General features: G+C 70.1%; 51 protein-coding genes and 1 tRNA gene (2 of these 52 only partly in view). 24 read left to right on the forward strand and 28 right to left on the reverse strand.

The genetic code is table 11. The features are described 5' to 3' along the window. Window positions 1–33: the 3' portion of an ABC-F family ATP-binding cassette domain-containing protein gene (locus tag KZJ41_RS07800; protein WP_043800361.1), read on the forward strand. The gene continues 1,767 nt to the left of window position 1, outside the view; 33 of the gene's 1,800 nt are visible here — the last part of the coding sequence; its start codon lies beyond the left edge, outside the window; its stop codon occupies window positions 31–33. 7 nt (window positions 34–40) lie between these two features. On the opposite strand, the gene KZJ41_RS07805 is transcribed toward KZJ41_RS07800, so the two are convergent. Further along, complete coding sequence (locus KZJ41_RS07805; protein WP_251550412.1) at window positions 41–1,222, reverse strand: NAD(P)/FAD-dependent oxidoreductase; 1,182 nt, start codon at window positions 1,220–1,222, stop codon at window positions 41–43. Between the two features lie 52 nt (window positions 1,223–1,274). On the opposite strand from KZJ41_RS07805, the gene KZJ41_RS07810 reads away from it, so the two are divergent. Beyond that, a complete protein-coding gene (locus KZJ41_RS07810) occupies window positions 1,275–1,835 on the forward strand; it encodes a PadR family transcriptional regulator (protein ID WP_043800364.1) in 561 nt (186 codons plus the stop codon). 27 nt (window positions 1,836–1,862) lie between these two features. Here the strand turns inward: KZJ41_RS07810 and KZJ41_RS07815 are convergent, their stop codons facing one another. The 3 genes from KZJ41_RS07815 to KZJ41_RS07825 are packed head-to-tail and all read right to left on the reverse strand — an operon-like array spanning window position 1,863 to window position 5,322. Then, window positions 1,863–3,020, reverse strand: coding sequence for an acyl-CoA dehydrogenase family protein (locus KZJ41_RS07815; RefSeq protein WP_006938938.1), 1,158 nt, complete (start codon window positions 3,018–3,020; stop codon window positions 1,863–1,865). Next, the gene (locus tag KZJ41_RS07820; RefSeq protein ID WP_006938937.1) at window positions 3,017–3,811 is read right to left on the reverse strand and encodes an enoyl-CoA hydratase-related protein; all 795 of its coding nucleotides are present in this window, start codon (window positions 3,809–3,811) and stop codon (window positions 3,017–3,019) included. Before KZJ41_RS07820 ends, KZJ41_RS07815 begins: the two co-directional genes overlap by 4 nt. Next, on the reverse strand, window positions 3,808–5,322 hold the full coding sequence (locus KZJ41_RS07825; protein ID WP_251550414.1) for an acetyl-CoA acetyltransferase: 1,515 nt from the start codon (window positions 5,320–5,322) through the stop codon (window positions 3,808–3,810). Before KZJ41_RS07825 ends, KZJ41_RS07820 begins: the two co-directional genes overlap by 4 nt. Window positions 5,323–5,422: 100 nt before the next feature. On the opposite strand from KZJ41_RS07825, the gene KZJ41_RS07830 reads away from it, so the two are divergent. The 4 genes from KZJ41_RS07830 (at window position 5,423) to KZJ41_RS07845 (ending at window position 8,229) form a co-directional block, all read left to right on the forward strand. Then, window positions 5,423–6,052: a TetR/AcrR family transcriptional regulator gene (locus tag KZJ41_RS07830; protein WP_029542101.1), complete on the forward strand. Its 630-nt coding sequence runs from the start codon at window positions 5,423–5,425 to the stop codon at window positions 6,050–6,052. A 101-nt stretch (window positions 6,053–6,153) separates the two neighbouring features. After that, on the forward strand, window positions 6,154–6,633 hold the full coding sequence (locus tag KZJ41_RS07835) for a nuclear transport factor 2 family protein (protein WP_050034781.1): 480 nt from the start codon (window positions 6,154–6,156) through the stop codon (window positions 6,631–6,633). A gap of 28 nt (window positions 6,634–6,661) precedes the next feature. Then, window positions 6,662–7,108, forward strand: a complete 447-nt coding sequence (locus KZJ41_RS07840) for a glyoxalase/bleomycin resistance/extradiol dioxygenase family protein (protein ID WP_006938929.1) — start codon at window positions 6,662–6,664, stop codon at window positions 7,106–7,108. Between the two features lie 83 nt (window positions 7,109–7,191). Beyond that, window positions 7,192–8,229 carry an enoyl-CoA hydratase/isomerase family protein gene (locus KZJ41_RS07845; protein ID WP_029542103.1) on the forward strand — a complete coding sequence of 346 codons (1,038 nt, stop codon included), beginning with the start codon at window positions 7,192–7,194 and terminating at the stop codon, window positions 8,227–8,229. 126 nt (window positions 8,230–8,355) lie between these two features. Here the strand turns inward: KZJ41_RS07845 and KZJ41_RS07850 are convergent, their stop codons facing one another. Together KZJ41_RS07850 and KZJ41_RS07855 are read right to left on the reverse strand one after the other, a co-directional pair. Continuing rightward, the gene (locus tag KZJ41_RS07850; RefSeq protein ID WP_065922878.1) at window positions 8,356–8,889 is read right to left on the reverse strand and encodes a hypothetical protein; all 534 of its coding nucleotides are present in this window, start codon (window positions 8,887–8,889) and stop codon (window positions 8,356–8,358) included. An 85-nt stretch (window positions 8,890–8,974) separates the two neighbouring features. Continuing rightward, window positions 8,975–10,642, reverse strand: a complete 1,668-nt coding sequence (locus KZJ41_RS07855; protein ID WP_006938923.1) for a peptide chain release factor 3 — start codon at window positions 10,640–10,642, stop codon at window positions 8,975–8,977. A 199-nt stretch (window positions 10,643–10,841) separates the two neighbouring features. On the opposite strand from KZJ41_RS07855, the gene KZJ41_RS07860 reads away from it, so the two are divergent. Further along, on the forward strand, window positions 10,842–12,476 hold the full coding sequence (locus tag KZJ41_RS07860; protein WP_065922877.1) for a fatty acyl-AMP ligase: 1,635 nt from the start codon (window positions 10,842–10,844) through the stop codon (window positions 12,474–12,476). Window positions 12,477–12,516: 40 nt separating this feature from the next. Here the strand turns inward: KZJ41_RS07860 and pth are convergent, their stop codons facing one another. The 4 genes from pth to KZJ41_RS07880 form a co-directional block, all read right to left on the reverse strand. Next, entirely contained in the window at window positions 12,517–13,089 is a 573-nt protein-coding gene (pth, locus tag KZJ41_RS07865) for an aminoacyl-tRNA hydrolase (protein ID WP_006938920.1), read from the reverse strand. A gap of 101 nt (window positions 13,090–13,190) precedes the next feature. Further along, entirely contained in the window at window positions 13,191–13,796 is a 606-nt protein-coding gene (locus tag KZJ41_RS07870) for a 50S ribosomal protein L25/general stress protein Ctc (protein WP_006938918.1), read from the reverse strand. A gap of 205 nt (window positions 13,797–14,001) precedes the next feature. Further along, window positions 14,002–15,471 (reverse strand): FAD-dependent oxidoreductase, encoded by a 1,470-nt coding sequence (locus KZJ41_RS07875; protein WP_065923519.1) that lies wholly within the window; start codon window positions 15,469–15,471, stop codon window positions 14,002–14,004. A gap of 89 nt (window positions 15,472–15,560) precedes the next feature. Then, window positions 15,561–16,739, reverse strand: coding sequence for an aminotransferase class V-fold PLP-dependent enzyme (locus KZJ41_RS07880; RefSeq protein WP_006938916.1), 1,179 nt, complete (start codon window positions 16,737–16,739; stop codon window positions 15,561–15,563). A gap of 45 nt (window positions 16,740–16,784) precedes the next feature. On the opposite strand from KZJ41_RS07880, the gene KZJ41_RS07885 reads away from it, so the two are divergent. The 6 genes from KZJ41_RS07885 to KZJ41_RS07910 all read left to right on the forward strand — a co-directional run bounded on the left by KZJ41_RS07885 (window position 16,785) and on the right by KZJ41_RS07910 (window position 23,603). Next, window positions 16,785–18,029 carry an APC family permease gene (locus tag KZJ41_RS07885; RefSeq protein WP_006938915.1) on the forward strand — a complete coding sequence of 415 codons (1,245 nt, stop codon included), beginning with the start codon at window positions 16,785–16,787 and terminating at the stop codon, window positions 18,027–18,029. Window positions 18,030–18,108: 79 nt separating this feature from the next. Beyond that, window positions 18,109–19,341: an ergothioneine biosynthesis glutamate--cysteine ligase EgtA gene (gene egtA / locus KZJ41_RS07890; protein WP_029542112.1), complete on the forward strand. Its 1,233-nt coding sequence runs from the start codon at window positions 18,109–18,111 to the stop codon at window positions 19,339–19,341. Beyond that, window positions 19,338–20,633 (forward strand): ergothioneine biosynthesis protein EgtB, encoded by a 1,296-nt coding sequence (gene egtB / locus KZJ41_RS07895; RefSeq protein WP_065922876.1) that lies wholly within the window; start codon window positions 19,338–19,340, stop codon window positions 20,631–20,633. Before egtA ends, egtB begins: the two co-directional genes overlap by 4 nt. Next, entirely contained in the window at window positions 20,626–21,372 is a 747-nt protein-coding gene (gene egtC, locus KZJ41_RS07900; protein ID WP_006938912.1) for an ergothioneine biosynthesis protein EgtC, read from the forward strand. The genes egtB and egtC overlap by 8 nt, the downstream gene beginning before the upstream one ends. Beyond that, on the forward strand, window positions 21,369–22,325 hold the full coding sequence (gene egtD / locus KZJ41_RS07905) for an L-histidine N(alpha)-methyltransferase (RefSeq protein ID WP_006938910.1): 957 nt from the start codon (window positions 21,369–21,371) through the stop codon (window positions 22,323–22,325). The genes egtC and egtD overlap by 4 nt, the downstream gene beginning before the upstream one ends. An 81-nt stretch (window positions 22,326–22,406) precedes the next feature. Continuing rightward, the gene (locus KZJ41_RS07910) at window positions 22,407–23,603 is read left to right on the forward strand and encodes an MFS transporter (RefSeq protein ID WP_251550416.1); all 1,197 of its coding nucleotides are present in this window, start codon (window positions 22,407–22,409) and stop codon (window positions 23,601–23,603) included. A 4-nt stretch (window positions 23,604–23,607) separates the two neighbouring features. Here KZJ41_RS07910 and KZJ41_RS07915 read toward each other — a convergent pair whose 3' ends face one another. Then, complete coding sequence (locus KZJ41_RS07915) at window positions 23,608–24,867, reverse strand: MFS transporter (RefSeq protein WP_006938907.1); 1,260 nt, start codon at window positions 24,865–24,867, stop codon at window positions 23,608–23,610. A 54-nt stretch (window positions 24,868–24,921) separates the two neighbouring features. Here KZJ41_RS07915 and KZJ41_RS07920 point away from each other — a divergent pair, with 54 nt between their 5' ends. Next, a complete protein-coding gene (locus KZJ41_RS07920; RefSeq protein WP_029542122.1) occupies window positions 24,922–25,563 on the forward strand; it encodes a class I SAM-dependent methyltransferase in 642 nt (213 codons plus the stop codon). A gap of 111 nt (window positions 25,564–25,674) precedes the next feature. On the opposite strand, the gene KZJ41_RS07925 is transcribed toward KZJ41_RS07920, so the two are convergent. The 6 genes from KZJ41_RS07925 to KZJ41_RS07950 form a co-directional block, all read right to left on the reverse strand. Next, window positions 25,675–28,233: a LuxR C-terminal-related transcriptional regulator gene (locus KZJ41_RS07925; protein ID WP_251550418.1), complete on the reverse strand. Its 2,559-nt coding sequence runs from the start codon at window positions 28,231–28,233 to the stop codon at window positions 25,675–25,677. Window positions 28,234–28,470: 237 nt separating this feature from the next. Then, window positions 28,471–29,139 carry a hypothetical protein gene (locus KZJ41_RS07930; RefSeq protein WP_006938898.1) on the reverse strand — a complete coding sequence of 223 codons (669 nt, stop codon included), beginning with the start codon at window positions 29,137–29,139 and terminating at the stop codon, window positions 28,471–28,473. Between the two features lie 192 nt (window positions 29,140–29,331). Continuing rightward, window positions 29,332–29,961 (reverse strand): DUF2461 domain-containing protein, encoded by a 630-nt coding sequence (locus KZJ41_RS07935; RefSeq protein WP_006938897.1) that lies wholly within the window; start codon window positions 29,959–29,961, stop codon window positions 29,332–29,334. Between the two features lie 53 nt (window positions 29,962–30,014). Next, on the reverse strand, window positions 30,015–30,995 hold the full coding sequence (locus KZJ41_RS07940) for a ribose-phosphate diphosphokinase (protein WP_006938895.1): 981 nt from the start codon (window positions 30,993–30,995) through the stop codon (window positions 30,015–30,017). Further along, window positions 30,992–32,470: a bifunctional UDP-N-acetylglucosamine diphosphorylase/glucosamine-1-phosphate N-acetyltransferase GlmU gene (gene glmU / locus KZJ41_RS07945; protein WP_065922874.1), complete on the reverse strand. Its 1,479-nt coding sequence runs from the start codon at window positions 32,468–32,470 to the stop codon at window positions 30,992–30,994. Before glmU ends, KZJ41_RS07940 begins: the two co-directional genes overlap by 4 nt. Before the next feature lie 71 nt (window positions 32,471–32,541). Further along, window positions 32,542–32,613: transfer RNA gene (locus tag KZJ41_RS07950), tRNA-Gln, on the reverse strand. Window positions 32,614–32,847: 234 nt separating this feature from the next. On the opposite strand from KZJ41_RS07950, the gene KZJ41_RS07955 reads away from it, so the two are divergent. The 6 genes from KZJ41_RS07955 (at window position 32,848) to KZJ41_RS07980 (ending at window position 39,973) form a co-directional block, all read left to right on the forward strand. Beyond that, window positions 32,848–33,441 carry a TetR/AcrR family transcriptional regulator gene (locus KZJ41_RS07955; protein WP_037201479.1) on the forward strand — a complete coding sequence of 198 codons (594 nt, stop codon included), beginning with the start codon at window positions 32,848–32,850 and terminating at the stop codon, window positions 33,439–33,441. 160 nt (window positions 33,442–33,601) lie between these two features. Then, the gene (locus KZJ41_RS07960; protein WP_029542131.1) at window positions 33,602–34,237 is read left to right on the forward strand and encodes a ScbR family autoregulator-binding transcription factor; all 636 of its coding nucleotides are present in this window, start codon (window positions 33,602–33,604) and stop codon (window positions 34,235–34,237) included. A 44-nt stretch (window positions 34,238–34,281) separates the two neighbouring features. Continuing rightward, entirely contained in the window at window positions 34,282–34,614 is a 333-nt protein-coding gene (locus tag KZJ41_RS07965; protein ID WP_006938886.1) for a helix-turn-helix domain-containing protein, read from the forward strand. 11 nt (window positions 34,615–34,625) lie between these two features. Continuing rightward, complete coding sequence (locus tag KZJ41_RS07970; RefSeq protein WP_006938885.1) at window positions 34,626–35,201, forward strand: PIN domain-containing protein; 576 nt, start codon at window positions 34,626–34,628, stop codon at window positions 35,199–35,201. A gap of 88 nt (window positions 35,202–35,289) precedes the next feature. Next, the gene (gene mfd / locus KZJ41_RS07975) at window positions 35,290–38,922 is read left to right on the forward strand and encodes a transcription-repair coupling factor (protein ID WP_050034785.1); all 3,633 of its coding nucleotides are present in this window, start codon (window positions 35,290–35,292) and stop codon (window positions 38,920–38,922) included. 160 nt (window positions 38,923–39,082) lie between these two features. After that, window positions 39,083–39,973 carry a MazG family protein gene (locus KZJ41_RS07980; RefSeq protein WP_050034786.1) on the forward strand — a complete coding sequence of 297 codons (891 nt, stop codon included), beginning with the start codon at window positions 39,083–39,085 and terminating at the stop codon, window positions 39,971–39,973. Window positions 39,974–40,033: 60 nt separating this feature from the next. Here KZJ41_RS07980 and KZJ41_RS07985 read toward each other — a convergent pair whose 3' ends face one another. The 3 genes from KZJ41_RS07985 to KZJ41_RS07995 form a co-directional block, all read right to left on the reverse strand. Beyond that, window positions 40,034–40,933 carry a glycosyltransferase family 2 protein gene (locus KZJ41_RS07985; protein ID WP_231771892.1) on the reverse strand — a complete coding sequence of 300 codons (900 nt, stop codon included), beginning with the start codon at window positions 40,931–40,933 and terminating at the stop codon, window positions 40,034–40,036. A gap of 141 nt (window positions 40,934–41,074) precedes the next feature. Continuing rightward, on the reverse strand, window positions 41,075–42,052 hold the full coding sequence (locus tag KZJ41_RS07990) for a hypothetical protein (protein WP_050034788.1): 978 nt from the start codon (window positions 42,050–42,052) through the stop codon (window positions 41,075–41,077). 264 nt (window positions 42,053–42,316) lie between these two features. Continuing rightward, window positions 42,317–42,979: a hypothetical protein gene (locus tag KZJ41_RS07995; RefSeq protein ID WP_050034789.1), complete on the reverse strand. Its 663-nt coding sequence runs from the start codon at window positions 42,977–42,979 to the stop codon at window positions 42,317–42,319. A gap of 134 nt (window positions 42,980–43,113) precedes the next feature. Here KZJ41_RS07995 and KZJ41_RS08000 point away from each other — a divergent pair, with 134 nt between their 5' ends. After that, a complete protein-coding gene (locus tag KZJ41_RS08000; RefSeq protein WP_231771891.1) occupies window positions 43,114–44,370 on the forward strand; it encodes a glycosyltransferase family 4 protein in 1,257 nt (418 codons plus the stop codon). Continuing rightward, window positions 44,370–45,407: a GDP-mannose 4,6-dehydratase gene (gmd, locus tag KZJ41_RS08005; protein ID WP_231771890.1), complete on the forward strand. Its 1,038-nt coding sequence runs from the start codon at window positions 44,370–44,372 to the stop codon at window positions 45,405–45,407. Before KZJ41_RS08000 ends, gmd begins: the two co-directional genes overlap by 1 nt. 10 nt (window positions 45,408–45,417) lie before the next feature. On the opposite strand, the gene KZJ41_RS08010 is transcribed toward gmd, so the two are convergent. Beyond that, window positions 45,418–46,341, reverse strand: coding sequence for a GDP-L-fucose synthase (locus KZJ41_RS08010; RefSeq protein WP_072634652.1), 924 nt, complete (start codon window positions 46,339–46,341; stop codon window positions 45,418–45,420). Window positions 46,342–46,885: 544 nt separating this feature from the next. Between KZJ41_RS08010 and KZJ41_RS08015 the strand changes: the two genes are divergently transcribed. Then, window positions 46,886–48,625 carry a WecB/TagA/CpsF family glycosyltransferase gene (locus KZJ41_RS08015; RefSeq protein ID WP_251550421.1) on the forward strand — a complete coding sequence of 580 codons (1,740 nt, stop codon included), beginning with the start codon at window positions 46,886–46,888 and terminating at the stop codon, window positions 48,623–48,625. Window positions 48,626–48,656: 31 nt separating this feature from the next. After that, a complete protein-coding gene (locus KZJ41_RS08020; RefSeq protein ID WP_251550423.1) occupies window positions 48,657–49,475 on the forward strand; it encodes a glycosyltransferase in 819 nt (272 codons plus the stop codon). 17 nt (window positions 49,476–49,492) lie between these two features. On the opposite strand, the gene KZJ41_RS08025 is transcribed toward KZJ41_RS08020, so the two are convergent. The 7 genes from KZJ41_RS08025 to KZJ41_RS08055 form a co-directional block, all read right to left on the reverse strand. Continuing rightward, window positions 49,493–51,268 (reverse strand): DUF4082 domain-containing protein, encoded by a 1,776-nt coding sequence (locus KZJ41_RS08025; protein ID WP_251550425.1) that lies wholly within the window; start codon window positions 51,266–51,268, stop codon window positions 49,493–49,495. Continuing rightward, window positions 51,258–52,667, reverse strand: coding sequence for an O-antigen ligase (locus KZJ41_RS08030; protein ID WP_065922869.1), 1,410 nt, complete (start codon window positions 52,665–52,667; stop codon window positions 51,258–51,260). The genes KZJ41_RS08025 and KZJ41_RS08030 overlap by 11 nt, the downstream gene beginning before the upstream one ends. Further along, entirely contained in the window at window positions 52,664–53,413 is a 750-nt protein-coding gene (locus tag KZJ41_RS08035; protein ID WP_050034794.1) for a hypothetical protein, read from the reverse strand. The genes KZJ41_RS08030 and KZJ41_RS08035 overlap by 4 nt, the downstream gene beginning before the upstream one ends. Before the next feature lie 100 nt (window positions 53,414–53,513). Beyond that, window positions 53,514–54,674, reverse strand: a complete 1,161-nt coding sequence (locus tag KZJ41_RS08040; RefSeq protein ID WP_251550427.1) for a hypothetical protein — start codon at window positions 54,672–54,674, stop codon at window positions 53,514–53,516. A gap of 113 nt (window positions 54,675–54,787) precedes the next feature. Further along, window positions 54,788–56,101 carry a Wzz/FepE/Etk N-terminal domain-containing protein gene (locus KZJ41_RS08045; protein ID WP_065922867.1) on the reverse strand — a complete coding sequence of 438 codons (1,314 nt, stop codon included), beginning with the start codon at window positions 56,099–56,101 and terminating at the stop codon, window positions 54,788–54,790. Further along, window positions 56,098–57,039: an SGNH/GDSL hydrolase family protein gene (locus KZJ41_RS08050; protein WP_232334096.1), complete on the reverse strand. Its 942-nt coding sequence runs from the start codon at window positions 57,037–57,039 to the stop codon at window positions 56,098–56,100. Before KZJ41_RS08050 ends, KZJ41_RS08045 begins: the two co-directional genes overlap by 4 nt. A 41-nt stretch (window positions 57,040–57,080) precedes the next feature. Continuing rightward, window positions 57,081–57,671 carry the 3' portion of an SGNH/GDSL hydrolase family protein gene (locus KZJ41_RS08055; RefSeq protein ID WP_050034797.1) on the reverse strand. Its footprint extends 75 nt past the window's final position, so the window shows 591 of its 666 coding nt (coding positions 76–666); its start codon lies beyond the right edge, outside the window; it ends in the stop codon at window positions 57,081–57,083.

Consider the following 57,671-nt stretch of genomic DNA (forward strand, 5'->3'; position numbering starts at 1 on the left):
CAGTGGATGGAGCTGGCGGGAGAACTGGAATAGGGATCGGTTACCGGACTGTCTCCGGGACGCGATAGTCGTAGATCCAGCGCTGGTTGTCCCGACGGGACGCAGCGCGCAGGATCACCGGCAGGGCCGCGTCGCGCAGCATCCGGCGGACCGGGCCCACGGACTTGTAGCTGCCGTTGCGCCTGCCCTGCTCCACGATTCGCTCGACCCGGCCGCGGCGCAGGCGCTCGTAGGCCGCGAGCGCGTCGGCGGTGCCGGGGATGTCGCGCAGGCACCGGGCGAGCACGAGGGCGTCCTCGACGGCCATGGATGCACCCTGTCCCGACGACGGCGAGGCGGCGTGCGCCGCGTCGCCGACGAGTACCATACGGTCGGTGCGCCAGGTGGGGACGGTGGGCAGGTCGTAGGTGCTCCATCCGCGGACGATCTCCTCGGTGGCATCGACGATCCGCAGCGCGGGACCGGCGTCGGCGGCGAAGAGGGTGCGCAGTTCGTCGCGCCACCGATCCGGGGTGAGCGCGGCGAGGTCCCCGGGGGCCGGTTCGGTGCGCCGGCCCGGGTTGGCGAACCACCACACGTCACCGTCGGGGTGGGCGAGGTACCCGAAGAAGCACCGCGCGCCGAAGACGAAGTGCGCCGTGCCCGGCTCCACGTCGAGCCGCAGGCCCTTCGCGAACCCGCCGGTGTTGAGGAGGCCGAGGTAGCAGGGCTCGGGGGCGTGGGGGTCGAGGACCGCGCGCGTGCGGGAGTGCAGCCCGTCCGCCCCGATCAGCAGGTGCGCTTCGGCCGACGTGCCGTCGGTGAAGTCGGCCCGCACACCGTCGCCGCAGGGGCGGGCGTCGGCCAGGCGTTTGCCGTATTCGATTCGCACGCCACGACGCAGAGCCTCGTCGCGGAGCACTCGATAGAGGTCGGCGCGCCGGAGGGTGCGGCTTGCCGCGCCGAACGAGGTCACGCCGCCGTTGTCGAACTCGGCCAGCAGTTTCCCGGTGCCACTGCAGATGCGCATCCGGCGGGTCTCCATGCCGACGCCGGCAAGGTCGAGGTCGAGCAGGTGTAGCGCCTCGAGGCCGTTGGTGGCGACGGTGAGGAACGCGCCCACGCCGTCCGCCATCCGGTCGTGCCCTTCGTAGACGACGGGGTGGAGTCCCGCCTGTTGTAGCGCCATTGCCGTGACCGGTCCGGCGATGCCCGCTCCGATGATCGCTACGGTGTTAGTCATACTTACACTATACATAAAATGACCATGACGGACGGGTGGATATGCTCCACCGATGGCCACACCGCGCAGATCGGTCCTCGCCATGGCGTTGTTGTCGATGCTCTCCGAGGAACCCATGCACGCCTACCGGATCCAGCAGCTGATCAAGGAGCGGCACAAGGACGACGTCGTCAACGTCGCGCAGCGCAACAGCGTCTATCAGACACTGGACAGGCTGCTGCGCGACGGCCTGATCGAAGTGCAGGCCACCGAGCGGGCCGAGAACCGCCCCGAGCGCACCACCTACCGGCTCACCGAGCCCGGGCGCATGATCCTGCGGCAATGGCTGACGACGATGCTCGCCGAACCGGCACGCGAATTCCCGGAATTCCCGGCCGCTCTGGCATTTCTGCCCAGTCTCACCCCCGACGAGGCGGCCGCAGCATTGCGGGCGCGCGTCGCGGCGCTCGAGCGGAACCTGGAGGCGCTGGCCGCCGGCCTGGCGGGCGCGGCCGCGTTCCTGCCGCGGTTGTTCGTCGTCGAGGACGAGTACCGGCGGGCCGTGCTGGCAGCCGAGCTCGGCTACGTGCGCGCGCTCACCGACGACATCGCCGCGGGCCGCCTGCGCTGGTGAGCGCGCGGGCGACCCGCCCCGAGCCGCCTACAATCCCAGCAGCTTGCTGATGATCTCGTTCATGATCTCGGTGGTGCCGCCGCCGATGCCGAGAACGCGGGCATCGCGGAAGTGGCGTTCGACCTCGCTCTCGCGCATGCAGCCGAGGCCGCCGAAGAGCTGCACCGACTCCATCACCGCGTGGTCGCACACCCGGACGGCGAAGTTCTTCGCCATCGACGTCTCGAGCAGCATCGCCTCGCCGTTCACCCAGCGTTCGGCGACGGAGCGGCAAAAGGTGTGGGCCGCAGCGATCTCGGTTGCCGTCTCCGCGAGCCGGTGGCGCACCACCTGACGGCTCGACAGGGGCCGGCCGAACGTCTCGCGCGAACGGACCCACTCCACCGCCAGGTCGTAGCAACGCCGCGCGGTGGCGACGGCCTGGAACGCGAGCGAGAGCCGCTCGCCCTGGAACTGCTGCGCGATCTGTGCGAACCCGCTGTTCTCCTCGCCGATCAGGTTCGCGACGGGCACCCGCACGTCGTCGTAGAACAGTTCGGCGGTGTCCGAGCACAGCCAGCCCATCTTGTCGAGCTTGCGCGAGACCGTGAATCCCGGTGTGCCGGTGGGCACGACGATCAGCGAGATGCCCCCGGCTCCCGCCGCACCCGTGCGGACGGCGGTGGTGACGAAATCGGCGCGCGTGCCGGAGGTGATGTACAGCTTGGCGCCGTTGATCACGTACTCGTCGCCGTCGCGGCGGGCGGTGGTCCGGATGCCCGCGACGTCGGAACCCCCGCCCGGCTCGGTGATACCCAGCGAGCCGATCATCCGGCCCTCGAGGGCGGGCCGGGCGAACCGCTCGATCAGGTCCCGGTTCCCGGACGCGACGATGTGCGGGGTGGCGATGCCGTGGCTGAACAACGCGGAGATCAGGCCGGACGAGCCGCCCGCGAGGATGATCTCCTCGAGGATCGCGAGCATGTCGAGCGGGTTGCCGCCGGAACCGCCGTGCTCCTCGGCGACCGAGGCGCCGAGCAGCCCGGCGTCGGCCGCCGTGCGGTGCAGCTCGGGCGGGACGGCGCCCTCGCGCTCCCAGGTGTCGAGGTGCGGGAGGATCTCCTTGCGGGTGAAGTCGGCGGCGAGCCGGCGCAGCGCGGCCCGCTCGGGGGTGTCCCAGGTTTCCCTGTTCAACGTCGTGGTCATCGTCCGCTCCAGATGGGTGTGCGCTTCTCCATGAAGGCCATGACGCCCTCGAGGGTGTCGGCGCTGGTGGTCAGTCGGGCCAGGGCGGCGTCGGTCGCGGCCCACGCCTGTTCCTCGGACGGGACGATGCCGTCGACGATCCCGCGCGCGATCGTCTTGCTCGCCTGCACGGCCAGGGGTGCGCCGGCGGCGACGAGGTCGGCGAGTTCGAGCGCGGTGGTGAGGAGGTCGGTCCGCGGAACGACGCGGTTGACCAGACCCCAGCGCAGCGCGTCGGCCGCGGCCATCGGCTTGCCGGTGAGCACGAGCTCCATCGCGACGGCCCGCGGGAGGGCTTCGACGATCCGGAACACGCCGCCGGCGCCGGCGATGAGGCCGCGGTGGACCTCGGGCAGCCCGAATTCGGCGGTGTCGGCGGCGACGACGAGGTCGCTCGCGAGGGCGAGCTCGGTACCGCCGCCGAGGGCGGTGCCGTTGACCGCCGCGACGATCGGCTTGGTGATGTGGTGCCTGACCACGCCGGCGAAGCCCCAGTGCGCGGTCTCGGGCGGGGTCACCCCACCCGGGCCGGCGGTGCCGAGCGCCTTGAGATCGGCGCCGCCGCAGAACACGCTGTCCCCGGCGCCGGTGAGGACGACGACGCGCACGTCCGGATCCTTGTCGGCGCGTTCCCACGCCTCGCCGAGGCCGGTGTGCACGTCGGCGTCGATGCTGTTGGCGGCCTTGGGCCGGTTGATGGTGACGAGCAACGTGTGGCCGCGCTGCTCGACCAGGACGACGGGCTCGGTCATGCGGGGGTCTCCTCGGGGACGGGGTCGGTCAGGGTGACGGTGAGGGCGCCACCGCGGTCGACGACGTGGACGGTGCGGCCGGCGAGGTCGGGACCGCCGGCGAGCACCGCCGCGCCCGCCGCATCGGTGTAGCCGGAGACCCGGCGGCCGTCGGGGGTGGTGCCCACCAGGAACCCGATCGCCGGGTGGCCGTCGCGCCCGTATTCTGCGGTGGCCGTGTGGATCTCGACCTCTCCGGTGTAGTCGGCGGCGAACTCGGGTGCGGTGGCGGTCAGCACGCGGGGCTCGGGGTCGCCGACGTACCCGCGGGTGTGCGGGGCGGCGGCGAGCACGACGGTGTGCTGGTAGGTCAGGTAGCCGCCGTTGCCGTGGACGAGGGCGATCTCGGCGTCGGTGCGCAGCCGGCGCGTGACGGCGACGAACGAGTGCAGCGTGTAGCTGTTGAGCGGTCCGCCGAAGAACGAGTGGCCGCCGGTGACGCTCGGGACGGTCTCGCGGGGCAGGCCGAGGTGCTCGATGAGCAGCTTCGGCACCACGGGGAAGCAGCTGTAGGCGTCCACGATGTCGAGGTCGGCCGGCCGGAGATCGGTGCGTTCGAGGGTGCGGGCGAGGGCGTCGGCCAGCGCCGCGGACCGGTCGAAGTCGGCGCGGGCGAGGATGTCGGCCGGCTCGGTCGCGCCCGCACCGCCCCACACGTACACGATCCGGTCCTCGGCGACGCCGAGCTCGCGGGCGGTCGCGAGGGAGGTGACGACGACGGCGGCCGCCTGGTCGACGAACGGCATCGCGTTGAGCAGCAGCGGGTACGGGGCGGTGACCATCCGGTTGCGGGGGCCGACGGCGGTGATGTCCTCGGCGGTGCGCAGGTCCGGGTTCCAGGCGGCGGGGTTGCGGCCGGCGATCTCCGAGAACGCGGCGTACAGCTGGGCGGACCAGGCCAGCGACTCGTCGCGGGAGTGACCGAGTTCGTGGCTGAGCCGGGTCTCGAACAGCGGGTAGACGCGCGTGGGTGCGATCATCCCGGCGCGCTGCATGGCGGGGCTGCCGAGGTCGTCGGGGTCGAACGCCGGCGGCCCGCCGGGGTCGGTGGTCCAGCCGAGCGTGGCCGGGTCGGTGCCGGTCTTCGTCGCGGCGGTGACCGAGGCCTGGGACTCGCCGCCGACGAGCAGCGCGACACCCGCGGCGCCGGTGGCGATCTCGTGGGCGATCCGGTCGAGCAGGGCGGCCGGCCAGTGCCCGCCGATGGGGCTGGTGTGGGTGCGGACCGCTGCGGCGCCGAGACGCGCGGCGAGCAGGGCGGGCAGGTCGTCGTACGCCCAGCTCGCGGTCTTGACGGCGTACACGGAGTCGATGCGCTGGGCGAGTCCGTCGGCACCGGAGTCGGCGAGGGCGGCCACGGCGGCCTCGTGGATCAGGTCGAGCGGTTCGCGGGGGTCGGCGGGGGCGCCGGCGCGTCCGGAGCGCAGGTCGCCGACGCCGACGACGACGGGTACCCGGGCAGGGTCGGTCATGGCGGTCCTCGGGGGAGTTGTCCTGGGATCGGTCACCCGCACACTAATACGGACTGATTCAGTCTGTAAATGGGGTGGGGTGTCTGGCACACTGCAGACCGTGACCGAGCCGACCGTCCGTCGCCGGGGCCGACCCCGCGACGCCGACCTCGAGGACCGCGTCTACGACGCGGTGATCGAGGTCTACTCCGAGACCAGCTGGCGCGGCTTCACCATCGACGCGGTCGGCAGGCGCGCCCGGGTGGGCCGCGCGGCGCTGTACCGGCGCTGGGCCACCAAGGACGAGTTGCTCGTGCAGGCCCTCGAGGCGCGCAGCCCGCTGCCGGTGCCGATCGACACCGGATCGTTGCGCTCGGACCTGGTCGAGCTCGTCACCCAGCTGCTGCGCGGCTACCGCACCACGCCCGGGCTGGTGAGCCTGCGCGTCGCGCTCGACGCCCGCGTGCACCCGGACCTGCTGGCCAACCTGACCACCACGCTCAACCGGAGCCGCCTCGTCGCGGCCCGCACCATCGTGCTGCGGGCGGTCGAGCGGGGCGAGCTGCCCCCGGCGGTCTCGGTGACCCTGCTGCTCGAGATGGTCACCGGCGCGGCGCTCAGTCACGTGCTGTTCTCCCTCGCCGACCCGGGATCGGCGGCGGACGACGACGCCTATGCCCGCACGCTCGTCGACGCCGCGATCCGGGCGCTGGTCGCGGAACGGGAACACGATCCAGGTGCCGTGACCTAACTGCAATCGAATTGCCCGGCGAGCCGCCGAAATCGATACCCTCCGAGGGTGATCCCGGCTAGCCTGGCTGACAGGTCTTACCTGTGGTGGGAGGCGCGAGAATGGATCTGCAGGCGATAGGTGAGATCGAGCGGCTGAAGTACCGCTACGCGCGGGCGCTCGACACGAAGTCGTGGATCGAACTGGCCGACACCATGGTTCCCGAGGCCACCGCCGTCTACGGCGAGCACCTGAGTTTCGAGTCGCGCGACGCGTTCCTGAACTTCCTCGAGAACACCCTCGGATCCCACGTCATCACCGAACATCACTGTGGCCATCCCGAGATCGACGTCGAGGGCGACACGGCCACGGGCATCTGGTTCCTGGCCGACACGGTGGTGGTGCCCGAGGACGGGCTGGTGATGCGCGGGTCCGCCTACTACCACGACCGCTACGTGCGCTGCTCCGACGGGCGCTGGCGCATCTCCCATACCGGATACGAAAGAAACTGGGAGACAGTCACATCCGTGTCCGACATGCCCAGCTTCCGGCTCACGTCGAACCGGTGGTCGCTGCTGCAGCAGCCGCCCCGCGCATCCTGAACCACCCGAGAGGAGGGGACCCCGCCCGATGACCGCGACCGACACCGAAGTCTTCCCCCGGGCCGGTGCGCTCCCGTATCTCATCGTGGCGCGCGCCCGCAGCGCCATCGACTGGTACCGGCAGGTGTTCGGCGCGACACTGGCCGCGGACCCCGTGGTGCTGGAGGACGGCCGGATCGGGCACGCCGAGCTGGTCTTTCCGACCGGAATGGTCTACCTCGCGGAGGAGTTCCCCGAGATGGGCCTGGCCGCGCCCGAGGCCGGCGCGACGTCGGTGAGCCTGATGCTGCCGGTCGCCGACACCGACGCCGTTCTCGCGAAGGCCCACGACGCCGGCGGCACCGTCGAGCGCTGGATCGCCGAGAGCCACGGTCACCGCAACGCCACGCTGCTCGATCCGTTCGGGCACCGCTGGCTGCTCATCGGCCCCCCGACCGGTCGCCGGCAGGACGGCACCGCCGGTACCGGACAGTAGGCCGCGGTGCGCCGAGTTCGACACGCGCGCCGCCGGGCTCACACGATCGGCCGTCGGGGGAGCGGCCCGGTAGGCTCCGCCCCGTGACCGACACCTTCATCCGCACCCGCGTCGCCAACGGCATCGGCGAGGTGGTGCTCGACCGGCCGGTGGCGCTCAACGCCCTCGACTCGTCGATGATCCGCGACATGTACGAGGCCCTGCTGGCGTGGCGCGACGACCCCGAGATCACCGCGGTGCTGGTCACCAGCGCATCCGACCGGGCGTTCTGCGCGGGCGGCGACATCAAGCCGGTGCGGGACGCCGCCGTGGCCGGCGACACCGCCACGGTGCGGGACTACTTCGCGAACGAGTACCGGCTCGACGAACTGGTCGCCACCTACCCCAAGCCGTATCTCGCGCTCCTCGACGGCGTCACGATGGGCGGCGGGCTGGGCATCTCGGTACACGGCGCGGTGCGCGTCGTGACGGAGAAGGCGATGCTGGCGATGCCGGAGACGGCGATCGGCTTCATCCCCGACGTCGGCGCCAGCCACTTCCTGCCGCGGCTGCGCGGCACCACCGCCCGCTGCGACGCGGTCGGCCTGTATCTGGCGCTGACCGGCGCCCGCGCCGACGCGGGCGACGCCATCGCCGTCGGCCTGGCCACCCACTTCGTTCCCAGTCACCGGATCGAAGCCCTCGCCGACCGGATCCGCGAGGGACACTGGCAGCTGGCGCTCGACGAGTTCGCCGAGGCGGCCCCCGCATCGGCGATCGCCGACCGCTACGCCGACATCGACGCGGTGTTCGGCGACGGCACCGTCGCCGACGCCGTCGAACGGCTCTCCGGCGACCACGACCTCGACGAGCAGTGGGCCGTCACCACCCGCGCGGCGCTGTGCGCGGCGTCCCCGACGAGCCTCTGGGCCACCGCGGAGCTGCTGCGTCGCGGCGCCGAGAGCACCCTGGGCGAGTGCTTCGCGCGGGAACTCGAGGTCGCGGTGCGGATCACCGCCGAGCCCGACTTCGCCGAGGGGGTGCGCGCGGTGCTCGTCGACAAGGACCGCAACCCGTCGTGGTCGCCGCGGGGGATCGGCGAGGTGGACCCGGCCGTCGTCGCGGGGCTGTTCCGGGAGTAGACGCTCGGCCGGCCGCAGTCCCGCGCGGGGAGTGGGGCGCGACGAGACGACGCATCCGCGCACGAAATCCTCAGCAGTGCGGGTTGTTTCGTGCGTTGCCGACCGGCGGGGGCGCGGATGCGGGCGTCAGCGTGCGCTGCGCTGCGGCGCGAGCAGGTCGACGACGATCTCCTGGCCGCCCAGCACGGCGCGGATCTCCGGGTTCTCGAACCCGCCCGCGACGAGGTACTCGCCGAGCAGGGTGAGCAGTTCGTCGGTGCCGATCGTCGGGTCGGAGGCGGGGGGCCGCTGCGCGCGGGCGGCGAGTTCGGTGTGCGCCAGTCGCGCCGCGATCCGCACGGATGCCACTCCCATCGAGTTGCGGCGCGACGCGGCGGTCGGCGTGCTGTCCGCGGCGACGCCGTTCGTGCCGGCGACGATCTCGTCGAAGCTCGGCAGCGAGAGCGGATCGGTGCCGTTGCCACCGGCCTCGTCGGCGACGTCGTGGTCCGCCGCGTGGCTTCCCACCGAGTGCGGGGCGGACGCGCCGTTACCGGTCAGGGTTCCCGGCAGGGGATAGACGAAGGTGCCCGCCCGCTTGGGCCCCGGCGACTCGTCCGCCGGGTCGGAACGGCCGCGCAGCGGCGTGCCGTCGGTCGGTGCGGCCGAGTCGTCGTCCATGAACGCTCCTGACATCCGCGAGCTCGGTCGGCTCGACGGCACAGCAAACTACCAGTAACACCAGCCCCACGCACCACGGGCGTCCCTAATCGGCGGTGGCCACCAGCGGCTCGAGGGTGAGCTCGGGAAGTTCCTTCTGGATGTACTGCAGCCGCCACTTGTCGCTCACCAGCGCCAGCAGCACCCCGTCCGAGCGGGTGAAGACCTCGACGCCGCGCTGCCGGTTCAGCTCGTCCGCCGAGGCCGCGTCGGTGCGGCGGGCCAGCGCGTAGCCGAGCGGTTCCATCCGCGGCTCGACGTTGTACTCGGCCTTCATCCGGGCCGCCACCACCTCGAACTGCATGGGACCGACGGCTGCCATCACCGGGGACGCGTCGCCGCGGATGTCGTTGCGCAGGATCTGCACCACGCCTTCGGAGTCGAGTTGATCGACGGCCTTGCGGAACTGCTTGTACTTCGAGGCGCTCTCGGCGCGCAGGATCGAGAAGTGCTCGGGCGCGAACGACGGGATCGGCGGGAACTCCACCTTCCTGTCCACGTACAGGGTGTGCCCGGGCGCGAGAGCCGTGGCGTTGACCAGGCCGACCACGTCGCCGGGGTAGGCGTTCTCGACCGTGGACCGTTCCCGGCCGAACACCGTCAGCGCGTACTTGGTGGCGAACGGCTTGCCCGTCTGCGCGTGCGTGACGACCATGCCGCGCTCGAACACCCCGGACACCACCCGCATGAACGCCAGGCGGTCGCGGTGCGCGGTGTCCATGCCCGCCTGCACCTTGAACACCACGGCGCTGAACGGGTCGTCCACGTTGCGGGAGTTGCCGTTCACGTCGAGCCGGGCGCGCGGCGGCGGCGCCAGCGCGACGAGGGTGTCGAGGATCTGCCGGACACCGAAGTTGAGCATCGCCGACGCGAAGATCACCGGCGAGGTCTGCCCGGCCAGGAACAGCTCCTGGTCGTGGTCCTGCCCGCTGGCCGACAGCAGCTCCGACTCCTCGGCCGCCTCGATCCACGTCTCGCCCTCGCGGTCCTCGGCCTCGCCGGGGGAGAGCCGGTCCTCGGGGGCGATCTTCGCGCCGCCGGCGGTGCGGGTGAACTTGACGTACTCGACCGGTGCGCCGTCCTCGCCGCGGCGCAGCAGGCCGCGGAAGTCGCCGGCGATGCCGACGGGCCAGAACAGGGGGGTGGGGGTCAGGCCGATGCGCTCGTCGATCTCGTCGAGCAGTTCCAGCGGGGTCCGGCCGGGCCGGTCCCACTTGTTGATCACGGTGATGACGGGGATGCCCCGGTGCCGGCACACCTGGAACAGCTTGAGCGTCTGCGGCTCGAGGCCCTTGGCGGCGTCGATGAGCATCACCGCCGCATCCACGGCGGTGAGCACCCGGTAGGTGTCCTCGGAGAAGTCGGAGTGGCCGGGGGTGTCGACGAGGTTGATCACGTTGACGACGTCGTCGCCGGACTCCTCGGAGCGATAGTTGAACTGCAGCGCCGTGGAGCTGACGGAGATGCCGCGGGCCTTCTCCATCTCCATCCAGTCGGACACGGTGGACTTGCGCCCGGCCTTGCCGTGCACCGCACCGGCCTCCGCGATGACCTTCGCATGCAGGGCCAGCGCCTCGGTCAGCGTGGACTTGCCGGCGTCCGGGTGGGAGATCACTGCGAAGGTGCGGCGGCGACCCGCTTCCGCGAGCACTTCCTTCGACGACACGGCGGTGTTGCCGGCGTCGTTGCCGGTGGAAACGGGCGGGGTAGTCAACGCAGGAGAACCTCTCGAAGCGGATGTGCGGCTCGTGGATGCGCGCGGGCGGCTCGCGCATCGCAGACAACTCGTCCATGTTACTCGGCGATTGAATGTCGATTTCCGCCAGATTCGGTCACATTCGCCGAAGAGACTCCCCCTCGGCGCGGATCGGGGGCACCCTGGGCGTGGTCGTATCCGGCGTGAGGAGTGGTTCGTGAGCAGATTCACCGACGAGATGTACGAGACCGCGGCTCGCTCGCCGCATGCTCTGGTCACCGGCGAGCCGGACGCCCCGCTGCGGCAGACGTGGGGGCAGATCCACGAGCAGGCCCGGCGCATGGCCGGTGCCCTCGCCGCGGCCGGCATCGGCCACGGCGACGCCGTCGGCATCCTCGCCGGGAATCCGGTGGACATCGCCCCCGCCTGCCAGGCCGTGTGGATGCGCGGTGCCTCGGTGACGATGCTGCACCAGCCCACCCCGCGCACCGACCTGGCCCTGTGGGCCCGCGACACCGAGGTCGTCATCGGCATGATCGGCGCCCGCACCGTGGTGCTCGGCGCCCCCTTCGAGATCGCCGCGCCGCTGCTCGCCGAGCGGGGCATCCCCGTCGTCACGATCGCCGAGATGGACGCCGGCACGCCCGTCGACCCGCTGCCCACCGACGAACAGGACATCGCGCTGCAGCAGCTGACCTCCGGGTCCACGGGATCCCCGAAGGCCGTGCAGATCACGCACGAGAACTTCTACGTCAACGCGTACGCGATGATCGAGCGGATCAAGTTCTCCCTCGACGACGACGTGATGGTCAGCTGGCTGCCGCTGTTCCACGACATGGGGATGGTCGGGTTCCTCAGCGTGCCCATGCAGGTCGGCGCCGAGGTCGTCTCCGTGACCCCGCTCGACTTCCTGCGGTCCCCGCTGCTGTGGGCCGAGCTGATGAGCAAGTACCGCGGAACCGTAACGGCCGCACCGAACTTCGCGTACTCGCTGCTGGCGCGCAAGCTTGCGCAGGCGCCCGACGGCGCGGTCGACCTGTCGTCGGTGCGGTGGATGTGGAACGGTGCCGAGCCGGTCGACCCGGACACCATGGAGGCCCTCGCCGCCGCCGGCGCCCGGTTCGGCCTCGACCCCGCCGCGCTCGCGCCGGTCTACGGCATGGCCGAGACCACCCTCGCGGTCTCGGTGCCGGACCCCGGACGCGGGCAGATCCTCGATCTCGTCGACCCCGACCTGCTCGAGGCCGGCGGGATGGCGGTGCCGTCGAGCCGGTCCAACGCCCGTCGCCTGCCCACTCTCGGCCACCTCGTGCCCGGCCTCGAGGGCCGCGTCGTCGGCCAGGACGGGGAGCTGCTGCCGCCCCGCGGCGTCGGCATCATCCAGTTGCGCGGCAAGGCGGTCACCCACGGCTACCTCACCGTCGACGGTCCGGTGCCCGCGCAGGACTCGCAGGGCTGGTTCGACACCGGCGACGTGGGCTACTTCACCGAGGACGGCCTGATCGTGGTGTGCGGACGCGTCAAGGACGTCATCATCATGGGCGGGCGCAACGTCTATCCCACCGACATCGAACGGGCCGCGTGCAGCGTCGACGGCGTGCGCCCCGGCAACGCCGTCGCGATCCGCCTCGACGCCGGCGACAAACGCGAGTCGTTCGCGGTCGCCGTCGAGACCAACCGGATCGACGATCCGGAGGAGGTGCGCCGCATCGAACACGACGTCGTGCACGCGGTCGTCGCGGAGGTCGGGGTGCGGCCGCGCACCGTCGCGGTGCTCGGGCCGGGCAGCATCCCGAAGACGTCGTCGGGCAAGCTGCGCCGTGGCAGCTCCGTCCACCTGCTGGGCGGCTGACGCCGCGCTCAGTGCACCTGCTGGGCGGCTGACGCCGCGCTCAGTGCAGCCTGTTCTGCGCCTCTTCCAGGCCGACCCGCAGCAACAGCTCCACCGCGTCGGCGGCCTGCTCGCGGATCAGGTCGAGGTCCTTGCGTTCGGTCGAGGAGAACGGCTTGAGCACGTAGTCGGCCGGGTCCATGCGGCCGGGCGGGCGGCCGATCCCGATGCGGGTGCGCAGGTAGTGCTTGGTGCCGAGGGCACTCGAGATCGACCGCAGCCCGTTGTGGCCGTTCTCGCCGCCGCCGAGCTTGAGCCGGATCGTGCCGAAGTCCAGGTCCAGCTCGTCGTGGAGGACGACGACGTCGGCGGGCTCGACGGAGAAGAACCGCGCGAGTCCGGCGACCGGCCCGCCCGAGAGGTTCATGTAGGTGCGTGGCTTGGCGAGGATCACCTGCCGGCCGTCGAGGCGGGCCTGCACGATGTCGGCGTTGCTGCGCTTGTGCGCGCTGAACTTTCCGCCGACCCGGGCGGCGAGCGTGTCGGCCACCATGCAGCCGACGTTGTGGCGGGTCTTCTCGTACTGCGGGCCGGGATTGCCCAGCCCGACGACGAGGGCGGTGCCGTCGCTCACTTGGCGGTGTCCTTCCGTTGCGGCGGGTGTTGTCACGACGGCGGCGCGTCATCCCGTGGGATGACGCGCCGCTCGTCACGTCACGCGGAGCCGGTGGGGGCTCAGGCCTCCTCGGCCTCGGCGGCCTCGCCCTCCGCGGTCTCGCCCTCCATCGCGGCGGCGGTCGGTGCGGCGACCACGTTCACCAGCAGCAGCTCCGGGTCGCCCTGCAGGGTCGCACCGGCGGGCAGCTGCACGTTGTTCGCGAGGATCTGGGTACCGGCCTCGACACCCTCGATGGACACCTCGACCTGCTCGGGCAGGTTCAGGGCGTCGGCCTCGAGCTGGACGGTGCTGACCTCGTTGACGACCAGGGTGCCGGAGGCGGCCTCGCCGGTGACCACGAGCGGGACCTCGACGGTGACCTTCTCGCCCTTCTTCACGACGAGCAGATCGGCATGCTCGATGTAGTTGCGGATCGGGTGCACGACGACCGACTTGGTCAGCGCCAGCTCCTCGCCGCCGTCGACCTCGAGGGTCAGCAGGGCGTTGGTGCCGTGGGCGCGCAGCACGGCCGCGAATTCACGGGCCGGGAGGGCGAGGTGCTTGGGGTCCGTGCCGTGGCCGTACAGAACGGCGGGGACCTGACCGTCGCGGCGGGCGCGGCGGGCGGCACCCTTGCCGAACTCGGTACGGACGGCGGCTACGAGACGGTTTTCGTCGGACATGCTGAAAGGCTCCTACGCATATGGCTCGAACTGGGGCGGTCTTCCCGGCGAGGGGCGACGCGCGCGGCCAGGAGCGTGGACACGCTCGAGCGGAGCCGCAGCCGCGTCGATCACGGTGAGCCAGCGATTTCGCGGTTCACCCTCGCCGAGACAACTCGAACGACTCTACCGGATCCGCCCGGGCCAGTCGAACGCCGCCCTGCGCTCAGCCGCGCGCGGCGGCGGTGCCCGCCCGCCGGCCGAAGAAACTGCCGTCGCCGAGGGAGATGCCGCTGCAGTATCCCCACGCCGACAGCCCGGCCGCCGCCCGTCCCGCCGCGAACAGCCCCGGGATCGGCGTGCCGTCGACGTGCAGCACCTCCGAGTCCAGACTCGTGCGCAGGCCGCCGAGCGTGAACCCGCCGGTCATGCCGCGCAGGTCGATCGCCGCGACGGGCGAACCGATCGGCTTCACCCATTCGCGCTTCTTGCCCAGCAGCGGGTCCTCGCCCCGTGCGGCGTGCCGGTTGTACAGCTGCACCGTGGACTGCAGCGCCTGCTCGGGCAGACCCATCTCGGCCTCGAGGTCGGCGACGGTCTCGCACACCCATTTCGGCTGATGCCGCAGCTGCTCCGACGACGTCGGGGCTGCGATCCCCGCCTCGTACGCCGCCTCGTCGATGACGAGGAACGCCTCGTTGTCGTTCTTCAGCAGGGTCAGCTGACCGATGCGGCCCGGGTAGGTGTCCTCGGGCACGTATCGCTGGCCGCGCCCGTTGACGAGAATGCCGCGCGCGATCAGCTGAGGATCACAGAAGAACGCCACCTCGGTCGCGTTCATGTGCGCGAGGTCGGCGCCGAGGGCTTGCGCCATCCGGATCGCCCGGCCGTCGTGCTCCTCGATCGACGCGGCGGGACGGCCCACCAGATGCGGCGCGTACGCCCGCACCATGTCGTCGTTGTAGGCGAAGCTGCCCGTGGCGAGAACGACCCCTCGGCGCGCCCGGATCGCCAGGTCGGTGCCGTACCGCTTGGCCAGCAGCCCGACCACCCGTCCGGACGCATCGGTGACGAGGGTCTGCACCCGCACGTCGTACTCGGCGCGGACCCCGAGCGCGGCGGCCTTCTCGGCGAGCGGCTTCATGAGCATGTAGCCGCCGCCCTGCTCGCCGGTGCGCTTGTTGCTCATCTGCGGCACGTGACCGCGCGGCGCGGGCCGGGCGACGCTGTGGAACGGCGCCGCGTTCTCCCCGCCGGTGTACTGCAGGCCCGCGTCGGTGGGTGGCTCCCACCCGGGCTCGCCCCAGAACTCGTGCTTGAACGGCACCCCGCACCCGACGAGCCAGTCGAAGTGCGCGACGGAACCCGCGCAGTACGCGGCGATCTTCTCCTCGTCCACGCCCGGTCCGAGTGCCGCAGTCAGGAACGCGCGCATGTCGTCCACCGAGTCCTCGAACCCGCAGGCCCGCTGCACGGTCGTGCCGCCGCCGAGGTAGACGAACCCGCCGGCGAGGGCGGCCGCGCCGCCCCACCCGCCGGTGCGTTCCAGCACCAGCACGTCGGCTCCGGCGTCGGCGGCGCCGATGGCCGCGCAGACACCGGCGATGCCGTATCCGGCGATCACGACGTCGGCCTCGAGATCCCAGGCGGGGATCCGGTCGACGGGAACAGGACGGACGGGACTGGTCTCGGTCATCGCGATCCTCTCGAAGTGGTGCGGGGATTCGCACACCTTGACCACGCGACCTGGGGGAGCGGTACCGGCTGTCCCGGTTGCCGGGACGGTCAGGACCGGGTGAGCGACCGCACGGCCGCCAGGAACCGGTCCACGTCGGCGGGGGAGACGAAGTAGTGCGGGGAGGCCCGCACCACCGACTCGAGCCGTCGCGCCGACATCTCGAGCAGCGTCGAGCCGCGCCCGCTGACCGTGACCGTGATCGCCTCGGCGGCCAGCGCCTCGCGCAGGTGCGCCGGATCCCAGCCGTCGACGGTGAACGAGACGATGCCGCTGTGTTCCTTGCCGAGGTCGCGCACGGCCACGCCGGGGATCCGGCCCAGCCCGTCGCGCAGGTGCTCGGCCCGGTAGGCGACCGCCTCGGTCACCGCGTCGACACCGAAGTCGAGCAGGTAGTCGACGGCGGCGCCGAGCCCGAGGCGGGCGGCGACGTTGGTCTCCCACAGCTCGAACCGCGTCGCGTCGTCGGCGACCCGGTACTCGTCCGGGGCCGTCCACTGCGCGCTGTGCAGGTCGAGCACGGCCGGTTCGAGCTCGGTGATCAGCCGGGGGCGGACGTAGAGGAAGCCGGTGCCGCGGGGTCCGCGCAGCCACTTGCGACCGGTCGCGGAGAGCGCGTCGACGTCGAACTCGGGCACGCTTACCGGCAGCTGGCCGACGGACTGGCACGCGTCGAGCAGCACCAGCGCACCGACCTCGTGCGCGGCGTCGGCCACCTCCCGCACCGGGTTGACGAGCCCGCCGTTGGTCGGGGCGTGCACGACGGACACCAGCTTGACCCGCTCGTCGAGGGTGCGGCCGAGGGCGTCGACGTCGATCCGGCCGAGCGCGTCGGTGGGCATCGTCTCCACCGTCGCGCCGGTCGCGCGGGCGCGCTGCAGCGCGGAGACGGCGTTGCTGGCGTATTCGGAGCGGGTGAGCAGGATCCGGTCGCCCTCGCCGAGCGGCACCGAGTAGAAGAAGCTCGCCCACGCCCGGGTGGCGCTCTCGACCAGCGCGATCGACGACGCCTCCGCGCCGATCAGCCGCGCGATCGAGGTCTTCACCGCGGCGAGGTCGCCGGCGCGTTCCGCGGCCGCGACGTACCCGCCGACCTCGGCCTCGCGCCGCAGATGCGCGACGGTCGTCTCCAGCACCGGGGTGGGCGGCAGCGACGAGCCAGCGCTGTCGAGGAAGACCCGGTCGAAGCAGCCGGGCGTGTCCCGACGGGCGCGTTGCAGGTCGAGCATCGAGGACGTACCTCCCGTTCATGTCTTCGTGGTTGGAATGTACGCGTGAGCGAACCGACACCCCTGCAGCGCCGGCTCGGCACCGGTGACGCCGTCGCCATCGGGCTCGGCGCGATGATCGGGGCGGGGGTGTTCTCGGCGTTCGCGCCGGCCGCCGCCGCGGCCGGCGCGGGCCTGCTCGTCGGCCTGGCCGTCGCCGCAGTCGTGGCGTACTGCAACGCCACGTCGTCGGCGCAGCTCGCCGCGCAGTATCCGACGTCCGGCGGCACCTACGTGTACGGCCGGGAACGGCTCGGGCCGTGGTGGGGCTTCGTGGCGGGCTGGGGCTTCGTGATCGGCAAGACCGCCAGCTGCGCGGCGATGGCCTTGACCTTCGCCGCCTACGCCGTGCCGGAACCGTGGCGGCGGCCGGTCGCCGTCGCCGCGGTCCTCGCCCTGACCGCCGTGAACTACCGGGGCATCACCCGCACGGCCCGGCTCGCGCGCATCATCGTGGCGCTGGTGCTCGTCGCCCTCGCCGTGGCGGTGACGGCGAGCTGGGCCGGCCCCGGGGCGCAGCCCGCCGATCCGTTCGGCCCCGTCGGCGGCGGCGCGTACGGGGTGCTGCAGGCGGCCGGCCTGCTGTTCTTCGCCTTCGCGGGCTACGCGCGGATCGCAACGCTCGGTGAGGAGGTGCGCGAGCCGCGCCGGACCATCCCGCGCGCGATCGTCGGCGCCCTCGGATTCGTGGTGCTGCTCTACGCCGTCGTCGGGGTGACCCTGCTCGCGTGCCTCGGGCCGGACCGGGTGGCGTCGAGCAGCGCGCCGCTGCTCGACGCGGTCCGCGCGGGCGGCTGGGCGTGGGCGGCGCCCGTCGTGGTGGCCGGGGCCGCGGTCGCGTCGCTGGGCGCCCTGCTCGCCCTCGTGACGGGCGTCGGCCGCACCGCACTCGCGATGGCGCGGCAGGGCGATCTGCCGCGCCCGCTCGCGGCGGTGCATCCGCGGTTCGCGGTGCCGCACCGGGCCGAACTCGCCGTCGCCGCGGTGGTGTGCCTGCTCGTCGCGACCGTCGATCTGCGCGGAGTGATCGGATTCTCATCCTTCGGGGTGCTGGTGTACTACCTCGTCGCGAACCTGTCCGCCTTCACCCAGCGGGACGAGCACCGTCGCTACCCCCGATTCCTGCAGGTGATCGGGGCCGTCGGGTGCGTCGCGCTGACACTGACGCTGCCGCCGGGCGCCGTCGGGGTCGGCGCCGCCGTGCTGGCGGTCGGTGTCCTCGCACGGGCGACGCGCCGGGCCGTGCCGTGAGCGTTCACCCGCATCCTGTCGCCGGTTGACGTTAGGCTCGTCCGTGAGCTGGCCCACAGGCGAGGGAGGGGCGGACCGAGTGGTGATCACAGTCGACACGGCGGTGCCGCGCGCGGACGCCGGCATCGCCTCGCGAACCGCCGCCGAACTGCACGTGCGAAGGGTGAGCTTCCGCTTCGGGCCGCCCCGGCTGATCGGGGTGGAACTGGAATGGCTCACGGCCCGGGCCGACGGCACGAGCGCCCGGCCGGAGCTGCAGGCGATCCTCGAGGCCCTCGGCCCGCACGCCCCGCGGCAGCTGGCTCCCGGCTCCTCGGCGCGGCCGTTGCCGTCGGGCAGCGCCGTGACCCTCGAGCCCGGCGGGCAGGTCGAACTGTCGAGCGTGCCGTGTGGCTCGGCGCGGCAGGTCTGCGACCGTCTCACCGCCGATGCCCGCATGCTCCGTGCGTTGCTGGCGCGCCGGTCGGTGGACATGATCGACGCGGCGGCCGACGAACTGCGCCCCCCGCAGCGGCTGCTGCGCACCCCCCGGTACAGCGCGATGGAGCTCCGGTTCGATCGGATCGGGCCGCTGGGCCGGTTGATGATGAACAGCACCGCCGCCACTCAGGTGAGCGTCGACGCCGGCGCCGACGACGACGAGCTGGCCCGCCGGTGGCGGGTGCTGCACGCCGTCGGACCGGCGCTCGTGGCCGCGTTCGCGTGTTCCCCCTCGCTGCGCGGCGCCCCGGACGGAACCTGGGCGTCGCAGCGGATGCGGACCTGGCTGGCGCTGGACGCCGACCGCACCACGCCCGTCCCCGATCCGGCGCACTACCCGGCCTGGGCGCTCGACGCGCCGCTGCTGTGCGTGCGCGCGTCCGACGGGGACTGGCACGCGCCGCCGGGTGCGTCGTTCGCGGACTGGCTCGGCGGCGGTCTCGACGACGAGATCGGGCGCCGGCCCACCGTCGCCGACCTGGACTACCACCTGACCACCCTGTTTCCGCCGGTGCGTCCCGCCGGGCATCTCGAGGTCCGGTACATCGACGCCCAGCCGGGTGCCCTCTGGCAGGTCCCGGTCGCCGCGGTCGAGGCGCTGCTCACCTCGCCGGCCGTGATGGACGAGGCCCTGGCCGTCGCCGCACCCGTCGTGGACCGCTGGCAGGAGGCTGCCGAGTTCGGTCTCGCGGACCTCGAGCTCCGGGCCGCGGCGGTCGGACTGCTCGCCCTCGCCGCGGAGGCGTCGCCGGACATGCGGTTCACCACGGCCCTGGACTCGGCGGCGGCGCGGTGCTGCCGCGGTCGCACCCCGGAGGTCCAGGACCGGTGAGCGGTCTGCGCACCCGGCTCGGCCGGGACCTCGCCCGCGCGCGGGCGCGGGTCCTCGCGCTGACCGACATCGACGACGCGGAGCTCACGGCTCAGCATTCGCCGCTGATGAGCCCCCTCGTGTGGGATCTCGCGCATATCGCCAACCAGGAGGAACGCTGGCTGCTCCGGGCGGCCGGCGGTCAGGGCGGTGTGCGCCCGGACGTCGACGACCTCTACGACGCCTTCCGGCATCCCCGCGCGGACCGTCCGGCGCTGCCGTTGCTCGGGCCGGCGGAGGCCCGCGGCTACGCGGCGGAGGTCCGCGCGCGGGCGGCGGACGTGCTGGCGCAGTGTGCATTCGACACCGACCTCACCCGTGACGGATTCGTCTTCGCGATGAGTGTCCAGCACGAGGTGCAGCATGCGGAGACGATGCTGGCCACGCACCAGTTGCGGGCGGGATCGCCCGTGCTCGACGCCCCACCGCCGCCGCGGCGCGCCGAGCCGCCGGCCGCGGAGGAGGTGCTGATCCCGGGCGGCGAGTTCGAGATGGGGACCTCGACCGATCCGTGGGCGCTGGACAACGAGCGGGCCGCGCACCGGGTGTACGTACCGGCGTTCGCGATCGACACGGTGCCGGTCACCAACGGGCGCTACCTCGAGTTCCTGGCCGACGGCGGCTACGCCCGCCGGGAGCTGTGGAGCCCGGAGGGATGGGTGCACCGCGAGCAGGCGGGTCTCGAGGCCCCCCAGTTCTGGACCCGCGACGACTCGGGCACGTGGTGGCGCCGCCGGTTCGGGGCGGTGGTGCCGCTCGATCCCGACGAGCCCGTGGTGCACGTGTGCTTCCACGAGGCCGAGGCGTTCGCGCGCTGGGCCGGGCGCCGGCTGCCCAGCGAGGCCGAATGGGAGAAGGCTGCCCGCTGGGACCCGCTGACCGGGGCGAGCCGGCGCTACCCGTGGGGCGACGAGGAACCGACCGAGGCCCACGCCAACCTCGGCCAGCGGCACCTCGAGCCGGCCGTCGTCGGTGCCTATCCGGCGGGTGCGTCGCGCCTCGGCGTGCACCAGCTGATCGGCGACGTGTGGGAATGGACGGCCTCGGGGTTCGAGCCGTATCCCGGGTTCACCGCCTTCCCGTACCGGGAGTACTCGGAGGTGTTCTTCGGCGGCGACTTCCGGGTGCTGCGCGGCGGCTCGTTCGGCACCGACCCCGCGGCCTGCCGCGGCACCTTCCGCAACTGGGACCTGCCGATCCGGCGGCAGATCTTCGCCGGCTTCCGCTGCGCGCGGGACGTGCCGGATGTGTAGACACCTGGGATATCTCGGGCCGGTCCGCTCGGTGAGCTCCCTGGTGACCGAGGGACCCCGGTCGCTGTTGCGCCAATCGTGGGCGCCGAAGGACATGCGCGGCGGCGGCACCATCAACGCCGACGGGTTCGGGGTGGCATGGTGGGGTGCCGACGGCTTCGGCCGCTACCGGAACCCCGCTCCGATCTGGTCCGACCCCTTTGTCGCCGAAGGCCTTTCGCACATCAGCGCCGGAGCCGTCATGGCGTCGCTGCGCTCGGCGACGGAGGGCATGCCCGTCGAGCGCTCGGCCTGCGCCCCGTTCACCCGCGACGGCTGGGCGTTCAGCCTCAACGGGCTGGTCCGCGGGTGGCCCGGTTCGCTCGTTTCGCTGGCCCAGCGCCTGCCGGTGGCCGAACTGCTGCAGCTCGAGTCGCCCACCGACGCGGCCGCGCTGTGGCTGCTGCTGTACTCGCGGCTGCGTTCCTCGCGGCCCGAGCAGGCGCTGATGCGGCTCGTCCACGACGTGCTCGCGGTCGCGCCGGGTTCGCGGCTGAACCTGTTGCTGGGCAACGGTTCCGGGTTGTGGGCGACGGCCTGGTACCACTCGCTGTGGACCCTCGTCGACGAGGACGTCGCCGTGGTGTCCTCGGAACCGTACGACGACGATCCGCGCTGGCGTCAGGTGCCGGACCGGCACCTGGTCAGCGCCCGACCGGGACACCTCATCGTGTCCCCCATGGAGGTGGCCGTTTCATGACGGTGGACGTGTACCTGACCCCGGAGCAGCTCGACGAGTCGCTGCGGGCCGACGCGCGCCGCGGGCTGACGTCGTCGCCGAAGTGGCTCTCGCCGACCTGGCTCTACGATGCGCGCGGCGGCGAGCTCTTCGACCGGATCACCCGCCTGCCGGAGTACTACCCCACCCGCACCGAACGGGCTCTGCTGCAAAAGCATTCACCGGAACTGGCCGACGAGGCCCGCCCCGAGATGCTCGTCGAGCTCGGGTCGGGCTCCTCCGAGAAGACGGAGATCCTGCTCGACGCGCTGCAACCGTACATCCATACGTACGTACCGCAGGACGTGTCGGAGGCCGCCCTGCAGCCCGCGGTGACCCGGCTCTCGGCCGAGTACCCGGACCTGACGGTGCGGGGCGTCGTCGGAGACTTCACCGGCTCGCTCGCGCACCTGCCCGGCGGCGGACGCCGCATGATCGCGTTCCTCGGCGGCACCATCGGCAACCTGGCGCCCGCCGAGCGCGCCGCGTTCCTCACCGATCTCGCCGCCGTGCTCGAGCCGGGGGAGTGGCTGCTTCTCGGCATCGGCCTCGTCACCGACCCGGACGTGCTCGTGCCGGCCTACGACGACGCGGCCGGGATCACCGCGGAATTCGACCGCAACGTGCTGAACGTGCTCAACAACCGGCTCGGTGCGGACTTCGAACCCGGGAAGTTCCGGCACGTCGCCGTGTGGGACCCGATCAACGAATGGATCGAGATGCGGCTCGAGGCCACCGAGCCCATGACCGTCCGAATTCCCGGGCTGGATCTCGAGATCTCCTTCGCGGCGGGTGAGCAGCTGCGCACCGAGATCTCCGCCAAGTTCCGTCTCGACGGGATGGGCCGTGAACTGACCGAGGCCGGGTTCGTCGTCCGGCGCGAGTGGATCGATCCCGACGGGAGGTTCGCGCTGATCGGCGCGAGCCGCGCCTGAGCCGCGCATCGGCGGTCCCGGGCCGCCGACGGCAGGAAGCCGGTTGGACAGCACCGACCCGGCCGCGCGAGGCTGGCAGACGTGACGTCGACCCGGCCCGTGCTGACCACCCCCGTGCTGCTGCTGATGGCGGCGGCCACCGGTTTGTGCGTGGGCGGCAACTACTTCAACCAGCCCCTGCTCGACTCGATCGCCGCCGCTCTGGGCACCTCCCACTCCGCCGCCGCAGCCACCGTCACCATCGCCCAGGTCTCCTACGGCCTCGGTCTGCTGTTCCTGGTGCCGCTCGGTGACATGTTCGACAAGCGCCGCCTCACGGTGGGGCTCATGCTCGCCGCCGCGGCCGGCCAGGCAATCAGCGGCTTCGCCCCGAACATCGCGGTGCTGGCCGTCGGCACGGCGATCGCAGGGCTGTTCTCGGTGGCCGCGCAGGTGCTGGTGCCGTTCGCCGCGACCCTGGCCACACCGGAGCGCAGCGGCCAGGCCGTCGGGACGGTGATGAGCGGGTTGGTGCTCGGCATCCTGCTCGCCCGAAGCGTCGCCGGGCTCCTCGCCGGCGTCGGCGGCTGGGCCACCGTCTACCGGGTGAGCGCCGCCGTGATGGTCGTGGTCGCGCTGGCCCTGTGGCGGGTGCTGCCGATGTCGCGACCCGCCGAGCGCATCGGTTACGGGACCACGCTGCGTTCGCTCGGGACCCTCGTGCGCACCCAGCCGCGGCTGCGCACCCGGTCGCTGCTCGGCGCCCTGTCGTTCGCGTCCGTGAGCGCCCTGTTCTCGACGATGGCGTTCCTGCTGGCCGGCGAACCCTACGGTTTCGACGAGGTGCAGATCGGACTGGTGGGCCTGGCCGGGGTCGCCGGCGCGGTGATGGCCAACCTCACCGGCCGCCTCGCCGATCGCGGGCTCGCGCAGCTCACCTCGGGCGCCGGCGCGGCGGTGCTCGTCGCGTCCTGGGCCGCGCTGGGCGCCGGCGCGTACTCGCTGGCGTGGTTCCTGATCGGGATGGTCGCGATCGACCTGGCGCTGCAGGCCATCCACATCAGCAACCAGAACATCGTCTACGCGCTGGCGCCCGCGGCGCGTTCCCGCATCAACGCGGTGTACATGACGACGTACTTCATCGGCGCCGCTGCCGGTTCGGCGCTCGGCGCGGTCGCGTGGACGAGCGCCGGCTGGACCGGGGTGTGCGTGTTCGGGGTGGCGGCGGCCGTCGTGACCGCCCTGGTGTGGGTCGCGGACCTGCGGGTGGCGCGACGAGCCGTCGCCGTGCCGGCCTGAGATGCTAGTGGACGGCGGACTGCGCGACGTGTGCGGACCGTCGCGCCAGGACCGGAAGGATCACCAGCGACACCGCCGCACCGGTCAGCGCCAGGGCGGGGAACCCGGCCGCCGCGACGACGAGCCCGGAACCCAGGCCGCCGCCCGCCCCGGCGAGTGCGACGAACAGGTCCGCGGTGCCCTGCGTGGCCGCGCGGGACTCGAGCGGCACCGCATCGGTGACGAGCGCGGTGCCGCTCACCAGGCCCAGGCTCCACCCGAAGCCGAGCAGGCCCAGCGCGAACGCGAGCGCCGCCACCGAGTGCGGCGGGGCCAGCGCCGCGGACACCCCGGAGGCCAGCAGGACGAGTCCCGCGGCGGCCGCGACCCGGTAGGGCCCGACCCGGTCCACGAGCATCCCCGCGATCGGTGAGGGCAGGAACATCGCCGCAACGTGGATCGCGATGACCACGCCCGTCGCGCCGACGTCGTGCCCGTGGTCGCGCATGTGGATCGGCGTCATCGTCATCACCGCCACCATCACGAGCTGCGTCACGATCATGACCACGACCCCGGCGGTCACCGCGGGCGTCCACGGCCGGCCCGGCGCCGGCGGGTCGCCGGCCGGCGCCGGATCCTCGCCGACGGTGCCGCTCAGGGTTTCCGCGGCGGCGCGGCTGCGGGCGAGCAGGAGCGGGTCCGGGCGCAGCAGCACCCACAGGACGACGGCGGCGAGACCGTAGGCGACGCCGGAGAGCACGAACGGCCCGGACAGCCGGGGAATGCCCCACGATTCGGCGGCGTCGCCCATCACGGTGGTCAGGTTCGGGCCCACCACCGCCCCGAGGGTCGTCGCCACCAGCACCGTGCTCACGGCGCGGCCGCGCCGCGCCGGGGCGGCCAGGTCGGCGCCCGCGTAGCGCGCCTGCAGGCTCGTCGCCGTGCCCGCGCCGTAGACGAACAGGGCCGCGAACAGCAGCACCGCGGTGTCGAGCGCCGCCGCGGCCACCACCCCCGCGCTGCCGATCGCGCCCGTGGTGTAGCCGAACGTCAGGCCCCCACGGCGCCCGGCGCGCTGCGAGATCCGCCCCACGGCGACGGCCGCGGCCGCCGACCCGATCGTGAACAGGGCGCTCGGCACCCCGGCGAGACTCGTGCTGCCCAGCATGTCCTGCGCGAGGAGCGCGCCGACGGTCACGCCGGCGGCCAGGCCCGCGCCGCTGAGGATCTGCGCGGCCACCAGCACGGTCAGTACGCGGCGCTGTTCCGGGATCGGTTCGGTCACAGCCGGGAGGGTACGCCGGTAACGTCGGCGGTGACCCGGCGGTAAGGAGACACGGTGACCGATTCGGAGAAGGTCGAGAACGAGAACGCCCGCGTATCGCGGATCTTCGACGAGATGTCGAAGAACTACGACCGCGGCATGGGCCTGGTCGAGCGGCTGATCCTCGGGCCGGCCCGGCACTGGGCGGCCGCGCAGGCCCGCGGCCGCGTCGTCGAACTCGCCGTCGGCACCGGGCTCAACCTTCCCCTCTACGGGCCGGAGGTCGAGCACGTCGTCGGCATCGACATCTCACCGAGGATGCTCGAACTCGCCCGGGCGAAGGCCGCCGCCGATCCGCGCGTCGAACTGCGGGAGGGCGACGTCCAGGCCCTCGATCTGCCCGACGCGAGCGCCGACACCGTGCTCTCGACCTTCACGTTCTGCACCGTGCCCGACCCGGCCCGCGCCGCCGCCGAGGCGCACCGCGTGCTCGTCCCCGGCGGCCGCGTCGTCCTCGCCGAGCACGGGCCGTCGACGAACCGGGCGCTGCGCGCCCTGCAACGGGGCATCGAGCCGCTCAGCATCCGCTTCGGCGCCGACCACCTGCTCCGCGACCCCGTCCCCTATCTCACCGAGGCCGGCCTCGTGGTCGACGACGTGCACCGCACCGGGCGGATGGGCATCGTGTTCCGGGTGCTCGCCCACAAACCGGCGTGACCTCCTCCCGAGCCGAGCGAACGTGCCATCGCGTCGATCTGCGGAGATGAGCGATACATTCGCTCGGTTCGGGAGGGGACGTCGGCGCCGGAAAGGGCCGCGGAAGCGCGCCTAGAGCTCACCGGTCACCGGCAGCAGCCGCAGCTCCCGCGCCCGGGTGATGGCCTCGACCCGGGTGTGGACCTCGAGCTTGCGGTAGATGCTGCGCAGCTGCGTCTTGACCGTGTTCGGGGAGACGAACAGGAGCCGGGCGATCTCGCTCTGCGGTGATCCGTCGGCCAGCAACGCGAGCACCTGCCTCTCCCGCGGGGACAGCTCGACCCGCACGACCTCGTCCGGGAACACCGCCTCGACGGAACCGCCCGGCACCGCAATACCGCTGCGCTCGACGAGCTCTCGCCGATGCCGGTCCGGCACGGTCGTGAAGGCGCGCCGATTGCCGAGCGTCCGGGCGAGCGTGCAGGCGCGCTCCCAGCACACGATCGCGGACCGGGGATTGCCGAGATCGAGCTGCGCGGCGGCGTCCAGCAGCAACGCCTCGAGATGGGCCCGCGGGAATCCGCAGTCCGGCCACGACACCCGCGCGAGCTTCTTGGCGGCCCGGTCGGGACTCCCACCGAGCAGATCCACCCGCGCGTCGGAGACGACGAGTATCGGATGGTGCCGGGGCTCCTGGTCCGCCACGGCGCGGGCCAGGTTGCCGTTGCCGAGAGCCAGGTGCAGGTCGATCTCCGTCGCGGTGAGCAGCGTCCGGGAGAATGCGCCGTCGCCGTGCCGGTGGGCGTGGCCGGCGACGGTGTGGTGCAACCACGTCAGGCCCGCGTACGCCTCGAGGGTGAGCAGGGCGTGCTGGGCGTGGGCGTAGGCGACGAACCCCCACAGCTCCTCCCGATCGCTGGGCGCGCCGAGCAGCTCGATCATCGACTCGGCCGCGCCCACGTCGAGCGCGTCGAGATGGGTCAGGGCCGCGGCGACCCGGCCGCCGACCTTGACGAGTTCGCCGAAGAGCCCGTCGGACGGTTCCGCCGTCGCCTCCCGGTCGAGCCACCGGCGGGCGCGCGGGACGTCGCCGACCAGAGCCCAGTTGAGCGCCGAGCTGCCCGCGGCGTTCTGGACGATGTAGGGGGTGTCCGTGGCGACACCGCCGCGGTAGGCCAGTTCGAACTGCCGGTTGGATTCGGCCAGCTCCGCGACGAGCTGGAAGGTGATCGCCCACTGGACCCGCAGCAGCGGCAGCTGCGGGGTGATGTTGTCCGGCTGGTGCAGGAGCATGCTCTGTACCAGCGGCTCGAGCCGTCGCGTGCAGTCGGCGCCCTGGACGAAGTCCCCGGCGACACGCAGCGCGAGCGACTGCACCGTCGCCAGGTGCAGGACGTTCGCGGCGTCCGGCCCGGCGCCGAGCGTGTGCAGCTCGTCGGGTTCGCTCGGAAGCGACGCCCGCAGGATGGGGTGATCGGCGAGCATCTGCACGAACAGCGCCCGTCCGGCGAGCACCGCCGGGTAGTCCTCCAGGAAGTCCTCCGGGATCGTCCGCAACACGAGGATGAGCACCTCCAGGTGCTCGGAGACCATCTCGCCCCAGCTGCGCTCCACGATGCCCGCGGCCATCGTCCAGTTGCGAGCCTCGGCCGCGTACACCGCGGCCTGCGCCGGCCGGCCCGCATCCCGGTGCAGGCGCGCGAGAAAGGTCATCAGCTCGTCGACCCGTGCGGGCTCCTCCTGCCGGGCCTGTTCCAGTACCGCCGACCGCAGGGCCGACGGCCACGACCACGTCCGTGTCTCGTCCGCCTCGTCGACGACGAGCAGGCCTCGCGCCTCGAGACGGTCGAGCAGCGCGGCCGGCTCGGGCCGGCCGGTGAGCTCGGCGGCGAGTTCCGCGTCGAGATCGCGGGCGGCGACGACGCACATCGCGAACGCCCGTTCCTCGGCGGTGAGCGTGTCGAGCAGACCGGACGCGAACCCGGCGATGGCGACGGCCAGGTCGGGGGACGGCCGGCCCTCCTCGTCGACCGGTGCGCCCCGGTGCAGCCGGGCGACGTTCAGGGCGCCCGAGATCAGCTGGGGCAGCCCGCCCAGGGCGCGGCACAGGTCGCCGTACTCGTCGATCCCGAGTTCCACCCCGGCGGCGCGGAAGAGTTCCGCCGTCTCCCGGGGCGTGAACCGGAGGTCGTGGGCGGAGACGAACGTGCAGTCGAGGCCCGCCGCGGCCACGGTGGCGGACGTGGTGCTGCCGCGAAGACAGACGGCGACGTCCACGGACGGGCAGCGATCCAGCAGCTGCCGGATCGTCGGCAGCAGGTCGTCGAGGGCGGTGCCGGGGAGCCCGTCGAGGACGAGCAGGGACGGCGTTCCGCCGAGGGTCGAGGCGAGCCGGTCGACCGGGTCGCCGGCCACGACATGGTCGCCCAGCACCGCGCACGCGTCGGACCAGATGCGGTCCGGTGTCCCGTCGTCCGTCGCCGCCGGCACCCACGCGACGTCGCGCCCGGGTACGCCGCCGCCGTGCAGCCACGTGGCGAGCAGCGTGCTCTTGCCGAACCCGTCCGGTGCGTGGACCACCGTCAGCGCAGACCCGCGGTCGAGCATCTCGAACAGGCGAGGACGGGGCAGCGCGGTGGCCAGCGCCCGCCACGTCGGTACCCCCGTACGGCCGGCGCCGGGGACACTCACGGCAACTCCTCTCGATCGGTCGGTCCACGCAAGCCTGCATGTGCGGTCTCCACCGATACCCCGGTGTCCCCGACAGACCCTTCGGCACGGGCAGACTACCTGGTCTCTTACGGATCGAGGGGAGGGATGTCCGGTATGCGTAGTCCCACCAGGTGATATATGCGACGAGGGGGAGGTTGTCGACTGCGGCACTCGAACGATGCCGCGACAACCTCCCCCTCGGGGCGAGAAAGTTCCCTATCGGGTGGCGCTGAGCCGGGCCTTCTCCAGGGCAGCCAGGGTGCGCAGGACGGTGGCCTTCTGCTTCTCGAGGTCACCGCGGCGGGCGCGGGCGGCGAGGCCGGACTGCTCGGCGACGAGGGCGAGCTGCGCGTCGATCGCGGAGAGCTGGTCGAGCAGCGCGAGGGCGCGGTTCTGGATCTCGTCGACGTCGACGGCGCCGGTGCGCACCGGCGCGGGGGCCGGCTCGGAGGCGGCGCGCTGCGACGGGCGCGACGAGGACGTGCGCGGCGTGGCGGTCCGGCGCGCCGGGGCGGTCTCGGCGACGACGGCGGCGGCGCGGGGGCGCAGGGCCTTGCGGACGAGGGCGGGGTCGGGCTGTTCGGCGAGCCGGATGTCGTTGAGGACGCGGCGTGAGTCGCGGGCGGCCTTGCGGTGCTCGTACTCCTCCTCGTCGTCCGACTGCAGGGTGCCGCCGATGGGACGCAGGCCGTACATGCCGACGAACTTGCGCGCCTCGTCGATGATCGACTCGTGCGTGCGGCAAGTGGCGCAACGGGGTTCGTTGCGGAACTCCTCGACGGAATCGGTGTCGCCGCACCAGACGCAGGCTCCCGGCCTCCACCGGCGGACGGTCTCGAGTTTCGCGTTTTCGGTGGGGGCCTCGAGGGTTTGAGCGTCGATCACGAGGAGCCACCTTAAGTCAAAGCCGGCCCGGTCGGTCGGGGGGGTCCTGCACGACCTGCGGCTGAGGGATGTCGGAGTGATGAAGATCATGTTAACCGTCGGCGTCCGGGCGGCAAAGCCTTGTGCCACACGACTTTCCATACCGATCGGTTTGCCGAGGGGGCTCGGAATCGACCGCGATGCGAACGCTTTTCAGGCGGCGGTGGCGGCGGTCAGCCACTCCACGAGCGGCCGGACGTCGCGCCAGGTGGTGCGCACCTCGTCGAGGGTGCGCGGCGTGTCGAGCCACTCGGGCGACGGGTGCTCCCGCGCGGCGGTGAGGGACTTGTGCCGCAGCAGGTCGAGACGGGGGTGGTCCTCCGCGACGCCGCGCGGACGGGTCTTCAGCCGTTCGCCACCGATCTCGTACCCGGCCCGGCGCAGCCGCCGCACGAGCGTCTCGAGCCGGGGGCCGTGGCGCGAATCGTCCACGGTGGCACGGTATGCGGAGACCTGTGCGGACGAGCCCGCGTAGAAGCCGCCGGCGATCCGCAGCCCGGCGGCGTCGATCTGCACGTAGAACCCGACGCCGGGCCCGGTTTGCACGAATCCGCCCTGATGAGTCTTGTACGGCGACTTGTCCGCGCTGAAGCGGACGTCGCGATGCGGACGAAACGCCTTGCCCGGGCCGAACTCCGGTTCGAGTTCCGCGAGCAGGGCAAGCATCGGGCCGCGCACGCAGTCGTCGTAGACGGCCTTGTGCGCGGCCCAGAACGGCTTGCTGTTGTCCGCCTCGAGGTCTTCGTAGAAGTCGAGGGCGGCAACGGGGAAGCCGGTGAACATGCCGGGTGTCCTTTCGGTCCGGTGACGGTCCGAAGGTACACCGCCTTCCGCGACTACGCGGAACCGTTGAACAGCGACGTCACCGAGCCGTTCTCGAACACCTCCTGGATGGTGCGCGCGAGCAGCGGCGCGATCGACAGGACGGTGAGCGTCGGGAACCGCTTCTCGTCGTCGATCGGCAGCGTGTTGGTGACGATGACCTCCTCGGCACCGCACGCGGCGAGGCGCTCGGAGGCGGGGTGCGAGAGCACGCCGTGGGTGGCGGCGATGACGACGTCGCCCGCGCCGGCCTCCTTCAGGATCTTCACGGCCCCGGCGATGGTGCCGCCGGTGTCGATCATGTCGTCGATGAGGATGCAGGTGCGGCCCTCGACCTCACCGACCACGCGGTTGGACTTGACCTGGTTCGGGACCAGCGGGTCGCGGGTCTTGTGGATGAACGCCAGCGGGGCGCCCCCGAGGGTGTCGGCCCACTTCTCGGCGACGCGGACGCGGCCGGAGTCGGGGGAGACCACGGCGATGTTCTCGACGCCGTACCTGTCGCGGATGTACTCGGCGAGCTGGCCCTGGGCGTGCATGTGGTCGACCGGTCCGTCGAAGAAGCCCTGGATCTGGTCGGTGTGCAGATCGACGGTGATGATGCGGTCCGCGCCGGCGGTCTTGAGCAGATCGGCGATCAGGCGGGCGGAGATGGGCTCACGGCCGCGGTGCTTCTTGTCCTGGCGGGCGTACGGGTAGAACGGCAGGACGGCGGTGATGCGCTTGGCCGAGCCTCGCTTGAGCGCATCGATCATGATGAGCTGTTCCATCACCCACTGGTTGAGCGGGAACGGGTGGCTCTGCAGCACGAACGCGTCGGAGCCGCGCACGGACTCCTCGAACCGCACGAAGATCTCGCCGTTGGCGAAGTCACGCGCGGTCTGCGGGGTGACCTGGACGTCGAGCTCCTTCGCCACCTGCTCGGCCAGCTCGGGGTGGGCCCGGCCGGAGAAGAGCATCAAGTTCTTCTGGTTGTCGATCCAATTGGAGGTCACTGGTCCTGGCCGTCCTTATGCCGTTCGATCTCTTGCTGCTGCCGTGCTGCAGACGCTGCCTCGGCCGCGGGGGTCCCGGGTCGGTTTCGCTGGACCCAGCCTTCAATATTGCGCTGTGGCGCACCCGACACCGCAAGCGCCCCCGGCGGAACGTTGCGGCGCAGGACCGTGCCGGCGCCGGTGTAAGCTCCGTCGCCGACCGTCACGGGGGCCACGAACATGGTGTCCGACCCGGTCCGGACGTGGGATCCGACGACCGTGCGCGACTTGTGCACGCCGTCGTAGTTGACGAACACGCTCGAGGCCCCGATGTTCGAGTACTCGCCGATGGTGGCGTCGCCGACGTAGGTCAGGTGCGGCACCTTCGAGTGCGCGCCGATCTCGGCGTTCTTGGTCTCCACGAACGTGCCGATCTTGCCGGACTCGCCGAGGTCGGTGCCCGGCCGCAGGTAGGCGAACGGCCCGACGGTCGCGCCCTCGCGGATCACGGAGTCCGACCCGTGGGTGCGCACGACCGACGCTCCGGCGCCGATCCGCACGTTCGTCAGCGTGGTGTCCGGGCCGATCACCGCGTCCTCGTCGATCACAGTCCGGCCGTGCAGCTGCACCCCGGGGTGCAGGGTCACGTCCCGGGCGAGGACGACGTCGACGTCCACCCACGTGCTGGACGGGTCGATCACGGTCACACCCGCCCGCATCCAGTGCTCGAGGGTGCGCCGGTTCAACTGCGCGGCGAGCGCCGCGAGCTGCACCCGGTCGTTCGCGCCCGCGACCTTCATCGGGTCGGCGAGCTGGGCGGCGAACACCGGCAGGCCGTCCTCCCGGGCGATCGTGACGACGTCCGTCAGGTACAGCTCGCCCTGCGCATTGTGGGCCCGCAGCCGGGTCAGCGCGCTGCGGAGGAACTTCGCGTCGAAGGCGTAGATGCCGGCGTTGACCTCGTTGATGGCAGCCTGCTCGGCGTCGGTGTCGGTCTCCTCGACGATCTCGCGGATCTCGCCGTGGCCGTTCCGGACGATGCGGCCGTACCCGGTGGGATCGTCGGCGAGGAACGTCAGGACGGTCACCGCCGACTGCGCCGGTTCGGCGAGGTGCTCGGCTTCGAGAGCCTCGAGGGTGTGGCCGTCGAGCAGCGGGACATCGGCGTTGGTGACGACGACCACGCCGGAGAAGTCGCCGGGCAGCGCGTCGAGCCCGCACTGCACCGCGTGCCCGGTACCGAGCTGCCGGTCCTGGACCGCGATCGACACCTTGCGGTCGAGCGTCTCGGCGATCTCGGCGGTCGCGGCGGAAACCCGCTCGCGCTCGTGCCCGACGACCACCACCAGGTGGCTCGGGTCCAGCTCTGCGGCCGCGTGCAGCGAATGGGCGAGCATCGTGCGACCCCCGAGTGTGTGCAGCACCTTCGGGGTCTTGGATCGCATTCGCGTACCCGCTCCGGCCGCCAGAACGACAACTGCGGTCTGCACTTGCATGAAGCTCCCTCGACGTTCGACATGCGCAGGTTCGGCACCGGCAGGGGAGCTCGCCGGCCCCGACTGCCCCGCTCCGCCGCCAGGACTCGAACCTGAACTATCTGAACCAAAATCAGAGGTGCTGCCGATTACACCACGGCGGACTGCCGCATTCCCGGCGCCGACGCCCCGGTCATGCGTCTGTGATCCTCGCATGCCGCCACACCCGGAGTCGAACGCGGGGCCGGGCGCGTCGCCGCCACGGATAGGCTGATCGCAACCCGCCGCGCGTCGTCCTCGGTGTTTTCCGGTGGCACAGGGTCCGGCCGGGTGCCGGAAAGGATGTACACGTGTCGAAACCGTCGCAGAACCACGCCGACCGCAGCCCCCGGGTCCGGATGACCGGGACCCAGCGCCGGGAACAGCTCATCGAGATCGGGCGGGCGATCTTCGCCGAGCGCGGCTACGAGGCGGCGTCGATCGAGGAGATCGCCCAGCGGGCCCAGGTCTCCAAGCCCGTGGTCTACGAGCACTTCGGCGGCAAGGAAGGCCTGTACGCCGTGGTCGTGGACCGGGAGATGTCGACCCTGATGTCGATGATCAGCGCGAGCCTGACGCAGAACCGCTCGCGCATCCGGGTCGAGCGGGTGGCGCTCGCCCTGCTCACCTACGTCGAGGAACGCACCGACGGCTTCCGCATCCTCGTGCGGGACTCCCCGGTCGCCGCGGAGGAGGGCACGTACTCGTCCCTGCTGAACGAGGCGGTGCGGCAGGTGGCGCACATCCTCGCCGGCGACTTCTCCCGCCGGGGCTTCGACCCGGACCTGGCCCCGCTGTATGCGCAGGCGCTGGTGGGCATGGTCGCGACGGCCGCCACGTGGTGGCTGGACGAGCGCAGCCCGTCGAAGGAGGTCGTGGCCGCCCACCTGGTGAACCTGTGCTGGAACGGCCTCACCCATCTGGAGGCGAATCCGCAGCTCGGGACCGACTGACCGGGCGATGCGAACTCCCGATCGCGCCCCTACCAGGTGGTATCGTTGCCCAGCCGACTCGACGAGCAATTGCGAGGTGATCGTGGTACCCAGCGGAGCGGCGATCGGCGCCGATCGTCCGGGTCGCCGGGTGGCGCCGAGCCCGCATCGAGGGGGATGAATGGCCCGGCAGGTTCGCGCCGAGGTGACGCGCGACTCCGTGTTGCGCGGCGCCGCGGAAGTGTTCATGAATCTCGGCTACGCCAACGCCAGCCTCAACGAGATCATCCAGCAGTCCGGTGTCACCAAGGGCGCGCTGTACTTCCACTTCGCCTCCAAGGAGGAGCTGGCCCGCGCGGTCATCGACGAGGGCTTCGCCCGGCTGGGTTCGGCCGGGCTGAGCGCGATCAGCGACCGGACCCCCGCCCTCGAGACCATGATCGAACTGTCGGTCCTCACGGTCGACGTGTCCCGCGCCGACCCGATCGTGCGCGCCATGTTCCGGCTGGTGATCGAGATCGGCGACTACCGCGGGTCCGGGGAAGGGGTCTTCGCGATCTGGCTCTCGACGGTGCAGGATCTCGCCAAGCGGGCCCTCGCGGAGGGCGACCTGAGCGAGGAGCTCGAACCGGACGCGGTGGGCCTGCTCGTGCTGCAGGCCCTGACCGGGGCTCGCGCGGTCGCGGCGGCACTGAATCGTCGGGACGAGCTCGTCGAGCACCTCGAGAACATGTGGCGCCTGTTGGTGCCCGCGCTCGTGCCCGCCGACAAGGTCGAGTACTTCCGGCAGTTCGTCTCGCGCCGGCTGCGGGTGTAGCCGGGCGATTGCGTTCGGTGCCTCCGCCTGACACGATCGCCGCCGTGACCCTGGGACCGTTCGACGCGGACGCGGCCGGTGCGGCACTCGCCCGCACCCTGGACGAGCTCGGCGCCGCCGCCGCCGTGACCATCACCCCGGTGCCGGCGATGCTCACCACCGCCCAGGCGGCGGACGTGCTCGGCGTCGGTCGCCGGCATGTGGGCCGCCTCGTCGACGACGGCACCCTGCCGTCCCGGTTCCGCGGCCTGCACCGCCGCATCCGCCGCGCCGACGTCCTCGCCTACGCCGAGCGGCGCGCCGAGACCCGGACCCGGGCCCTGGACACCGTCGCCGACCTGAGCCGCCGCGACGGCCTCTACGACGACGACTTCTAGGGGGAACGGTCGTGCCGATCCGAGCGGTACTCGACGCGCCGGCGCTGACGCCGCCACGCGTGCGCGACGTGCTGCTCGCCCTGGCCGAAGACACGCTGTTCCAGCCCTATTGGAGCGACGGCATCGTCGCCGAGGTGGAGCGGCGGCTGCCGTCGCACATGTCGCGCCCGGCGCGGGACTTCCTGTTCGCCGAACTCGAAACCGCCTTCCCCGAGGCCCGGGTGACCTGGCCGGCCACGGTGCTGCGGGAGGTGCCGTACATCAGCGATCCCCGCGACGCGCACCTGACCGCGGTGGCGCTGTTCGCGCAGGCCGACGTCGTCGTCACCACCGACGCCGGTCTCGCTCGCTCGCTCGAGCGGTCCGGGGTCGAGCCGCAGACGCCGGACGCGTTCGTCGCGTACGTGCTCGACGCCGAGCCGCAGCGTTGCCGGCGCGTGCTGCTGCGGATGGCGCGACGGCGGTGGCTCGGGCCCGGCGAGGAGACCCCCGACGCCGCCCTGCAGACCCGGCTGGCCGCGTGGGCCCGTCGCGATCTCGGCGACAACAGCGCCGATCTGCTGGCCGCGGACCCGGTCCGACCGTGACCGGACGCCCCCGGTGGTCCTGGCAGCCCGAACCGGACACCGCATAGACTCGGACGGTCCTCTTCTCGAACCCAGGAGCGCCCTTCCCGTGTCCGACGTGTCCGTCACCCCCCTGTCCGGATTGGCGCGGATCGCGCTGGCCGACGCTCAGCTCGAACGTGTGGCCGCCCTCGCCGGGACCGCCGAACAGGCCCTGGTGGCCCCGCCGTCGGCCCGGCCGTTCGTCGCCGCCGCGCTGGCCGCGAAGACGCCGCTGCTCGTGGTGACCGCGACCGGCCGCGAGGCGGACGACCTGACGGCCGAACTGCACGAGATGCTCGGCGACGTCGTCGCGCAGTTCCCGTCGTGGGAGACGCTGCCGCACGAGCGGCTCTCGCCCAGCGCCGACACCGTCGGCCGCCGGTTGCAGGTGCTGCGCCGGCTCGCCCACCCCGAGGACCGCGACTACGGCCCCGAGCTGCGGGTGATCGTCGCGACCGTGCGGTCGCTGGTGCAGCCGATGGCCCCGCGTCTGGGCGACATCGAGCCCGTCACCCTGCGGGTCGGCGCGGAGCACGACTTCGACGAGCTGATCGAGCGGCTCGTCGAGCTGGCCTACACCCGCGCCGACATGGTCGGCAAGCGCGGCGAGTTCGCGGTGCGCGGCGGCATCCTCGACGTCTTCCCGCCGACCGCGGACCATCCGGTGCGGGTCGAGTTCTGGGGCGACGAGGTCACCGAACTGCGCCCGTTCTCCGTCGCCGACCAGCGGTCCATCCCCGAACTCGAGGTGGGCACCCTCATCGCCCCGCCCTGCCGGGAGCTGCTGCTCACCGAGCAGGTCAAGGAGCGCGCGGCCCGGCTGGCGCAGGACAACCCGGCCGATGCGGCGCTGGTGGAGATGCTCGACAAGATGGCCTCCGGTATTCCGGTCGAGGGCATGGAGGCGCTGCTGCCGGTGCTGCAGACGGGCGAGCTGCAGCTGTTGACCGACGTCGTGCCGGCCGGCACGCACGTGCTGCTGTGCGATCCGGAGAAGGTGCGCACCCGCGCGGCGGATCTGATGCGCACCGGTCAGGAGTTTCTCGAGGCGTCGTGGACCGCGGCCTCGCTCGGTGGTGCCGCGCCGCTGGACACCGCCAACATGAAGGGCGTGGACCTGGCCGCGTCGGCGTACCGGCCGCTGACCCAGGTGCGGGAGACGGCGGAGGCGGCGGGCCGGCCGTGGTGGACGCTGAGCCCGCTGGCGTCGGGCGCCGACACCGAGGTCGTGCTCGACGTGCAGCCGGCGCCGGAGGTGCGCGGCTCGGACGAGCTGCTGACGATGCTCTTCGCGAACCTGCGCGCGCACGTCACCACCGGCGGGCGGGCCGCGATCGTCGTCGCGGGCGCCGGCACCGGGCAGCGGGTGCTCGAGCGCCTGCAGGAGAACGACGTGCCCGCCGCGCGTCTCGATCCGGGCGCCGAGCCGGTGCGCGGCACGGTCGGGGTGCTGTGCGGCGCGCTGCACGACGGCGTGGTCCTGCCGGGCGACGGCGCGGACGTGCCCGGCCTGGTGCTCGTCACCGAGTCCGACCTCACGGGCAACCGGGTGACCGCCGCCGAGGGGCGCCGCACGCCGGTCAAGCGTCGCAACCAGGTCGACCCGCTGGCGCTCACCGCCGGGGACATGGTGGTCCACGACCAGCACGGCATCGGCCGTTTCGTCGAGATGGTGGAACGGACCGTGGGCGGTGCCCGCCGCGAGTACCTGGTCATCGAGTACGCCCCGAGCAAACGCGGGCAGCCGGGTGACCGGCTGTTCGTGCCGATGGAGTCCCTCGATCAGCTCTCCCGCTACGTCGGCGGCGAGATGCCCGCCCTGAGCAAGCTCGGCGGCTCCGACTGGGCCAACACGAAACGCAAGGCGCGCAAGGCTGTTCGTGAGATCGCCGGGGAGCTGGTGCAGCTGTACGCGGCGCGCCAGGCTGCGCCCGGGCACGCGTTCGCCCCGGACACCCCGTGGCAGAAGGAGATGGAGGACGCGTTCGCGTTCACCGAGACCCAGGATCAGCTCACCGTCATCTCCGAGGTCAAGGCCGACATGGAGAAGGCGGTCCCGATGGACCGCGTCGTCATCGGCGACGTCGGCTACGGCAAGACCGAGATCGCGGTGCGCGCCGCGTTCAAGGCCGTGCAGGACGGCAAGCAGGTCGCGGTGCTGGTGCCCACCACGCTGCTGGCGCAACAGCACCTGCAGACCTTCACGGAGCGGATGGCGTCGTTCCCCGTCACCGTCAAGGGCCTGAGCCGCTTCACCGATCCCGCCGAGTCGAAGGAGACGATCGCTGCCCTCGCCGACGGCGCGGTCGACATCGTCGTCGGCACCCACCGGCTGCTGCAGACCGGCGTGCGCTGGAAGGACCTCGGCCTCGTGATCGTGGACGAGGAGCAGCGATTCGGCGTCGAGCACAAGGAGCACATCAAGGCGCTGCGCACGCACGTCGACGTGCTGACCATGTCCGCGACGCCGATTCCGCGCACCCTGGAGATGAGCATGGCCGGCATCCGCGAGATGTCGACGATCCTCACCCCGCCCGAGGAGCGGCACCCGGTGCTCACCTACGTGGGCGCCTACGCGGACAAGCAGGTCGCCGCCGCCATCCGTCGCGAGCTGCTGCGCGACGGGCAGGTGTTCTACGTGCACAACCGGGTCAGCTCGATCGACAAGGCCGCCAAGCGGATTCGTGACCTCGTCCCCGAGGCGCGGGTGGCGGTCGCGCACGGGCAGATGAACGAGGACACCCTCGAGAAGACCGTGCAGGGCTTCTGGGAACGTCAGTACGACGTCCTGGTGTGCACCACCATCGTCGAAACGGGCCTGGACATCTCCAACGCCAACACCCTCATCGTCGAACGCGCCGATTCGCTCGGCCTGTCGCAGCTGCATCAGCTGCGCGGGCGCGTCGGCCGGTCCCGCGAGCGGGGTTACGCGTACTTCCTGTATCCGCCGGAGAAGCCGCTGACCGAGACGGCGTACGACCGGCTCGCCACGATCTCCCAGAACTCCGACCTCGGTGCGGGCATGGCCGTGGCCATGAAGGACCTCGAGATCCGCGGCGCGGGAAACGTGCTGGGCGCGGAGCAGTCCGGTCACGTCGCCGGCGTCGGGTTCGATCTGTACGTGCGGCTCGTCGGCGAGGCGGTGGAGGCCTTCCGGGCCGCCGCGGACGGCCGGCCCGTCGCCACGGAGGAGGCCGCCAAGGAGGTGCGCGTGGACCTGCCGGTCGACGCCCACATCCCGCCGGACTACGTGACCTCCGACCGGCTGCGGCTCGAGGCCTACCGCAAGCTCGCCGCGGCGCACGACGACGACGCGATCGCCGCGGTGGTCGAGGAACTCGTCGACCGCTACGGCCCGCTGCCCGAGGAGGTCGGCCGGCTGGTGTCGGTGGCCAAGCTGCGCCTGCTGTGCCGCGAGTACGCCCTCGAGGAGGTCGCGGTCTCCGGTACCCAGCTGAAGATCTCGCCGATGCATCTGCCGGATTCGAAGCAGATGCGACTCAAGCGGCTCTACCCGGCGGCGCAGTACCGGGCCACGAGCGGCCTGGTGCAGCTGCCGTTGCCGCGGACCGGTGGGGTGGGCTCCGATCGGGTGCGCGACGTCGAGTTGCTGCAGTACATCGCGGACTTCCTGCTCGCCCTCGACGGTAAGGCGCAGGGTTCGGTGGACGTGCGCGTGCCGGCCGTCGCGAGCGTGTGACCGGGGCGAGCGCAGCGACGGGGAATGTGACCGGGGCGAGCGCAGCGACGGGGAATGTGACCGGGGCGAGCGCAGCGACGGGGAATGTGACCGGGGCGAGCGCAGCGACGGGGAATGTGACCGGGGCGAGCGCAGCGACGGGGAATGTGAGGCGACGGCCGTGACGGTGATTCTGCTCGACCCGTACCGGCCCGGATCGGTGCCGCTCGAGGCGGTGCCGCTGCTGACCGGGCCGCTCGCCTGCACCGACGACGTGCCGGCGGCGGTTCGGGAAACGCTCGGCGCGACAGCGGGATCCGACGCCGAGACGTTGGTGGCCGTCGACGCCGGGCACGAGGCGGTGCGTGAACGCGTGCGGCGGGGTGAGCGGGTGATCGCCGCCCCGCCCGCGCCGGGGGAGCGCCTGCTGCGTGCCGTGGAGGTGATGGACCGGCTGTGGGGATTCGGCGGCTGGGAGGTCACGCAGACGCACGATTCGTTGCGCCGCTACCTGCTCGAGGAGACCTACGAACTGCTCGACGCGATCGAGGAAGGTGACCCGCACGGCCTGCGCGAGGAACTGGGAGACCTGTTGCTCCAGGTGCTGTTCCACTCGCGGATCGCCCAGGAGTCCGGCACCGACCCGTTCACCGTCGACGATGTCGCCGACACGCTCGTCACCAAGCTCGCGTTGCGCAGCCCGCACCTGACCAACGGTCACACCGGCCCGATCGACGTGGCCGAGCAGGAGGCGGCGTGGGAGGTGGCGAAGGCGGCGGAGAAGGCCCGGCCCTCCTGCCTGGACGGCATCGCGATGGCGCAGCCGGCGCTGGCGTTGACCGAGAAGGTGCTGACCCGCAGCGCCAAGGCGGGATTTCCGTCGGATCTGGTACCGGAATCGCTCGGTTCGGTACGGATCTGCGGTGAGGGCAGCGCCGAGCAGACGCTGCGGACCGCTGTCGTGGCTTTCGCCGGCCGGATCCGCAGAGCCGAAGACGCCGCCGAAGCCGATCGCGGTAAGCGAAGACCATTGTCGAGCGACGACTGGCGCAGGTATTGGCCGCAGACGTGAGCGACGACGCCGGTCGGGGTCGCCCGACCCGGCAGGATGCGGCAGCCCGCCGCCCGCGGCCTAACCTGTCTGGCGACGTCCTGCATGTCGGCGGGTCGTGCGCGTGAGCTTGCGGCCGACTCGAATCAGCAAGTCCTGCTGGCGCCGTGCATACAATTGGGCCACTGCGCGCCGCGCCCTGCGCCGCTGCTCGGCGCTCAGGTCGTACTCGGCCAGCGATCGCACCATTTCCCTGCACTCCAGTGTGGTCGCGATGTACGCCTGCCACGACGGTACGTCGAGCTTGCGTGCCAGCATCGACGGTGTCGCATGCGTCAGGTGCCGTCGCGCCAGCACCTCCGGCACGTGCCCCCATGGCCCGGCAAGCGCCAGCTTGGCGGCGAACACCTCGTCTTCGCGCAGCATGTTCCGACGCTCGATCCGTACCGCGGGTTCGCGTCGGATCAAGCTGTACAGAGGGTCGACCAGTGGGATGGCCTCGTTCAGCATCCCCAGCATCGCGGTGAACCGCGTAACCGGGTCGTCGGAAGCGAGGGCCGTGCCGTGGTGCGGGCTGAGTCGTGTCAGGCCGTCCGGAGCGGTGTACTCGATTCGGTTCGTCACCAGGATCAGCCGGTCGTCGGCTGCGAACGCCTCCAGAGCCCTGGAGATGCAGCGCGGTGCAAGCCAGTCGTCATCGCCTACCCACCGAAAGAAGGTGCCGGTGGCCAGCCGGAGCGCGCTGATGTAGTTGTTGAGCAGGCCCACGTTCACGGGGTGCCGGTGGTAGACGACCCGGCTGTGTTGCTCCGCCAGGCTGCGGCACAGCTCCTCGGTCCCGTCGGTGGAGGCGTTATCGCAGATCACGAGTTCGATGTCGGTGTGGTCCTGGGCGAGCACCGATTGCACCACGACCTCGAGGCGATCCGCCCCGTCGCGAACGGGCAACCCGATGGAGACCAGCGTGTCGGTGTGGCCCATCGGGCACCCCCTCGTCGCTCGACTCGTGCATTACACCGTGCCTCCACGCCTCGGGCGGAATGCTCGGGCCGGGGCGACGACAGGCCTGGCGGCTTCTTCGATCAGGCCGGTACTCGGTGGACCGGACACCGAGTCCGGTTTTCAGATACGTTCGAGCCAGATTTCCCGCCAGAAAGGCACGAATTCGCGGGGGCAGTTGGCGTTGTACGCGCCGCTGCAGACGACGTCCGCCAGCACGATGCAGGGGTTCTTCATGGTCAGCAACTCGCCGGTCTTCTCGTCTATACATTTGGTGACCCGGGCCTGCACTCGTGCCGTGCGGCCGCAGTAGCGGGCCATCTCTTCCTCGAAGCCCATGCCCCGGTTCAACCGATCTTCGTTGAGCGTCAACATGATCTGATCCTTGGGCTTGATGCGTACCATCTCGCCCGGTTGGAGGTTCAGGTGGGCGGTCGGCGTCCTTCCGACCGCCTTGCCCGCGACGAAGCCCCAGGGCAGCCCGTCGCGGAACCACAGCTTGCGCGGTAGCCGCCGCCTGCTGGCGTCCTGCAGGCGATTGAACAGGCTTACGAGAAAGGCCTTGATCGAGTCGATGGGACCGGCGTTTCCGGTCTTCACGTCCGTCACATACTGGCCGAGATCGCGGAACGGCAGGCACGTCGGCGCGGCGCGCATCAGCTCGGTGGCCTGGCACGAATAGCGTGGTCGGCCGTCGGGTCCCGGTTCCTTGCGGGTGTTGACCTCGAGCAATGGAATCTCGATACGGCCGGAGACGGACGAAGTCGGCGTTCCGGGGCCGACGCGTTTGAGCCAGGCTTCCTTCCAGTACAGGGAACACGCTGTCTGGCAGCCCCCGTGCGCGGAGCCGTCACAGCGCGAATCGGTCAGGTGGACCGCATTGTCCATCCTGTGGATGCCGCTGCCCGAAATGGTGTCGCAGAGCTTGTGCGCAACCTTGTGCACGGTCAGCCGACGGCCGCAGAACCCGAGCATCTCCGGCATGAAGGGCAGGTTCTCGAGCTCGCCCCGTTCGTCCAGCGTCGCGAGGATCTCTTCGGCGCTTCGAACCTCGACCAGGTCGCCGACGCGCAGGCCCGGAATGGTCGCGGACTTCGTCATCGTGAGTGTTTCCTTCCCTCCCTGGGGGCTGCAGCGCGTCGGATGTCCGGGTGTACGCGGTGGACCACGATTGCAGCGATCCGGGACGTCCTCCGCGCTGCGCTACCGGGCGAACGGGCGATTCGTGTTCGGGATCGCCATCGGGGCCTGTTCCATTTCGATGCTACCTCCGGCCTTGCCGTCGAATCTTCGACTCGGACGGAGCGCTCTGTCGGAAAGCACCCCAGGATTTCGGGTCGAATCGGGTGTCGGGAGTGGCATCCGTCAGCCCACCGCGATGATCGATTTGGGGACACCCAGTATCCGTTCGCGCAGAATGGTCGCCGTGGGGAAGTAGTCGCGCATCTCTGTGATGCTCACCAGTTCGGTCCACAGAACCTCGTTGCGCGCCTCGTCGATGTTCGCCGGCCTCGTGTGGACCAAGGGCCAGTGTGCGGCAATGGCGACCCGGGCAGCGGCAGGCAGAAACTGCATTCCGGGAAAGAGCCAGTGCGGTTCGAGGGGGAAGTAACGATATGGCGTCTGAATCCAATAGTGCGGCGCGAGGCGCCGGACCTGTCGCGCCAGCTCCGCTCTGCGGGCATGTCCGCCCACGTGCTCGATGAGTGAATTCGAGAACACGATGTCGAAGCGGGAGTCGACGTCCGCCTGTGCAAGGACGCGGGTCGCATCGCACGCATCACCGAGGACGGGAACGATCCACCCGTCGTCGGACTCACCGGGCTCGAAGAGATTGAGTACCGTAACGTGCTCGGGCCTGACCGGGGCACGGCGCCATGCCTCTATCGTTCCGCCGAGATCCAGAACCCGCATGTTCTCGATCGCCGGGAATGCCTCACGAAACATCTGCCAACGCCGCATCCTCGTTCTGGCGCCCAGAGATGTCGGAGAATCCACGAGTATGCGTCGCAGTTGGGTGCCGGCCACAGATCCCCCTCCGGTGATCAGGCTCTCGACGTTCGCAAGACGCCTATGCTATCACCGCCGTGCGACGACAGGGCCGATCTCGATCCGGTTCGATGCGCCGTTTGCGTGGTTCGCGCGTACTACCCTCGGTTCTCATGACCGGACCGAAGGTTCGTATCGCGATCCTGGGCATCAACTTCGCCCCAGAGCCGACCGGGATCGCGCCCTATACGACCCTTCTCGCGTCCGGATTGGCCGCGCGTGGGCACGAAGTCGAAGTTCTGACCGGATTCCCTCATTATCCGCAATGGAAGCGCCTGGACGGAGGTTTCCGGTTCCGATCCGACGAAATCGAGGATCGCGTTCGGATTCGGCGCTTCGGTCACCACGTCCCGCGGGGTGCTACGGCAGTCGGTCGAGCGTTGATGGAGATGAGCTTCGGGCTTCAGCTTCTGCTCGCGCGATGGAACGGACCCGACGTCGTCCTCTGCGTGAGTCCACCATTGCTGGCGGCAGGACTGTCCGTGGTGCGCGCACGGCTGTCGTGGCGGCGACCTGCAATCGGCGTCATCGTCCACGACCTCTACAGCCGTGGGGTCGTGGAGGCGGCGGCGCTGTCGGGCTTGTCCGCCTGCGTGGCACAGGCGGTGGAATCTGCATTCCTTCGGTCGGCGGACGGCATTGTGGTAATCCACGACGGATTCGCGCAGATCCTCGAGGAGCACCTCGGCGTCGACCGCAGAAGAATTCGCACGATCCGGAACTGGAACCATGTCGCACCCCCGGATCCCGCGGCCAGCTCCGCATTCCGTGCCGCACACGGCTGGGATTCCGACGAGGTGGTGATCTTGCATGCTGGAAACATGGGCACCAAACAGGGCTTGGAGAATGTTGTCGCGGCGGCCCGGCTGGCAAGTCGCGAAGGCCGCCGTGTGCGGTTCGTCCTGCTCGGTGACGGCAACCAGCGCGTTCGTCTGGAGGCTGCGGGCGCCGGAATCCCCACACTGCAGTTCCTGCCGCCGGTCACAGAAGAGGACTTTCCTTCAGCGCTCGGAGCTGCGGATGTGCTTCTCGTGAACGAACGACCCGGCGTCGCGCAGATGGCGGTACCCAGCAAGCTGACGTCCTATTTCAACTCCGGCAAGCCTGTCCTCGCGGCGACCGACGCGGACGGATTCACGGCGACCGAGATCGCCGCATCAGGGGCCGGTATCCGTATCCCGGCCGACCGACCGGACCTGTTGCTCCGGGAGGCGGTCCGATTGGGCACGGACGGGGCGCTCGCCGCACACATGGGAGAGCAGGGACGTCGCTACTGCGCTACAACCTTGTCCACATACGAGGCCCTGGAGCGCTACGAGAAATGGATCGGGGATCTCGTGCGCGAGTCGCGCAGGCAGAGGTCGCGCTGATGGTCAAACGCGCACTCGTGACCGGCATAACCGGACAGGACGGGTCCTATCTCGCGGAGTTGCTGCTGAACAAGGGCTACGAGGTCCACGGAGTCATCCGCCGTGCCTCGACGTTCAACACCCACCGGATCGAACACCTGTACGTGGACTCTCACGTACCCGGCGCGAGGTTGTTCCTGCACTACGGAGAACTCCTCGACGGGGCACGGCTCACGGCGCTGCTGTCGGCGATTCGTCCCGACGAGGTGTACCACCTGGCGGCGCAGTCACACGTTCGCGTGAGTTTCGACGAGCCGGAATACACCGCCGAAACAACAGCACTCGGAACAATTCGGCTGCTCGAGACGATTCACCAGATCGGACTCGACTGCCGCTTCTACCAAGCGTCGAGTTCGGAGATGTTCGGCGCATCGCCGCCGCCGCAGAATGAGGAGACGCCGTTCCATCCCCGCTCGCCGTACGGCACCGCCAAGGTGTTCGCCTACTGGACGGCACGCAACTACCGGGAGGCATATGGTCTCTTCACAGTCAACGGCATCCTGTTCAACCACGAATCACCCAGACGGGGGGAAACCTTCGTCACGCGAAAGATCACCCGTGCGGTGGCTCGCATCCGGGCCGGCCTGGATCGGCATCTGTACATAGGCAACGTCGACGCAGTCCGTGACTGGGGTTACGCACCCGAATACGTCGAGGGGATGTGGCGGATGATGCAGGCCGAGACCCCGGACGACTATGTGCTGGCGACGGGAGAAGGCTATTCCGTGCGCGAATTCCTTGCCCTCGCGTTCGACCACGCCGGTCTCGACTGGGAGAAGTACGTGCGATTCGACGAACGCTACCTTCGCCCCGCGGAGGTCGACTCGGTGATCGGCGACGCAGCGAAGGCCGGAGCGATCCTCGGCTGGAATCCTCGGGTGCGCACTCCCCAACTCGTGAAGATCATGGTGGACGCCGACCTCGCGGCACTCGAATCTCGAGGCGGTCACCGGATCGACAGACCCGAGCTGCCGGGGTGGGGCACCTCGTCGCACTGACCCTGTGGGATCAGCTGCGACAGGTTCCCTGATGCGCGACGAACCACTCGTATGTCATCCGGACGCCCTCCTCGAGCGGGGTCTTCGCGGTCCATCCGAGTTCCGTGAGGCGTCGGACGTCGAGCAACTTGCGCGGGGTGCCGTCCGGCTTCGACGGATCCCACCGAATCTCCCCGCGGTAGCCGACCACGTCGGCGACAAGGTGCGCGATCTCGGCGATCGTTACGTCACTACCAGTGCCCACATTGACCGGCCGGCAGTCGTCGTAGTGGTCCAGCAGGAAGTGGCAGGCATCCGCGAAGTCGTCGACATACATGAACTCGCGCCGGGGCCGGCCCGTGCCCCAGCACGTTGCATGCGGAGCGCTGTCCCGGGCCGCGTCATGGAGGCGACGGATCATGGCGGGCAGGACGTGGCTGTCGTGCGGGCTGAAGTTGTCGCCCGGACCGTAGAGGTTCGTGGGCATCGCGCTGATGTAGGGCAGGCCGTGCTGGCGGCGGATGGCGGTGACGTGCGCGATCCCGGCCAGCTTCGCGACCGCGTAGCTTTCGTTCGTCTCCTCCAAGGGACCCGTGAAGAGTGCCTCTTCGCGAATCGGCTGTTCTGCGAACTTGGGGTAGATGCAGCTCGACCCCAGGAAGAGGAATCGCTTCACGCCACTCGCGACGGCGCTGTCCAGCAGGTTCACCTGTATGCGCACATTGTCGGAGATGAAGTCGGCGGGTCGACGAGCGTTCGCTGCGATCCCGCCGACCCGTGCTGCTGCGGCGATCACCACCTGCGGGCGGGTCGCCTCGAAGAACTCCGTGGTAGCGCGGGCGTCGCGCAGATCCAATTCGGCCGAACTACGTCCGATCAGATTCTCGAAGCCGCGCTTTGCGAAGTGGCGCCACAGCGCCGATCCCACCAGTCCCCGGTGACCCGCGATGTAGATCCGGGTGCTTCGAGGTAGGGGGTAGGAGTTCGTCCCGGGATGACGACCTGCGACGCAGGAGGCTCGATCGGACCGATCGACATCGACGCTATCCCGTGCAGGGTCGGTATCCGACACGGCCACCTCGATCCTCCGGTGGGGGTCCCGAACGCTCCGGTGATGTCCGGGAGAGGGTGGCACATGCACGCACCGCAACTTCCTCCAACCGATCACCTCGAACCGGAGCCGGTACCGGGTTCGAAGGTTACCACTTGCTCGTTCGTCGATGCGCGGAGATTCTCAGCGCGTGCCCGGTGCAAGGGCAGGACTGCGACTGAGCCGACGGAACGCGACACGGCCGGCACGTGCCGGCGAGCTCACCGCGTCGTCGGGTGCTCCGATCTGGCCGCGCACGCACGTATCGGGCCCGAACTGCATGCAGCTCGGGTAAAATTCGACGGAACAACGACGCCTCGAGGGGTGCGAGTTGGGTGGGACGAGTTGGGATCACGGACAGCGAGACCTGCGCGGTCCGGCGCACCCATGTCCGACGTCGTGGCCTCGAATGGTTGTGGATGCCGTTCCGATCGATCTGGTCGATCGAGAGCTCGCGATGGCCCTCATCGTCGATGCGCTCCGCCTACCGGACCCGCTCGCCGTCGCATCGGCCAACCTCGACCATCTCCATCACTTCGAACGCGACAGCTTCTGGACGGACCGTCCACCTGCGGTTTCCATCGGAGACCCGTCCAGGGGGCTGCGCTGGCTCACACTGCTCGACGGAGTGCCGCTCGTCCGGAAAGCCGAGGCACTCAGCGGTCGGCCTTGGCCGAAGCTTTCGGGCAGTGACCTGATCTGGCCGATTCTGGAGTACGCGGCGAAACACGGCACGCGGGTGGGGTTTCTCGGCGGGACCGCCGAGACACACGAGCAACTCCGCAAGACGCTGAGGATGCGCCTTCCCGCCCTGCAGGTCGCGGGCACCTGGGCGCCGGCGCGATCCGAGATACTCGACTCCCGAACGTCGGCGGGAATCGCCGCCGACATCCGTTCGGCCGAGGTGGAAATCCTGATCGTGGGACTGGGAAAGCCCCTGCAGGAGAATTGGATTGCGCGATTCGGCCCGGACACCGGAGCGCGGGTGCTGCTCGCGTTCGGTGCCGTGGTGGACTTCCTCGCCGGCCGCGTGAGCCGGGCGCCGCGGTGGATGGCGGACCACGGCTTCGAGTGGACGTGGCGACTGATGCTGGAGCCACGACGGTTGAGCCGTCGCTATCTCGTGCACGATCCGCCGGAATTGCTGCGGTTGATGCGCCGAGAACCGACCCTCCAGCACGAAGCGGCGATGGCGCATCCCGACAGGAGTGTGGGGCGCGGTGCATTCGTCGGGCACCGACGGCGGGCTACCGTCGCCGTGGTGGTGGTGACGTACAACAGTGTGTCCGATCTGCCCGGGCTGATCGACGACCTGCGTATCGCTGCTCGCGACCAGTCGATCCGCGTCGTTGTCGTCGACAACCAGTCGTCCGACGGCACAACCGATGTGGTGCGCTCGCACACCGACATCACGTTGGTCGAGTCCGGGGGGAATCTCGGCTATGCCGGTGGCATCAATGCGGCGATGCCGTTCGTGGAGCCGTGCGAGGCCGTGCTGATACTCAATCCTGATCTGTCGTTGGCCCCTGGAGCGGTGACCCGCTTGATGACATCGCTCCGTGGCGACGACCGAATAGGGGCCGTGGTACCGCTCATTCTCGACGCAGACGGCGCAGTCTACAACTCGATTCGACGCGAGCCCTCGCTCTCGCGTGCGGTCGGGGACGCATTGCTCGGCCGCAGACTTCGTAAGAGGCCGTCCTTGCTTTCCGAAATCGATTACTGTCCAGCAGATTACCTCGAAGCTCACGATGTGGACTGGGCAACCGGAGCCGCACTGCTCATTCGAACCACGGTGGCGCACGAGGTAGGCCCCTGGAACGAGGAGTTCTTTCTCTACTCCGAGGAGACGGACTACTTCCGTCGCATCCGCGAGAGCGGCCATTTGGTTCGGTTCGAGCCGTCGGCGGTGGTGCAACACCGCCAGGGAGGCTCGGGTACATCGCCGGCTCTCGCACGGCTCATGGCCGTGAACCGAATTCGATACGTGAAACGACACCACGGAGCCGCGTACGCGGTGCTTTTCCGCGGAGCCGTGGCATTGGCCGAAGCGCTGCGCTCCTACGATCGGGAGCGTCGACGTACGCTCGCAGCTGTGCTGAACCGCAGGAAATGGCGAGATCTCCCGCACGCGACCTCACATGGCTGAACAACTGTCGGGACCGCACCGACGCGGCGCAGTGATCGTTCCCGCGTACAACGAAGCCGCGGTGATCGAGCGGACGCTCCTGCCGCTCGGCCACGCTGCAACCGAGGGGTATATCGAGCTGATTGTGGTGCCCAACGGCTGTACCGACGACACCGCCGCGGTGGCCCGACGTATCCCGGGCGTGCACGTTGTCGAGTTGCGGGAGGGGTCCAAACCTGCGGCACTGAATACCGGTGACCGGATCGCCACGATGTGGCCCCGGCTGTACCTGGACGCCGACATCCGGATTTCGGCCGGTGCGGTACTGGCCGTCCTCGATCGACTCGCCCGCGGTGACGTGCTCGCCGCTCGTCCCGAGTTCCGTTACGCGTTCGACCGCTCCGACCCACTGGTTCGCAGCTACTACCGTGCCCGGCAGCGGATTCCGCAGCGAGAGCCCATACTGTGGGGTGCCGGTGTGTACGGCCTGAGCAGACAGGGGCATGCGAGGTTCGGATCCTTCCCGGATCTTACGGGGGACGATCTTTTCGTCGACTCTCTGTTCGACGCCGATGAGAAATCCGTGGTGCGTACGGAACCGGCCGTGGTCACGACTCCCACTGATGTCGGAAGTCTGCTCGCAATTCTGCGTCGCAGTCATCGCGGCGGCACCGAAGCGCGCGTCGTCGACCGGAGTCGCGTGCGCCGCACCGGCCCGGCCACCGCTCGCGCGGTGCTGCGGTCGATCCGGGGACCCGGATCGGCTGGGGATGCAGCGGTGTACATCGCGGTGGCGCTCGCGGCCCGGCGGGGTGCACTGCATCCGAACGTGCCGTGGGAGCGCGACGAAAGCAGTCGAGAGCCTCGGTGAGGGGTTCATGAGGGGTGCTACTGGAGGTCGCAGTCGGCAGTCCGGTCGATCCGATAAAGATGAACGGCGTTGCCGTCGTCGAATGTGTCCCGGAATGTGTTACCGGTGACGGGTATGCTCCGCCCTTCGTCCAAGACCTCCACCTGGTCCGCATTCCCGCATGCAAGGGCGATCGTGGCGTCTCCGCCCTCGTTCCGCGTGGATCCCGCGAGCACGTAGAGACTTCCCTCGTGATACTTGGCAGCCAGATCGACGGGTCTGTCGGATCTGGCAAATCCGTCGACGAACGGTGCATTGAGAACTGGGGCCAGTCGATTGATCTGATCGTTGACTGCCCTGACGTCGTCGCGGATGCCGTCTCCGCACCGATCCCGGAAGATGTTGTACGACAGGCACGGCCCGCCGAAGTTGTGGGAGAAGTAGACGATGCCGCGTGCGCCGTTGATGATGCTGCTCCAGACCGCGGCTCGAATCTGCGGGCCCGTGATCGTGCCGCCCGTGTCCTCCTCGAAGGGGTGACCCACCTCCACGAAGTTCCACACCGGCATCGCCGCACGCGGCTGGACCAAGGAGCGGACGTATCGTGTTGTCACACCATAATTGGCCGCCAGATGGCACTCCGCGGGGGAGAGGTCGGCCTGCCCGTCCTTCGTGAGGACACCGCCCTGGTCGGCCTGACAGATCGTATCGTCGGTGAACCAGTAGTTGTCTGCGGATACGACATCCTGAAAGTCGTTGACGAATCGCTCTGCTGCGTCCCGGGGCTCCCAGAAGGTGACGCCCTTGCCGTAGTTCGTGAAAGTCATGACGCCCGAAGGTACTTTGCTCCTGAACGCATACATCACCGTGTAACCGCACTTAGCTTGTTCGGGTACGCAGATCGGTCGATCGTCAGGCATCCGACCCGTCCACGGCGCATCTCCGGCACCCGCCCACATGTCCGCCTCGTCTGTGGTCAGTTGACCGGACGCTAGCGGGTCCGGGCGGCTGGGAAGGGCGAACATCCCGCTGTCACGAATCACCCGCACGTCGCTGTCTTCGGTCAGTTCGACGTAGGTATTGAGTCCGATGGTCCGATCGACGGCAGCCTCCTCAGGGGAGGTCACGCGCGCGAACCATACTGCGAGAGGGAAGTAGTCCGGCGACGTTGGCAGCGAATTCTCGAAGGTGTCGTAGTACTCCTCACCGCCGTCGACCGATCGCAGCGACGGACCCGTCGGCTCGAACACGACGTCGACGAAATAGGCGGCACCGTTTCCCGACTGGTCGGGGATTCCCTCGCCGTAGGTGAACCGTCCGTCGCGCGCGGTCAACCATCCGCTCTTCACGGTTGCGCCCAGGTCGAAGGTGTTCGGATCCGTCGGATAGTGCCCATTCGAAGCACGGTAGGAGATCACGTAGCTTCCGTGCGCTTGTATCGGAATCGGTTCGTCGAACGGTACGTTCCGCCAGCCGCTCGGGCCGGTGGTGATCGGGACGGTACCCAAGGCGGTGCCGTCGGACGACCACAAGGTGGCGGTGACCGCCCCTGTGTCCTCCGGTCCCTGATAGAACCGCGCGGCGGTGACGACTCCATCGCTCGTCGTCGTGAACTCGGTGCCGACTTCGATCGGCCGCGCGGCGGGATCGCCGGAGACGGCCGGGACGGTTTCGTCGGACCACAGGCTTCCTGCCGGCGAGCCGGGACGTTCGGCCGTGTCGGGGGAGCCTTGCGTGCATGATCCGGTAAGCACCATCACCGCCACGAGCAGCGGGGCGACGAGGGAACGTGCTGTCGGGCGCTTATCGAGCACTGTCGTCAGCCTGTGGCGAGGAAATGTCGCGTTCTGCGTCGTATCGGTCGGGTGAGTCGATTTCCGGCACCGAAACGCTGAAGGTGGACCACAGCAGGCCGAACACGATGAAGAAGACGAAGGTTGCCTGCTGGTAGAAGAACAGGTCGAAGGTAGTGCTGGAGACCAGGATGCCCACCAGCACTGATCCCATCATGTAGGCCTGATCGCGTTCCCGGGGTGAGGTGGCGCGGCGCAATCCCGCCGAGATGCCGAAGATTGCTCCTCCCGTCAGCAGAATCATCGCGGCGAGTCCTACAACACCGCCCTGCACGATCGTCCGTAGCCACTCGTTGTCCAGCAATTGATACGCGCTGGGAGGAGCTCCACCGAGGCCGACCCCGAAGACAGGATTCTCGCGAAAGGTCTGCGACACTGCGGCATAGTCGGCTGTCCGCGTCAGGATACTGTCATCCTGCTCCGAACCCGTGATCGTCCGCCACAGCGCATCCAGTGTCTCCGGGAAGGCGACGGCATAGCCCATGATCGCGGCCGCCCCGGCGACGGCGGCCAGGACCAGCTGCCGAACCTGGAACGCGAACATGTAGACGAGCAGGCACGCGAGCAGAGTGAGCACGCCGGTGCGGGAGATGGCGGCGGGCATGGACACCAACGCCACACCGCACGTGGCGACCGCAGCCCAGCGGGCGCTCCGGCGCGTGGCGTAACGCGCAAAGTGGATGGTCATCGGCACGGTCACTGCAGCCAGAACGGAGAATTCGATCGCGTGCTCGGAGGTACCGACAACACGCACGGCGCCTCTCCGCTCGGTGAACTGCAGGTACTCGGGATCGAGGTTCACGACGAAGCCCGGGGGCATGAACAGGAATCGCAGATCGATCGAGGTCAGACTCTGGAGTAGTCCGACCGAACACGCGAATGCCAGACCTACGGTGAGGCAGCCGAGGATGATGGTCCGCTGCCGTGTGCTCTCGATTCTCACGAGAACATAGAGGGCCACCCCCACATTTGCGACCAGGGTGATGATCGCCCGGGTCTTGTTGGCTTCTACCAGGGCATCGCCCGTACGGAGCAACCCGATTCCGTAGACCAGGGTCAGCAGCAGGAAGAACAGAAGCATGACGACCACCCCAGGGTTCACCGTGGGGTGAGTTGTGGTGCGTCGGACCGTCAGGAATCCGAGGACGACGAGGCCGAACAGCATGACCGCGGCCATCCGCGCAGGTGAACCGTTGCTCTTGAGCGGGCCGGGCAGGGTGGCGAAGGCCGGTAGGCAGGGGATCAGGAGACACAGGAAGGCGAGAAACCACGGGGTGCGTTCTCGCTGTTCGGCACCGCGGACCGCACCGTCGAAGTGATCGCCCGGCCGTCGGCGCGCAACGAAGACCGTAGTCTTCATCGGGCATCCACGGCACCGTCGGCAGGCATACGTCCGCCTTCGCCGTCGGGGTTGTACGAGGATCTGCCGGGGCGCGGACCTGCCGGCGACGGAGGTTGGGCTGTCTGCCTGCGTGATTTCAGCCGCGTCAGCGAAACGTCGACCAACACGGTGAACAGGATCGATAGTCCGACCCCGGTGGCAAGGATCGCGACGGTCGAGCGTGTGCGGGTGGGCATCGCGGCCGTCGGGACGCCGGGCGGTGTCACGACGAAGGACGTGACCATCTGATCCTCGGGTACCCGAGCTTGCTGCTGCAGGGTCCGCAGCGTCACTTCGGCCTGTGCGGCAACAAGCTCCAAGGTCTTCGTCACGTCGGCAGGATCCGACGCCGTCTCCTCGACGAACACCAGCGGCAGCTGCGGGTTGGGAGATGGGGTCGGGAATGCCTTCGCGCCGTAATCGGACAGGCCACCGGCCGCCACGACCCGGTCCACCACGGACGGTTCCCTCAGCCCGAGTGCGGTCAGATTCGCCAGCAGTGACGCTCCACCGACATCCAGCAGACCGTTCCGCCGGATCTCGCCGCCAGTCGAGGGCGTGTCCTGCCGGACACTCGGCGGAGCCAAGCCGATGACCGCGCTTGCGTAGTAGACCGGTTTCACGGAGCTGTAGACGCCGTAGCTGTACCACGCGGTGATCGCCAGAAGTGGAAGTACGACATACCAGCGGCGGAAGCACGACCGCACGACATCGAACAGATCCATGTCAATGCCCCCTCATCATCGGATGAACCGACGTGAGCTACCTGCCGAGGACGAACCGTGCTCGACGACCCGCAGACTCGCCGACCCGAGCAGTTCAACCCTACCGACTGAAACCCGTCCATTGTGACCTTTCTGCCCCATCCGACAGCACCACGCCGGTCACAGGCGCGCCGACAGAGCGAAGGGACTCGACGGCGCGACTCAAATCCCGCCGTCGCGTCACGTCCAATACGGCCGCGAGGAGGATGCCGTCGGCCTGTTCGCCCGCAATCGAGGCCGTACACGTCGACAGGACGGCGGGCGCGGCCACGATGACCTGCGCGTAGTCCGGTCGCAGACGGTCGATCGTGACAGTCGGATCGGTCGCGTCGGTCGCGATGGTCGTCGGGTCGGAGGGGTAGCCGGTGAGTCCGGGCGTGGAATCGGTCAGGTCGGGTGCGCCGTCGCGTTGCGCCGGTTCGGTCCAGGCCGGTCCCCGTGTCCCGGCTTCCGCCCGGCTCCCTCGCTCGTCGGTATGGACGACGAGCGTCCGATCGCCGCTCGATGCCGTGACACGCCCCAGGTTCGACGCCAGCGTCGCTGTGTCGGCCTCTCCTGCAGCCGACGTCACGACCCAGACCTGTGCCCGATCACCAGGCTCGGCACGAGGGTCGGGGCGCAGCCGCAGCCGCAGCCGGCGATACCCGTCCATATCACTGTCGGTTGCGGAATCCACCCCGTCCACGCGTCCGAGCACCGGAACTCCCGACACGGTGACGGCGCGGTCGGCGGTTCGCACTATGGGGTCGGTTCGGGATCGGATCCACACCGCGACGGCGCCCAGCAATGGTGCGGCGAGCACGATGGCGGCAGCAGGACCTGCCCGCTCGACCCACGCCTGCTGCGGCTCGGACGCGGAAGAGGCGATCCGCGTGTTCACCTTCTGACCGTCGTCGCCGGTCGGTGTTTCCAGTGCTTCGACATACCCGACGAACTCGCGCGCGAGCGCGTCGGCGATGAGCCGAGCACGATCCGGATATCGGTCCGTCACCGTGATGTCGATGATCGACGTTCTCGGCGGCACGACCGTTGCGCTCACCTTGCCGGACACTTCTCGGGCCGTCTCCGGCAGGCCGAGTTCATCCACAACGAGCTGGGTCACGACGTCGCTGGTCAGCAGGACGACATAGGAGTTGACCCGTCCTGCGACCACCTCGTCGTTCTGGTATGCGGCGGCGGTCGTCGATCCCTCGATCGACACCATCAGCTTGGTGGTCGACACGTACCTGTCCGGGGCCAGGAGAAGCCAGGCGAGACCTGCGACGAACACCACAACGGTGACGACGAGAAACGTCTTCCGGTACAGCTTCAGCTCGGCAAGGAACCCGTCCAGTCTCACTCTGCCGCCTCGGTCTTCCTGTCGCGCTCAGAACTTCGGCCGGGACTCCAGTGGGTGTCCATGTCGAAGACCACGACCGCGTCCCTCGGCAGCAACGCCGAGGCCTGACGTAGCTGCTCCTCTGTCGTCACATTCTTTCCCACCGCGAGCACGACCACATCCGACTCGGCCCCGATCTCTACTGCTGCCGGCAGCGAGGGGCACGTGAGTACCACCCATGTGTACGACGTGCGGAGGGCGTAGACCATCTCCCGCAGTGGGGCTGTGAGCATCCGATCATCGATGGCCCCCGCTGCGGTGCCTACTCCGATGAAACTGCTGTGGGTGGTTCGCAGCGAGACTTCTCTCGCCGCTTCAGCCGGTGTCGTCTCTCCGCGCAGGACGTCGGCAACCCCGGACGCGTGGCGATCCGACAGCGCTTCCGTCAGTTCGGCGGAGCGGAAGTCGAGATCGACCAGTACCACCGAATCGCTGCGCATGGCGAGCGCCGTGGCGAGGAAGACGGACACCGCGGAGACCGTGGATCCGGGACCGGCGCCGGTCACCGTGAACGCGCCGCGTTCCGACCGGTCGACGGCCGCGAGCAGACGGTACAGGATCCCGCGCTCCTCCACCGTGAACTGCTCCGTCGGTTCCCCGCCGATCGAACCGAGAACCGGCCGCCCGGAAATCCGTGCAGCATCGCGGGGGTCGCGGATCGAGTGATCGAAGAGGAAACGCAGCACGGCCCCCGCGGAGCCGAGGAGCGCCCCGATCAGCACCGCGCCGGACAAGACGACCGGGATCGTGGCACGCATGGCGACGACACGAGCTGTCGGCCCCGGGGTATCGACGACGATCAACTCGGCGCGTGGGACGAGCGATCCGGGAACCGACTCCAGAGTGCGCACTGTGGCCGCGAGTTCGGAGAGGAAGACGGTCGCCATCTGTTCGGACTCTTCGGCCGAAGGAGCACGGAACTCGAACTCGATGAGTGCCGTGCCCGGTGGATTGACGGCCTCCACTCGCGCGGACAGCACCTCGGGCGTGAGGCCGAGACCGAGATCGGCGATCACCCGAGCTGCCACGTCGCGGCTGTTCGCCAGTGCGGCATAGGTTCGGGCGCGGCCCTGCGCGTAGGAGTCGCCCCCGTCGAGAACGCGGCTGACATCACCGGGCGTGCGGACGAACACGGCGGCCTCGGACCGGTACAGCGGCGGACGCAGCAGCAGGAACAGCGTCGTTGCAGCCAGCGTCAGCAGAACTCCCCATACGATCCAGCGCCACCGCTCACGCAGTACGCGACCGTACTCGGAAACCGTGTCGTTCATGATCGGACGCCCGGTCCGAGAGCTTCGAGCGAATCGGTCAGCGCCGCACCGATGGCTTGCACACCGAGGGGATTGGGGTGCTTTCGATCCGCAGCCAGCAGCGCGGAGGTGTCCGTCCCGCTCAACGGCGCGATGGGATCGACGAACAGGACACCCTCGGCGGCGGGTTCTGCCGCCAGGCGCGCCATGAATTCGTCGTCGAATCCCAGATCATCGGATGGGTCGGCGAGGAGGCGGGGCCTGACGAAGACGACCGTGGCCGCGGGCCAGGTGCGCCGTACGTCTTCGACGGTCGCGACCATTGCCCGGAAGACGTCCTCGGTGGGTGGAAAGAGATCGTTTCGTCCGCCGTCGAGCACCACGACGTCGGGTGCATAGACGGTGGCCAGGCGCGGGATGCGTTCGGCGAACGACGTCGACCGACCGATGTACTCGTCGACCACGAACCTGTTGGCCGGCCCGCCGCTGATGTAGCCCGTTCCCGGCACGGCCGCGAGGTTGCACAGCCACCCCATCCGGACTGCCGTCGTGCAGGCGTAGGACATTTCCGCAAGACCGGTCCCGCCGGTGTACGAATCGCCGATGAACAGTGCGGAAGGCCGGCTGTCGCCGGCAACGTTCAGGCGATTGATCTCCGGGGACGGGCGTGTGGATGGTGCATCTGCGGTGTACATCGGTCCGGAGACGAACACCAGGCCGATCGCGATTGCCAGGGCCGACACCATTGCGGCCAGATCCCACCGAGCGCGTCGAGATGTGGCGCCCTTCCCTCCCTGGCTCCGGCCCGGCGAGTACCGGAAATCTGCGCGGCGAGATTCCGAATCCGTACTTCGAATCTCGAGGGCCCGGCGGCGGGGGGCTGCCGGCGGTGAAGGATGATCTCGTCGAGCACGCCGTCGGCGATAGAACACGAACACCGCGCCGCCCGCGATCGCCACGGCCGGCATCATCGCGGCCGTACCCAACAGTCGGGTGCGGTTCATCGGATGACCTGCGTGCGGACCCACGCCGCGATCATGTCGGCGAGCGCCGATTGTCCGGCGTCCGTCGGCCCGCTCAGGTCCGGCCACATCTGATCCCTCGTCAGCAACGGGGGATCGAGTGCATCCAGGTACGGCACCCCCATCTCGTCTGCGGTGCTGCGGAGAACGTCGGACACCCGGACGACGGATGCCGGAACCGGCGTCTCGAACCACGTGGGCCCGACCAAGAGGGGGCGCCGGCCACCGACGATGATCTTGTTGATCGCATCGGTCGCGCCCACCACGATCGCCTCCGTGTCCGGCAGTCCGGTGTCGCCGAGCCCCCCGACGATCAGGACGACCCGTGGATCGACAGCATCCGCGCGGTCGACCTGATAGGTGAACGCGTGGCCGCCCTGACCATCGGCGACGAAGCCGGAGTCGGGCAGGGCGAAATTGGCGACGGACCATCCCGTTCGTTCGGCCATGAGCGTCGGCCACACCGTTCGGTTGCGGAATCCGGCCGACCATTCGTCCCCCACCACCGCGATGGCGAGTGGGGACGCATCTGCCTCGCTGGTACGTGTCATCGCGAAGACCGAAGTGGC

Source organism: Rhodococcus sp. 11-3, from assembly GCF_023704055.1.
GTDB classification, from domain to species: Bacteria; Actinomycetota; Actinomycetes; order Mycobacteriales; family Mycobacteriaceae; genus Rhodococcus; species Rhodococcus aetherivorans.

Bases quoted from the DNA above. Each gene is read 5' to 3' on its own strand.
- KZJ41_RS07805 (WP_251550412.1), bottom strand. From the start codon at position 1,222: ATGACTAACACCGTAGCGATCATCGGAGCGGGCATCGCCGGACCGGTC.
- KZJ41_RS07810 (WP_043800364.1), top strand. From the start codon at position 1,275: ATGGCCACACCGCGCAGATCGGTCCTCGCCATGGCGTTGTTGTCGATG.
- KZJ41_RS07815 (WP_006938938.1), bottom strand. From the start codon at position 3,020: ATGACCACGACGTTGAACAGGGAAACCTGGGACACCCCCGAGCGGGCC.
- KZJ41_RS07820 (WP_006938937.1), bottom strand. From the start codon at position 3,811: ATGACCGAGCCCGTCGTCCTGGTCGAGCAGCGCGGCCACACGTTGCTC.
- KZJ41_RS07825 (WP_251550414.1), bottom strand. From the start codon at position 5,322: ATGACCGACCCTGCCCGGGTACCCGTCGTCGTCGGCGTCGGCGACCTG.
- KZJ41_RS07835 (WP_050034781.1), top strand. From the start codon at position 6,154: ATGGATCTGCAGGCGATAGGTGAGATCGAGCGGCTGAAGTACCGCTAC.
- KZJ41_RS07840 (WP_006938929.1), top strand. From the start codon at position 6,662: ATGACCGCGACCGACACCGAAGTCTTCCCCCGGGCCGGTGCGCTCCCG.
- KZJ41_RS07850 (WP_065922878.1), bottom strand. From the start codon at position 8,889: ATGGACGACGACTCGGCCGCACCGACCGACGGCACGCCGCTGCGCGGC.
- KZJ41_RS07870 (WP_006938918.1), bottom strand. From the start codon at position 13,796: ATGTCCGACGAAAACCGTCTCGTAGCCGCCGTCCGTACCGAGTTCGGC.
- KZJ41_RS07875 (WP_065923519.1), bottom strand. From the start codon at position 15,471: ATGACCGAGACCAGTCCCGTCCGTCCTGTTCCCGTCGACCGGATCCCC.
- KZJ41_RS07880 (WP_006938916.1), bottom strand. From the start codon at position 16,739: ATGCTCGACCTGCAACGCGCCCGTCGGGACACGCCCGGCTGCTTCGAC.
- egtC (WP_006938912.1), top strand. From the start codon at position 20,626: ATGTGTAGACACCTGGGATATCTCGGGCCGGTCCGCTCGGTGAGCTCC.
- egtD (WP_006938910.1), top strand. From the start codon at position 21,369: ATGACGGTGGACGTGTACCTGACCCCGGAGCAGCTCGACGAGTCGCTG.
- KZJ41_RS07935 (WP_006938897.1), bottom strand. From the start codon at position 29,961: ATGTTCACCGGCTTCCCCGTTGCCGCCCTCGACTTCTACGAAGACCTC.
- glmU (WP_065922874.1), bottom strand. From the start codon at position 32,470: ATGCAAGTGCAGACCGCAGTTGTCGTTCTGGCGGCCGGAGCGGGTACG.
- KZJ41_RS07955 (WP_037201479.1), top strand. From the start codon at position 32,848: ATGACCGGGACCCAGCGCCGGGAACAGCTCATCGAGATCGGGCGGGCG.
- KZJ41_RS07960 (WP_029542131.1), top strand. From the start codon at position 33,602: ATGGCCCGGCAGGTTCGCGCCGAGGTGACGCGCGACTCCGTGTTGCGC.
- KZJ41_RS07985 (WP_231771892.1), bottom strand. From the start codon at position 40,933: ATGGGCCACACCGACACGCTGGTCTCCATCGGGTTGCCCGTTCGCGAC.
- KZJ41_RS07990 (WP_050034788.1), bottom strand. From the start codon at position 42,052: ATGACGAAGTCCGCGACCATTCCGGGCCTGCGCGTCGGCGACCTGGTC.
- KZJ41_RS08000 (WP_231771891.1), top strand. From the start codon at position 43,114: ATGACCGGACCGAAGGTTCGTATCGCGATCCTGGGCATCAACTTCGCC.
- gmd (WP_231771890.1), top strand. From the start codon at position 44,370: ATGGTCAAACGCGCACTCGTGACCGGCATAACCGGACAGGACGGGTCC.
- KZJ41_RS08015 (WP_251550421.1), top strand. From the start codon at position 46,886: ATGGTTGTGGATGCCGTTCCGATCGATCTGGTCGATCGAGAGCTCGCG.
- KZJ41_RS08030 (WP_065922869.1), bottom strand. From the start codon at position 52,667: ATGAAGACTACGGTCTTCGTTGCGCGCCGACGGCCGGGCGATCACTTC.
- KZJ41_RS08035 (WP_050034794.1), bottom strand. From the start codon at position 53,413: ATGGATCTGTTCGATGTCGTGCGGTCGTGCTTCCGCCGCTGGTATGTC.
- KZJ41_RS08045 (WP_065922867.1), bottom strand. From the start codon at position 56,101: ATGAACGACACGGTTTCCGAGTACGGTCGCGTACTGCGTGAGCGGTGG.